Genomic DNA, 57,671 nt, shown 5'->3' on the forward strand with positions numbered 1-57,671 from the left:
AGACCAAATGTCACACCATTATTCACTTCTATCGCTTCTTCAAAGCTCTTAACCGGAATTAACGAAACGACAGGACCAAAGATTTCTTCTTGTGCAATGCGCATGGAAGCAGTCGCATCGGTAAATAAGGTTGGTGCAAAGTAATTACCAGATGCATGATCTCCTTCTGTTAGTTCATAACCACCTGCTAGAAGCTTAGCCCCTTCTTCTTTACCAATCTCGATATACTTCTTAATCTTTTCAATTCCACCCTTATTAATAATTGGACCAACTTTGATGGATTCATCTAATCCATTACCAATCGTTAATGTTTCCATCGCAACTAATAAACGCTCTTCTAAAGCCTCTTTCACATCCTCATGAACAATGACACGGCTACATGCGGTACAACGTTGGCCGCTTGTTCCAAAGGCACTCCATAGAATCCCTTCAACGGCTAAATCAAGATCTGCATCATCCATAACGATTACAGCGTTCTTGCCACCCATTTCTAAGGAAACCTTTTTCAATTGACGTCCACATTCTGCCGCAATATTTCTTCCCACATCATTAGAGCCTGTAAAGGAAATAACTCGGATATCTTTATGATGCACCATTGCATTTCCAACCTCTGAACCACTTCCAAATACGACATTAATCACACCTTTAGGTAGACCTGCCTCTTCAAAAATCTTCGCTAGTTCATATGCCATGATTGGGGTTTCCGTTGCAGGCTTCCATACAACAGCATTACCAGCTACTATCGCAGGAAAGGACTTCCATGTCGCTATCGCAATTGGAAAATTCCAAGGAGTAATAATGCCGACAACTCCAATGGGAGCGCGCACACTCATAGCAAACTTATCCTTCAGCTCTGCAGGAGTGGTTTGGCCAAATAGACGTCTCCCTTCACCTGCCATATAAAATGCCATATCAATACCTTCCTGTACTTCCCCTCGTGCTTCCTCAATTACCTTTCCATTTTCCATTGTTAGTAGCTGAGAGATTTCTTCTTTTCTTTCTTTTAGAAGATAACCTACTCGATATAATACCTCCGCACGTTGTGGTGCTGGAATCATTGCCCACTCTTTTTGTGCCTTTTTAGCAGCTTGAACGGCTGCATCAACACTTGCTTGGTCTGATAATGGCACATCAAGTATTGCTTCCCCTGTTGCCGGGTTAATTACTGGCGTTGTCTTCTCTACCTCAACCCATTCTCCATTAATATAGTTTGCTAGTTTCTTCGTTTTTACTTCTACCATTTTCATAACCTCCTCTAATATTTTCATTGATTTATGACTTAAGGGATTTTTCCCTTATGGACGAAATGGTGGATGTGACTGAAATTTGCTCTACGTCGGTTATTATTTCGATAACCGACGGCATATTACTATTCAATGCTTGCATCAACGCATTCTTAAATTCTTCGATGGTCGATACAGTATAGCCTTGTGCACCCACAGCTTTGGCTAGCGCGGAGAACGAGACTTTTCCTAAATCAGTTCCAATAACGCGTGTCGGATAGTGCATCTCTTGATGCATTCGGATAGTTCCATAACTATTGTTATTAAACACAAGTGCAATTACTGGTATATTTTCTCGGACCGCTGTCTCCAGTTCTTGACACGTCATCATGAACCCGCCATCACCAGAAAGTGATACAACTGTCTTACTCGGTGATGCAAGCTTTGCCCCTATTGCAGCAGGTAAACCATATCCCATAGCCCCAGAAGTCGGCCCTATATACGTATCCTTTTCCGAAAAAGGATAAAAGCCGTGTAACCATCCTGCAAAGTTGCCTGCATCATTTGTTATGATGGTATCTGATTCCAGCATTTCTACCATTGCATGAATAATATGCTTATTAATAACATCTGACTCTGAAACTACTAAACTGCTAACCTCTCGAAAACGTTGATTACTTTCCTTAGCCCAATCTGACCAGCTGCGGTTAAGATTTACCATACGTAATGATTCGATTGCCTTTTTCATGTCAGCTATTATGGCTAAGTCAGGTGGATATACCTTTCCAATTACCTCATGCTCGATGTCAATATGGATGAGCTTCTGATTGGCGGATAACAAGGTATAGTCTTGAGTTGTTACCTCGGAAAGTCTGGTTCCACATGCTAAAATCACATCTGCTTCCTGAATCGTTTGTATTACCTTCTTCGGGGTTCCTAGTCCAAGATGCCCCGCATATAAAGGATGCGTATTTGGAAACACATCATGTCGTCTAAACGAGGCTACAACTGGAATATGCCACGCCTCCGCCAAATCTACTAACTCTGTCTCTGCTTGTGATAGCTTTACCCCTCCCCCAGCAATAATGAGCGGTTTTTCCGCTTTATTAAGAATCTTTTCGATTGAAACCATTTCTTCTTTGGAAGGGGAGGGCTTTGGTATTGTTATTTTCGGTCCAAAAGACATCTCGACTTCTTGAGGAAGTACGTCCTCTGGTAAGGAAACAACTACGGGACCAGGTCGACCTGACTGTGCAATTCGAAATGCTCGATCGACAAGTTCTGGTATTCTTTCGGGATCGCTAATCTCAACAGCCCATTTACTAATTGGTTTAAAGAAGTGGTCGAGGTCTACCTCCTGGAATCCTTCTCGACCTCGAAACTTACGATGCACCTGGCCAAGAAAAACTACCATCGGGGTAGAATCCTGATATGCTGTATGAACACCAATGGATAGATTAGCAGCACCTACTCCTCTTGTAGCCAAGACAATTCCCGGCTTATGGGCAGCCTTTGCATACCCTTCCGCCATAAAGGATGCTCCACCCTCATGTCTTGCCGAAATAAGCTCTATTGAGGACTCACTATAAAGTGCATCAAGTAGTGGCAGGTAGCTTTCACCAGGGACACAAAATACTTTCGATATACCTTCTCTTTTCACACACTCTACGATTGCTTGTGCTGCAGTCATCTTTGTTTTTAATTCCATGCTCATGACGGTTTCACGCCCTTACTCATAAATTCCTTTATTCTCCTAATCACTTCATCAATGCGTTCCAATTCTACCGATAGAGAAATCCGAATATACCCTTCACCAGAAGGTCCAAAAGCAGTTCCTGGTGTAACGATAATTCCAGCCTCCTCCAATAGCTTGTGAGCAAACGCTTCTGATGAATTGCCTGGTGGAATCTTTGGCCAAACAAATATAGACCCCCTAGGCTTATCTAGCTGAAAACCTGCATCAGTTAATCCTTTGTACATTCGTTCCATTCTTTCTTTAAAGATTTCATTATGCTTTCTCACATCCGCTAAGTCACTCTTTAATGCATGTGCTGCCGCCTTTTGGATGGATAGGAATTGACTAGTATCGATATTGCTCTTATACGTGTGAAGCGCTTTGATCAATTCCTTATTCCCTACAACATAACCAATTCGCCAGCCAGTCATATTAAAGCTCTTCGACAAAGAACCGAATTCAATTGCTACCTCTTTCGCCTTAGGGACTTGAAGAATGCTTGGTGACTTATATCCATCAAAGGTTACTAAATCGTAGGCAGCATCATGAATGACCGCTATTTGATTCTTCTCACCAAATGCAACCGCTTCCATAAAAGTATCTAATTCGACTGTTGCCGCTGTTGGATTACCTGGGTAGTTTAAAAACATCAGCTTTGCTTCTCGTATATCCTCCGCTAACAATCGGTCAAACATTGGTACATAGCCATTGTCTACATCTAACGGCAGATATGTACTACGCCCACCAGCTAAATGGACTGCTGTCTGATAAACGGGATACCCTGGGTCTGGAATAAGCACCCTATCGCCAGGATTAATGGTAGCCTGCATAAGATTGGCAATGCCTTCTTTGGAGCCAATTAATGCTAATACTTCGGTGTCTGGGTCCAACTCTACCCCATAGTGGTTCTGATAAAAGTAAGCAACAGCCTCACGAAATTCTTTACTTCCATCATAGGGGGAGTATCGGTGATTAGACGGATTTTGCACTTCCTCACAGAGTTTATCAATAATAAACTTCGGTGTTGGTAAGTCTGGTGCACCAATTCCTAAGTCAATAACATCCACGCCCTGTGCCTTCAACGCTTCTTTCCTTTTTTGAAATCTGGAAAATAGATATGGTGGCAAATCCTTTACCTTCTTGGACACATACATGGTTCTACCCATCCTTCCGTTTCAACATGCGAAATGCCATTTCATATATCTGGTATCAGTATAATCGTATTAATTAAAATTTTCAATTATTATCAAAAAACGAAATATTTTTGTTACAATAAAAGTAAGCGCTTAAAAACAGAGGTGATTATTTTGGATACTAGTAGACAATATGCTATTACTTTAGATCATCAAGATCCACTGCAAAAGTTTCGAAAAGAATTCTATGTTACGAAAGATAAAATTTATTTAGACGGAAATTCCTTAGGTCATCTCTCCAAACGCTCGGAACAGGCAGTTCTTTCCATTCTTGATGCTTGGAAAAATGATGCTATTGATGGCTGGACAATCGGTGAGCATCCTTGGTTCTATTTATCGGAGAAAGTAGGAGAAGCATTTGCTCCGCTGGTTGGTGCTAAACCGGATGAGTTAATTGCAACCGGGTCAACTACTACCAATCTGCATCAGCTCCTAGCTAGTTTTTATAAGCCTGAGGGAAAGAAAACGAAAATCCTTGCAGATGAATTAAATTTCCCCTCTGATATCTATGCCATCAAAAGCCAGCTTAAACTAAAAGGATTTTCTCCTGATGAGCATTTAGTACAAGTAAAAAGTAGAGATGGTCATACTCTGACTACAGAGGATATCATCGCTTCGATGACCGATGATATTGCACTGATTATCCTACCGGGAGTTCTATAGCGTAGTGGACAAATTTTAGATATGCGGACCTTAACAGAAGCTGCGTGTGAGCGAGGTATTCCAATCGGTTTTGACCTTTGCCACTCCATTGGCTCCATCCCGCACTATTTATCAGAATGGAACGTTGATTTTGCTTTTTGGTGTACGTATAAACATTTAAACGGTGGACCTGGAAGTGTAGCTGGTATCTATGTAAACGAGAAGCATTTAGGAAATGAACCTGGATTATCTGGCTGGTTCAGCTCGAAAAAGGATAAACAATTTGATTTAGAGCATCAGTTGACACCTGCCCCGACTGCCGGTGCCTACCAGATTGGTACTCCACATGTGTTAAGCTTGGCACCATTAATTGGATCACTTGAAATTTTCCAGGAGGCTGGTATCCAAGCTATTCGTCAAAAGTCCCTAGCATTAACAGATTATCTCATGGCATTAATGGAGATGGAGTTAAGCGAATTTGGGTTTAAAATCGCTTCTCCTAAGGAGCATCTATCTCGTGGGGGACATGTATATGTAACCCATCCGAATGCTACTAGTATCTGTAAAGCACTAAAGGATGCTGGAATTATTCCCGATTTCCGAAGCCCTAATGGCATCCGTCTCGCGCCAGTCGCCTTATATAATACATTTGAGAAAGTTTGGCAGACGGTTGAAGTGCTCAAACAAATTATGCGAGACCAAAAATATAAAAAATACGAGAATACTAGAGGAGTTATCGCGTGATGACAAAATGGATTGATATCACACAAACACTTACAAACGATATGGCTCACTGGCCAGGGGATCGCCCTTTTACATATGAGGTTGCCGCAACGAAGGAACAAACCGGATCTGCTAATGTCGGAAAAATTACGACAAGTGTTCACATGGGGACTCATGTTGATTCTCCATTTCATTTCGACAATGATGGAATCACTATTGAACAAATTCCGATTGAGACGTATATAGGAAAAGCAAAAGTAATCGATGTAAGTTCCTTTCATACCATTACCCCAGAAGTATTACGGGACTATAATTTAGAAGGAGTAGAACGTTTATTACTACACACTTCTTTACCGAATAATCCAAAGCACTTCCCTGAAGAAATCCCGTTATTAGATCCAAGTATCGCAGCCTACTTAGCAAGTAAGGGTGTCCTATTACTCGGAATTGATATGCCTTCTGTGGATCCAATAACTAGTAAGAGCTTAGATACACACCATGCTCTCCATAAACATGGCATCCATATACTAGAAAATCTTATGCTTGATGATGTGTCCCCAGGCTTATATGAATTGATTGCCCTACCACTACGTATCGCTGGGGCCGATGGTAGTCCAGTAAGAGCGGTAATACGTCCTATCAAGGGGGAAATGACGAATGCGTGAAGACTACATTTGGGACCTTTATTCAGATGACTCTGGAGCATATACAGATTTTAAAGAAAAAATGACTTATGGTGACTACTTACAGCTCGAAACATTACTAGACAGTCAGAAACGACTTTCTAATCATCATGATGAGATGCTATTTATCGTCATTCACCAAGTAAGTGAGCTCTGGCTAAAGTTGATGATCCATGAAATAGAGGCAGCAACAAATGCTATACGAAACGGAGAATATCAAGCTGCTTTTAAGATGCTTGCCCGCGTATCAAAAATCCAAACTCAAATTATCCATGCCTGGGATGTCCTCTCAACCTTAACACCAGCTGAGTATATGGAGTTTCGTGGATTTCTAGGCAATGCATCGGGTTTTCAGTCCTATCAGTACCGTCTAGTTGAATTTGTTTTAGGCTATAAAACACCTCATATTGTAAAAATCTATGAGAAGAATCCTGTTTTACATAATCGACTAAAATCAGCCTTTGAGGCTCCTGGCCTATATGACGTATCCATACAAGCATTGGCTAAAGAAGGCTTCCACATTAACCAAAGCATATTAGAACGTGATTTTTCCAGCAAATATCAACAGGATCAAACTGTTGCTGATGCATGGCTAGAGGTATATCGTAACAAAGATACGTATTGGAACCTGTATCAATTAGCAGAAAAACTCGTCGACATTGAAGACTGGTTCCAACAATGGCGATTCCGACATATGAAAACAGTCGAAAGAATTATTGGGCATAAAACAGGAACCGGCGGAACATCCGGTGTTGGTTATTTAAAAAAGGTGTTAGATCATTATTTCTTTCCGGAATTATGGGAAGTGCGAACAAAGCTATAAAGCGATGCATGGGCTTCACTTTTATCATTAAGTCGTATGTCTAATGTACTCCATCGAGCACCTATAGAGAGGATTTACGCGAATGGAATTCACCATTAATAACACTTATTTTAGCAAGGCAATTACAGAAGTTAGTCATGTGGTTTCTTCAAAGGCTACAATTCCAATTTTAACTGGTATAAAAATGGAAGCGAAAGCAGATTGTATCATCCTTACTGGTAGCAATTCTGATATTATTATTCAACGAACGATTCCACAAATCGTTGATGGAGTAAAGGTGCTAGAGATTCACTCCATTGGTAGTATAGTAATTCCAGCAAAATATTTGCGTGAATTAATCAAAAAATTACCAAGCGATATAAGCGTGACCTTATTCGATAATCATTTCATCACTATCCAGTCTGAAGATATTATGACTAGATTAAATGGAATACGTGCGGAAGAGTATCCTCTTTTACCAACGATTAATCAAACGAACCGGATCAGTATTTATAGTGATAAATTAATAGCTGCAATTAAGAAAACTGTTTTTGCTGTTTCTAGGAGCGAAACAAAACCAGTCTTAACTGGCGTAAATCTATCTTTTAAACAGAATGAACTAACCTGTATGGCAACTAATTCTCACCGATTTGCACTATGTAAGCTCGGAATAGAGTCGAATGTAACTGGATCCTTCACCGTACCAAGTGCCGCTTTACAAGAGGTAACCAAGTTATATCATTCCAATACTATATTAGATATCATTGCATCTGAAGATTATATCTTGTTTAAATCAGATAACTTAACTTTATATTCCAGACTAATACAGGGTCATTATCCTGATATGACAGATTTACTTACACAGTCACCAAAAACAAGTATAACTGTGGACACCAAGCAATTACTACAAGGAATTGATAGAGCCTGCTTGTTTGCCAGTGAAAGGAAAAACAATACGGTCCATCTAACTATAAATCATAGCTTATTAAAAATCTCTTCTAAATCTACAGAAGTAGGAAAAATAGAAGAAACACAAAAGATTAGGCTATTAAGTGGCGAGCAACAAGTAAATGTTACACTCGATGGCAGTTATGTAATCGATGCTTTAAAAGAAATGAAAGAGGATGAGGTAAGTATTCGTTTTAATGGCTCTATGCGCCCTGTCATATTGGAACCAGTAGGAAATACCTCTCAGCTTCATCTCATATCTCCTGTTAGGACACATTAAAGATATACTGGGGAGGTCCTGTTTTCTATAGAAGTTATTCAGCTTAAGCAAATGCAATACTTGTTATGAGGGTTGGCAATCTCTTCTTAAATTTGTCACCCTCTAATGCTTCAGCTATTATTTCATTGCCTTATAGCATCCGCTCAGGAGGACAACATTGTGTCGTAAAATTGCATACTTCAATGATCTATTTTTCTTATGCTGTTGAAAAAGTTATGGATACTTCCCTAGCTAAAAGCAAATGAACACTATAAGGGGCTCGAAGCAAATGCCCTGAGCTTGACATGACTATTACGGTATGCACTCTAAATTAAATAACTTCTTAATTAAAAAAGAAGATCCTTAAAGCAAAAGAACTTTAAAGATCCTCCTCAATTCGAAATAGTACTTTGTATTTTTGTTCATCAAATAAATCGGTAACATGAACTCGTTTTCCATGACCAAAAATAACCTCTGTATCGGTCATCGCGACTACCATTGCTTTCGTATTTTGCTCAACATCTAAAAAGACATCCCCAACAACTGGTTTTACGACATCCTCATCACTATCGGTTAGGTAGGTTATCGATTCATCTTGAATTTGCTGCTCCTCTGGTACTAAGCTTTTATCATAGTAGGCAATTTCTTGACTAGCATCCGCTTTACCAGGAACCATTACAACATATTCATTATGTTTTACACCATTATCCCTAGTTGTCACAACATTACCGTCTTCCACACTAGCCACTTTTTCAATAGAATTTAACGAATAATGGTCTAGTAAATCTGGTGCAGGCTTTGTAATTAATATGTAATCACCAGGATTAGGTCGTCTACTCTCGTCAATCGTGTATCGTTTTCCATAAAAAATAAATGTATCATTATGCTTTGGCTTATATAAAGTAATCTCATTAGCGCTTGTTAGGACTTGTTTCATATCCTTTAGCCGATATAAATGGACCGACTTCTTAAACATCGGTTTTACCGTATAAACTTTGTGCAATTCATTTTGATAAAAAACAAATTGACCTTTCCGAACCTGAAAAAGCTTCATCAGATTTTCCTCCTAAAATTATGAATACAATTTAAAATAACTATTCTTATCTTTTGTCACATTATAATATTTAAACATACTATCATCAAATTCAACGTACATTCTTATCCATATGCACGAATGGCAAGTCAGTATCCACTTTCCCTAATATCCGTTTTAAATTTATTTGCTCTCCATTTAACCATTTTCCAAAATCAAAGATGATAGGTTCACGGTCGCCACCTAATGCAAACCAGGCTTTTAATTCTTTTGGAAAATAAGCAGAAGTATGTATGGTTCCAGACCAGTTTTTATATTGGTTTGAAAATACTCCTTTATCGGAATCATTCATCATTCGAAAAGCTTGATAGGCATTTGTTACATGGTGTTTCTGTGTTTCGATGGCATCCATTCGCTTATAGGAATCTACTAAATGATGACGATTTTCATGTGTCATGATTTCGAAATGGTTCGTACAAACATTCGACCTTCGAACCTCGGTTCCCCGTGGTGTCGCCTCCACAATAAATGTTTCTCCCGATTTATCTAATACAATATAACTGAAACTATGACGATGTGGGACTTCCTCCAACATATCTACTGCCTCTTCGACTGTTGCGCAATTTTCCAGAACCATCCTGCCAATCATATTACAAATAAAACCGTCGCCTGGTTTCTTACGATGCATGAAATTATAACCAAGGCTTAGACCTTTTTCATTCATTCCGTCCATTCTTCCTGTAATCCTTTGCGAAGGACCAATGACAGCATAGCCTTGATCGGTCGGTGAAAAAATCGTATACCTTCCTTCATATGTTTTAGGATGGTAATCATAATTGCGTATCATATAATCTGAATCAGTAAAAATAGAGCATCCACTTCGCTGATAATGTAGTCGGTATCCACCAAACTCACGTAGTACCTCTTGCATATCCCATTGTAATGCATCACGTAAACCGAGTAGCTCTTCCCAAATACCTGGTGCAAATGGAAGGATGGCTTCCTTTACTTCCTGTTCTTAAATTATAAAATGAGCTCTCCGTATTTTCCAAATTCGTCTACGATTTTCAATGATTAAAGAATCTTTTAGCATCTCACCCTGTTTATAACCAAAATCATAATGCGTGCCACGGAATTGAATTAAGTCGCTGTAAATTTCCTTCAATTTGATCATCCCTTTTTGGAAATAGGATAGAATATACACTCTATCTTGTTAGGCTTTTTTACTTATTTTCAAATTCTTCTACTAAAATGGATAGCTCTTCCCAGCGTTCCATCTTCGTGTTCAGTTCTTCTTCCACTCTTTGCTGTTCGGCAAATAGTTTCTGGACCTTCTCCGAATCACTTCCAGCTTCTACAATGCCTGCTTCTAGCTCGGTAATCTTTTCTTCGAGTGCTGCGATTTGATCCTCGATTTCGTTCCATTCTTTTTGTTCCATATACGAAAGCTTCTTTTTTTGCTTTGGCTTCTGTTCTGCTTTTGTTTCTTTTACTTCCCTTTTTACGGTTACCTGATGCTTCTCCAAGTAATCACTGTAGTTACCATAGAACGGGCTTATTTTACCTTTCCCTTCAAAGATTAGCAATTTTTCAACGACGCGATCGAGAAAATACCGATCATGGGATACTGTTATAACAACGCCAGGAAAATGGTCTAAATATTCTTCCAAAACACCTAATGTTTGAATGTCTAAGTCGTTTGTCGGTTCATCTAGAAAAAGAACATTTGGCTCTGTCATAAGTACCTTCAATAGATATAGGCGCCTCTTCTCCCCACCGGATAGCTTGCGAATATAATTATATTGCTCAGACCGTGGGAATAGAAAGCGTTCTAGCATCTGTTCTGCCGTTATGACATCGCCTTCTATTGTATGGATGACTTCAGCTGTTTCCTTTATAAAATCAACTACACGCATCTCCCCGTCTAGTTCTTCCTCGCCTTGGGTATAATAGCCAATTTTCACCGTATCACCAATGATTACTTCTCCATGATCTGGTAACAAGCGCTTGGCCATCATATTTAAAAGAGTTGTCTTCCCTGAACCATTTGGCCCAATAATACCGATACGGTCACCCGGAATAATAAGCTGGCTAAAATGCTGTATTAGCTGTTTTCCTTCGATTGATTTAGCTATATCCATTAACTCGATTACCTTTTTACCTAATCGAGTAGAACCTACCTGGAACTCAATACTGTTTTGATCCGTATGAAAGGTCTTTTCCTTCATTTCATGAACACGATCGATTCTAGCTTTTTGCTTTGTTGTACGTGCTTTAACCCCGGCTTTTAACCAAGCTAATTCACGCTTTAGAATATTAGCATGCTTTTGTTGATTACTTCGCTCTAATTCTTCTCTCTCTGCCTTTTTCTCTAAGAAAATCTCATAATTTCCTTCATACGAATACAGATTTCCCTTATCCAACTCTATTATTTTATTGGTTACACGATTTAAGAAGTATCGATCATGGGTAACGAGTAAAAGCGCTCCCTTAAAGCTCTGCAAGTATTTCTCTAACCATTCTACTGTTTCATTATCGAGATGGTTGGTTGGCTCGTCCAGAATCAATAAGTCAGCTGGTTGAATTAACGCTTTGGCTATCGCAATCCGTTTACGTTGGCCACCGGATAATTCGGTAACCTTTTTATTAAAATCAGTAATACCAAGCTTCGTTAAAATCGTTTTCGCTGTTGTATTAGCCTCCCAAGCCTCTAATTCATCCATCCTTTGCTGGACTCGCATTAGTGCTTCCTGAACTTTCGTATTCTCTGGATCTAGTTCTAACTTCTGTAGCGCCTTCTCGTACTCACGCATCACCTTCATAATGGCAGCTTCACCATAGTAAATTTGTTCGATAACGGATAAATTCGGGTCTAATTCCGCTTCTTGTGGTAAGTACTCAATCCGGTAATCCTTAGGATATTGAATTGATCCAGCATCTGGTGAATCCAGACCTGCAATTACTTTTAGAAAACTAGATTTTCCTGTACCGTTTACACCAATTAATCCTATACGATCATGATCTGTAATCGTATAAGATATATTTTCAAATAAAACCTTATCACCATAAGATTTATATATATTTTCAATCGTTAGCATAGCAGGAGTCCTTTCTTGCCTTTCAAAGATTAATTTGATTTTTTTCTATTACGAATCAGTTCCTTTACTAACAGTACAACTAATAATAGTAGCCAGGATGTTACTAAATAGAAAATCATTTTACTCATTTGGTCCATATCCTGAACGAAAAACACCATTCCAACCCAAATGATGGCGATAATCAAGATTTGGTAAATTAATGGTTTCATATTCATTTCCCCCTGTTAAAAACCTATTTATAAGTTTACATTACCACAGGTTATTTTACCATTTGTTCGGTGTAGTTCGAGCTCCAGAACACTATCTTATTTTCTCAATCAAACAAGCTCTGAAGAATCCACGTGATTATCCAGGTTATTTCGTACATAATATAAGTAACACGTTTATAATGGGGGAATTTCAATGGTACTACAAAAGGGGAAAAAGAACTGTATAACAGATGTTGAGGGTGTACAAGTAGGACATAAAACATTATACGAAAAAGTGAATCAAGAACAAACCATCTGTACCGGTGTCACCGCTATCCTACCACATTCAGGCAATCTCTTCTATGAAAAGGTACGGGCTGGCTGCCATGTCGTTAATGGCTACGGAAAAACAAGTGGGCTTGTCCAAGTGGAAGAGCTAGGCTTTATTGAATCACCTATTATGCTTACCAATACGTTAAGTGTTGGTCCTGTCATGGAGGGTACTGTTACATATATGCTTCAACAGAATAAAGAAATAGGTACCTCTGCCGGAACATTAAATGTGGTCGTTGGGGAATGTAATGACGGCTTCTTAAATTCAATGCGACTTCAAGCTGTCCGACCGAATCATGCTATCGAAGCAATTGAAAATGCAAGCAGTAGTGCTGTTCAACAAGGTGCTGTCGGCGCAGGAAAAGGCATGATTTGTTTTGGGTATAAAGGTGGTATTGGTACAGCTTCTCGAGTCGTTACAGCGTCCAATGAAAAATACACGGTTGGTTGTCTCGTTCTTAGTAACTTCGGTGATAGTCAAGATGCATTATTTGCAAACTTCCCTAAGAAGAAAAACCCTAACTCAACAGATGGATCTATTATGATGATTATTGCGACAGATGCGCCTTTATACGACAGGCAATTAAAGCGAATCGCAAAGCGTACTGCTGCAGGACTTGGTCGTGTTGGCAGCCATATGGATAATGGGAGCGGAGATATCGCAATAGCCTTTACAACAGCAAATCCCTCTGCTCATAATGTCAATGGTCACCTGGAGTCTATCACATACTTACGTGACGATGACCAAGCAATGAATCAATTATTCCAAGCTGTAGCTGAAGCAATCGAAGAAGCTATTATTAATTCGTTAAAGTATGCAGAAACAACGGAAGGACAAAATGGAAGAGTAATTGAAAAGGCACCACTAACATAATGTGGTGCCTTTGGCCTTTTTAGGATTACCTCGATTTTGTCAAAAACGACTTCGGCATATCTGATCTAAATAGCATGAGCTGTCCTGTCACTGGATGATGAAAGGACAGTATTTTGGCATGAAGACCTAATCGACCTATTTCATTCGTTTTTGCTCCATATTTCTTATCTCCAACGATGGGATGTCCAATGTCGCTTAAATGAACACGTATTTGATTTTTTCTACCTGTTTCTAGGTTTACCTCGACTAAGCTAAATTGGTCATTCGATTGGATTTTTCGAAAATGTGTAATGGCAAATTGTCCATCCTTATCTTGAACAGAGTACATTTTATGAGTTTTACTTTCTTTCAACCAGGATTTCACAGTTCCTTCTGGCTGCTTTAATTCCCCTTCTACTAGCGCCACATAAGTACGCTCTTGAACGAGTTCCTTCCAATTATCCTGGAGCTTTCGTTTTACTTTCTCACTTTTGGCAAACATCATAACACCAGAAGTTTCCTTATCGAGACGATGAACAACAAATACACGATTTCTTGGATCACTACGTTTTACATAATCCATTAGCTGATGTAACGCCGTGTTCTTCTTTTCTGTTTCTGTAGCGATAGACAATAATCCTGCATCCTTCTCAATGACAATAATCGAATTATCCTCAAATAGTATTTTCATCCCGATTAATGTACTTTCCTTCACCGCTACTTTATTTTTTAGTACACTAACAACTTGCCCGGGTTGAAGGGGGTAGTTATGCTTTGTTTCGATATGGTCATCTACCTTTACTTGTCCCCGTGTTAGAATAGATTTTACAGAGTTTCTACTCCTACTATCCATCTTCTGCAATAAAAAGGCCAATAATTCACTTGGTTCATTTACTTTAAAATTAAGTGTACCACTTCTCGTAGGCTTCGCATTTTTTCTATTTTGTGACATTCAACCATTCTCCTAGTCTTCATCTTTTACATCCACATCTTCCGGGATAGGGGTATTCAAGTATTCTTGAATCATCAGTCTATATTTTTCCACTTGTTCTAAATGAGTAGTGAACTGCGTTTTGTTTACTAGGAACTGTTCTCCATCATGTATGGCACGAATTTTTCCTTGTAGAACTAAAGACTTCACCTTCGCTTCATTCATGGATAAATATTCTGCTAGCTCTGGTATGGTAACATACAACGTAAACACCATCCTATCTTGTATTTATCACTAAAAGCGACTAACCAATCTTAACTTTACTAAGTTATTCAATAGTAAAATTTTCCTATGTATAATATAATTACCACATATCTTATTATTATTTATAGGGGAATCACATATATATGCAATTGGAAATAGATCATATTCAGATTCATTATCAATTATATAACACACGTAGTGAGCAATCCGAATATATCCTGTTGTTGCATGGGTTGGGACTAGATTTAACGATGTGGGAACCAATTATACCATATCTCCAAGATCATTTTAACATTATCACATTTGATATGAGAGGGCACGGTAAAACAAAGGCAGATACATCCGTGATTACTTGGGATGCACTCGTAAAAGATTTACATGCACTCATTACTACATTCAATATTCCTAAGTTTCACGCAGTAGGATTGGGAATCGGTGGGAATCTCGCAATAAAATATTTAGAACAATACCCTGAGAAGGTAGATAAGCTTATTCTGACATCTGTTTATATGTATTTTCCAAAAGAAGTGACAGCAAAGCAGCTTCAAAAAAGAAAGCAATTGGTTACAGATGGAAAACTATCTGAACTAGCTAAAAACTTAATCCATAAAATCTGTCACAATCTCACACCAGAGAAAGAATATTTATTAATGAAAGCCTATAGTAAAGTTGATCAACGAACCTATTTTAATTTCTTTGAAATGCTAACCAAAACGGTTTCGTTAGAGGAATTAAAGAATATTGATCGAGAGGTTTTATTAATTCAAGGAGAGAAGGATCCACTATTTCCTATTCAGCAAACCAACTTATATCAAACATGCCTGAATAAATCAGCAAGCTATGTTGTTCCAAATGCATCTAACCTTGTACCACTGGATAATCCATATACATTCACTACACTTGTATCGAATTTTATTAAAAACGGTTTATCCAATTCGTTTACTAATATAATCGAGCAAGAATTTATCAAAAATATCGACTACTTAATTTCCAAAAATTTCAATACTTTGGATATAAACATAATCAATGGGTTTTCAGTGAAATATCAAGGAAAAGAAATTACCGATAAGTGGAATCAGCGAAAAGCTAAAAACTTGCTAGCTTATTTGGCCTATCATAATTCTGCTTCTAGGGAAGCATTACTTAATGAGTTTTGGGGAGAAATTGATCTAGTTAGTGCGAAAAATAATCTACGTGTAGCATTAAATCATCTTAAAAGTATCTTACAAAATCACGGACTTGATTGTCATCTCAGTATTGGTCGTGAAAACATTAGCTTAGTAGGCGATATATCTTTCGACTTACTAAATTATATGCAATTACTTTACGGATGTGTTCTAGAGAAGGACCTTGAAAGGAAAAAGTCAATTTTCATCGAACTGATGAGCCAATATAAAGAAAGAATGTTCATTGACTTTTATGATGAGTGGCTATTTGCTATTCAAGATGAAATTGATCAGCAACTCGATAAAATAGTAAGATCACTTAATTAGGAATCAAGGAGAACATAAAAGTCTTATCCGCATGTAGCCAAACCGTAATAGGCTATCCTCACGCCCGAGATTTTTTACTTACGGTTACTCCCAAGACATGGTCGACATGGGATTGGAGTATATTATTTGTATTTTTCAAGCTGGGGAGGTAGGTTACTATTTGGCCAAGTTGTTTCCAACCTTGCCCCGAGGAAGTACGCTGTTACATGCATTAAATTAGAGGGGATCACGTTTTTTCCATCGTGCCCCTCCTTCCGCTACCGTCTACGTGAGCGAATACAGTGTTTTATCCCGCCTTTACTATCATCTTAATGATAGCAGGAACCTTGCTAGTTTATTCCTTGACGCTCTCTATATTCATGAAAGCTTACTTCTGATACATCTAATGCATTACATAGGACTTCGATAGGATACTGCTTTTCTAAGACTTGGATTGCTTTATATTTTTCTTCCTCACAGTGAAGTAAAGTCTCTATGTATGTTTTTAAAGCTTCTACTTCCAATTTCAAATGCTGTAACTGCTCTTCAACCTTATTATTTTCCAATGGCTTTGTTGTTTTTCTGATAGGTCTATCGAATGCTTCAGGACCATTCTTTTTATATTTTTTGATCCATTCATAAACATTATCCCGATGTCTTATTCCTAAATCAGCAATTACCTCTTGGACAGGTTGATCTTCTTCTAGAACTCGTCTAATAGCTTCTAGTTTTATCTCTTTTGTATATCTGCTATATAGTTGTCTTTTCTTTGTCAAAACCCATCCCCCTTACGACAAACACTACTCCCCCTAGCGTTTTTACTTATTGATCATGACGTAATTTATTTTACAATATGCATCATTACACAATCATTACAAAATCCTCATGTAGCAGTATCTATTCTAGCTCCAGTAACTCCTAGCCACTCCTCTAGCAATGTTTCATTATCTATAATTTATATCTCCTCCCCTTCATTGCGTCACCTATTAATACGTTTATCCTATAAGAATTGTTTCAAGATAATGGAAATTTAGTAGTTAATTTTTTCCCAATCAAATAAATTACCTGGATCAACCTTTCTTCCGGGAGCATAATCCTCATGACCAATCACATGGTACCGACTACGGGGAATCGTTGGATAACGCTTGTGGATATCATTTAGTAATAAGGACAGGGCTCTATACTGTGCTTCTGTATAACCTATAAAATCATCATGGAGGGAATCATAGATTTCCTCTGATACAATAGGAAGCATTTCTTCCCGAGTGCCTATCCCCATTAATTCAATCCCCATACTATATTCATTCAAATTATGGGGGAAAAATGGAAGGTACGGAAAGCTACTTCTACCAGCGTGAAAAGCTACGCGATCCTCTGCAACTAGTTGATAAACTGCACCATCTCGATCAATCAAGTAGTGTGTAGACACGCCATATTCCATTAATAACAGATAAAGATCAACTACTTGGTAAGGATTTTCCGGATTAGCTACAACATTGCTTAAGGAATGGATAACGATATGTGTAACCTCCTGCTCTCTAGGTACAGACAAGGTAGGTGGTAAATAGAGTTCCCTTATTTCTGGCAGCAGAGCCGCTTGTTCTAACTCTAATGCAGATAATTTATAGGGAGAGGACCATACTAGTATCAGGAATACGATAATCATTCTAAGATGTCTCATTTCACATCTCCTCTACTTTAAATCTTGCTATCAAACATTCCTTTTGTGATTCAGGTTAAAAAAGCTTACAATGTTCAAGGAAAGGAGATACCAACATGACAATAAACTACTCATTACCCAACGAAATAACAGCATTAATAAACGAAAAAAGAAGCCATTCTGATAAATTTCAAGATTTAATTAGACAAGGTGGGTATATGCCACCTAATAATGACCTGTTAATTGATGCCATTACTGCCCTTAGCATGGGCAAAAACGTATTATTAAAAGGTCCTACAGGAGCAGGAAAGACTAAATTTGCAGAAACCCTCTCTAATCTTTTTAATCAACCTATGTTTAGTGTGAACTGCTCAGTTGATTTAGATGCAGAAAGCTTACTCGGATTTAAAACATTATCCTATCAAGGAGAAAAACAAGTAATCGAATTTGTTCCTGGTCCAGTTATTAATGCCATGACAAATGGAACATTTCTATATATTGATGAGGTAAATATGGCTAAACCAGAGACATTACCTCTTATTAATGGTGTGCTAGATTACCGAAGAACGATAACAAATCCGTTTACCAATGATGTGATTACAGCAAAAGAAGGATTTGGTGTAATTGCTGCCATTAACGAAGGGTACATTGGTACTGTCCCCCTAAATGAAGCATTAAAAAACCGCTTCATTGTGCTAGAAATTCCATATATTGAAGGGGATCAATTAGAGCAACTAATTAAGACAAATACTCAGTTAACCGATGCAAAACTGATTGAACGCTTTGTGAAATTATCCTCCGATTTGATTCAAGCAGTTGTGCAAGGAAAGCTGTCTGAGGATGCCGCATCCATTCGCGCATTATTAGACGCGTGTGATTTAAGTGTCTTGATTCCACCAAAAAGAGCCGTCCTCCGCTCCATCGTGGATAAGTTAGATGAGGAAAGAGAAAAAGAGTTTGTGAAGAATTTAGCAGAAACTTATTTTTAGATAGGAGAATGCAAGATGCATGTCTTTAATGATGCAAGAGTTGATACCAGTCTATTCTTACAGCTTCAAGATCTTGCTAACGTCTTATCTGGTGATGCTACGATTAAGTTCGAATATAACTTCGGTTCTATCGTAGATCTTATCGATTACAAGCTCACTGCAAGTCGCTTTTGGGATAATACTAGTTATGAAATCAAAGAAGCTGGCTTAAAAACGGATGTCTATTTACGAGCTATAGGAACATTAAGGCACTCGACCATTCCTGAAATGAAAGCCTTTCTCGATCAAATAACAGAATCACCGTTACCTAAATTCGCCTATCAGCTGTTTGCTTTACTAGAGGACTTACGACTGGAGGAGATTATTAAACATGATCGACCTGGGACAACAAAAGCCTTTGCCATTCGTAGAGATGCATATCAGCATTACTTTTCTAGTCAGTTGGTTGTGAATGCGACGAGAAGCTTTCCCTTGGATGAGCTTTTTTGCTTAATCTATTTACAACTGGTATCAGATCGTCCAAATCCTTCCTTCCCTAAAGCAACGGCTGGACAGTTGCAGAAGTTGGAAGAATTAAAACCATTTCTATTCGAATTATTTGAAGCTAGAAGTACAGCGGATATAACAAGAATAACCGAACAAATTGTATTTCGTTTATCTGAGTACAAAGATACACTGAATGAATACTTTGTTTTTCCAGTTAGTCATGTGGAACGGTATGAGAAAAACACTCTTTTTGATGAACTGACAAGAACTGATTCATTAAATAATGATGATTTTGAAGAGGTGGATCAAGAGGAAAGTGAGTACTTTGACCAAGAGTTTTCCACCTGGCATCGGGAAAATAAAAATGAAAACCGTAAGCAAAATTTCTTACAGTTCGAATTAGAACAAGGGACAAATACAAGTATTTTAGGTGGTGGAGCTCGAGAAACGGAAGAGGGAGACCAAGCGGTAGCCTCTATTCAGGGAGCATCTAGCCAAAGCAAAGAGAACGATTACTCTGAAATGGAGGCACTAGAAAAGGATGAATCCTCTAAGCAAAGCGGAAAGACGGATGAATTTGGTGAGGAAAACAGGGATGCTATAAAAATAGATAAAGAAGCTAGTCCCCCAACACAAGAAGAAATAGAAGACTATCAACAATTTGTAAAGGATATTGAACCATACAAACGCAAATTAGCCAAAACAATTGAGAAAACGATTGAGCATAAAAAGAATGAACCACGGCGTGATCTCGTTTTCGGTAGATTATCGAAGAAGCTTTTACCGATTATTACGGACGATAACCCAAGAGTATTTTATAAGAAGAATGAAGATACGAATGAGTTTGATGCTGTATTTACCCTTCTCGTTGATTGTTCTGCATCCATGCATAATAAAATGGAAGAAACGAAGCGCGGAATAGTCCTCTTCCATGAGGTATTAAAGCATTTGAAAATTCCTCATTCTATCATCGGGTTTTGGGAAGATGCGAATGAAGTTAAAGAAGGCTATCAACCTAATTATTTTCACCGTATTCATACCTTTACGGATTCTTTTTATGAACAGAACGGGCCGAAAATCATGCAGTTAGAACCTGAAGAAGATAATCGTGACGGATTTAGTATACGAGTAATTTCGAAAGAGCTTGAAGCTAGAAGAGAAAAGAATAAATTCTTACTCGTTTTTTCTGATGGGGAGCCTGCCGCAGCCAACTATGACCAGAACGGTATAGTGGACACGAATCTAGCTGTTTCAGAAGCTCGTAAAAAAGGTATTGAAGTAATTGGTATGTTTTTAGCGAATGGTGAAATTGAAGAACGCGAAGACCATACTATGCAAAATATTTATGGAAGAGAACGAGTGATGATTCCTAGTGTAGCTGATCTACCTGAACATTTTGCACCGTTATTAAAAAAATTACTACTGAAGACCATTTAAGCTAATAAGTTCCTGTAGGCTACGTGAGACCCCTTCTTGAGGAGTCTCGCAGCCCACTGGTACTAAGGTAGACCTAGACGAGAAGTAGCTGAAAAATATAAATCTCACCCTGACTGATGATGCTATTGGGAAGACGATTCTAGCTCTCTACCCCAGCAGGTTAGTAAACTTGTAATAGCTGTTTCTAGCTCTGCTTCAGGTATCCCAGCGAAACCTAATAGAATTCTCGGAAATGAGCTAGATTGCTTTTCGATGGTATAGTTTGATAATGGGTATATCTTAAGCTGCGCATCTTTTGCACGCTGGACTAGTTTATCCTCCTTCCAGCCATTCCTCACCTCTAATACAACATGAAAGCCAGATAAATCACTTATTACCTCGACCACATCAGAATATGGCCTTAACAGGTGCAATGTTTTTTCCATCTTTCTCCGATAGACCTTACGCATGCGATTCAGATGTCTTTCAAAATCCCCTTCTTTCATAAAATGAGCGAGGATATGTTGATCAATTCTTGATACGGTACATTGAAAAAAGGACAGTTCCTTCTGATATCGACTTAGGAGCGACTTCGGTAATACCATGTAACTTATTCGTATAGATGGAATTAATGATTTGGAAAATGTGCCTAAATAAATAACCTTCTCTCTCTTATCCATGCTTTGTAAGGATGGAATAGATTTTCCACTGTAACGAAATTCACTATCATAATCATCTTCAATAATATAACGTTCATCACCACCCATGGCCCAATTTAATAATTTTATCCTTCTGTTTGCCGACAGAACTGATCCATATGGGAAATGATGAGATGGTGTTACATACATAATATCGATTGGGGAAGCTTCTAAGGAGTCTACTATTACTCCTTGGTCATCAACTTCTAATGGTATAACTTCATTTGGATAGTTTTTCAGAATACGAGAAATGACATGGTAGCCTGGGTCTTCCACACCGTATACAACGGATTGCCCCAATAATAAAATCAGCTGCTGTAGGAGCGTCTCAATACCCGCTCCAAGAATAATCTGTTCTGGAGAACAGTGCACCCCCCTTGCCTGATAAAGATAATGAACAATTTCTTCTCGTAGGACATACTCCCCTTGCCTGTCTCCCATTAATAATAAAGATTGATTTTCTATATCAATACTATTTTTGGCATGCTTTCTCCACTTAGCATATGGAAAATGTTCTGTATCAATCCAGCTCGGATGAAAATCATACCGAATTGGCTTTTTGCTCTCGGCGGATTGGTGATGCATGGGATTGATTTCTTGTACATATTCTAAGTCCTCCGAGGCTAAAACAAAATATCCTTTCCGAGGGACCCCTTCGACATAGCCTTCTGCAACCAATTGTTCATATGCAGTTTCGACTGTATTTTGACTAACCTTTAGAAATTCGGACAGCTTTCGTTTAGATGGTAGTTTTGTATTATGGGGAATTTGACCATTCATTATTTCGGTTTTGATATAGGTATATAGCTGTTCGTACAATGGAACTGCACTTTCTCGGTTCATTTCACATGATAACATCTTCATCCTACCCCTCCATTCTGGCATCATCAAATTATGTAAAACTGACACTTTCAACAATGCCAACTACTTTTTATAATAAATTAACATTCAAATAAATCAACTCATTAAATAGGGAGTGTTACGATTGGAAAAATTACTAGGCACAGAAACAGTAAAGCGTGGAATGGCACAAATGCAAAAAGGCGGCGTTATTATGGACGTTGTTAATGCAGAGCAGGCTAGAATTGCAGAGGCATCTGGCGCAGTTGCAGTCATGGCATTAGAGCGTGTACCGTCTGATATTCGTGCAGCTGGTGGTGTAGCTAGAATGGCAGACCCTCGTATTGTTGAGGAAGTAATGAGTGCTGTAAGTATACCAGTAATGGCAAAAGCCCGTATTGGACATATTGTTGAAGCTAGAGTGCTTGAGGCTATGGGTGTGGATTATATTGATGAAAGTGAAGTACTTACACCTGCTGATGAGGAGTTTCATCTACTAAAGCGTGATTTTACTGTTCCATTTGTATGTGGATGTCGTGATCTTGGTGAGGCTGCAAGAAGAATTGCAGAAGGAGCCTCAATGCTTCGTACTAAGGGGGAGCCCGGGACAGGGAATATTGTAGAAGCTGTCCGTCATATGCGTAAAGTTCAAGCGCAAGTTCGTAAAGTGATCCATATGAGCGATGACGAGCTGATGACAGAAGCGAAAAATCTAGGGGCACCTTATGACATATTAAAGGAAATTAAGGAAGCTGGGAAACTACCTGTCGTTAATTTTGCTGCAGGTGGTGTTGCAACACCTGCTGATGCTGCTCTTATGATGGAATTAGGCGCAGATGGTGTCTTCGTTGGTTCTGGTATCTTTAAATCAGAGAATCCACAAAAATTCGCCAGTGCAATCGTCCAAGCTACTACCTATTATAAAGATTATGACCTAATCGGTCGATTATCAAAAGAACTTGGCACTGCAATGAAAGGAATTGATATTTCAACACTTAGCCAAGAAGAACGTATGCAAGAGCGTGGCTGGTAAAAAAGCTATGTTTGCTAGGAAGGATGTGTCATAATGAGTGGGCTTGTAATTGGTGTACTTGGCTTGCAGGGAGCTGTAAGCGAGCATATTAACCAAATTGAAGCTTCAGGTTGTAAAGGGGTTATCGTAAAAAAGCCTGAACAACTTAAAGAGATTGATGGCTTAATTCTCCCAGGTGGAGAAAGTACTACAATGCGTAAACTAATTGATCGATATGGTTTTTTTGAGCCATTAAAACAATTTAGTAAACAGCGTAAGCCTCTGTTCGGTACTTGTGCAGGCATGGTCCTTGTCGCAAAAGAGCTTTCAGCATCATCTGAAGCTCACTTACAGCTAATGGATGTGTGTGTAAAACGAAATGCTTTTGGTAGGCAAAAGGAAAGCTTTGAAGCAGTACTACCGATAAACGGGCTTGACCTACCTTTTTCTGCTGTATTCATTCGAGCTCCATACATTGAGAAAGCAGCACAGCATGTTGAAATTCTCGCAACCTATGAAAACCATATTGTTGCAGCTAAACAAGATCATATTCTAGTTACTGCGTTTCATCCAGAGCTGACAAACGATACACGCATGATTGATTTTTTTATTGATATGGTAAAGAAATCAAAAAATACTGTCGCATTATAGCTAAAATACTAGTCTGAGTATTCAGACTAGTATTTTTATGTTATGATTCGTTTGGGAACTTCTTTACCGTTTATTCCGTATTAATACAAAGGGGGAATGATTATGGTACCATTCGAATCGGATTTTCATTCTGGGGTAGATTTTTTTGATTTTTTTCCTGTAATCTTTGGCATTGTATTTATGATAATAATTGGAACGATTATCTTTAATGCTGCAAAAGGGGTTGGACAATGGAGTAAAAATGAGCAATCACCTGAGTTATCTGTTCCTGCTATAATAAAAGCAAAAAGAACAGAAGTAGATAATTTCCACCACCACAATCACGATATTCATCATCACCACATACATTCTAGTACAAGCTATTATGCAACCTTTGAGTTTACTAGTGGTGATCGAGTTGAATTTTCCCTATCAGCTAAAGAATATGGATTGCTAGCCGAAGACGACCTCGGTATTCTAACCTTTAAGGGAACACGATTTATTCGGTTTGAGAGAAATAAAGAGATACAGAATCACGTAACCTAACCGCTAGCTAGGAAAACAGCTAGTATTTTTTCTAACTATACTATATGATTACATCTATATGAGAATAAATTTAAACTCGAAAAAGGAGAACCTTATGTCGCATACAATTGATTATATTATTTCTAGTAATGCCGTTTTTACAGGTACTACGTCATCCCCTATACAGGCTGCTGTTCTCATTTCCAATAATAGAATTGTAGATGTCATTGATCAACAGCATATCGAGGAATATATTTCGAATCAAACTAAGGTTATTGATTTTGATGATAAACTGATTATGCCTGGCTTTCATGATTTTCATATCCATCTGCTGTTAGGCAGTATGTTAGAAGATAGTGTGTCATTATCTGAAGCTCGTTCTGCAACAGCTGTTGCAGATCTAGTAAAAGAATATGCAGATAAGCATCCGGATGCACCACTCATTATTGGTAGTGGCTGGGATGATAATACTTGGAATACGGCGGAGCAAGTCGATAAAAAGTACTTAGATGTGGCCATTCCAGATAGACCTGTAATACTATATCAAGCAGAGTTTCATAGTGTTTGGGTTAATAGTGCTATGTTAGAGCTTGCCGGTATAACAAAGGATACAATGAATCCAGACTTTGGTGAAGTCATAAAAGATGAAAACGGAGATCCAACTGGATTATTACTAGAACATGCCGTTGGGCTCGTTACAAACGCAATGCCAATGAACTTAAAAGATAAAGAGCAGCTCCTTGAGAAATTCTTACGTGAATCGTCCCGATATGGTATTACTTCGGTACATGACTTGCTGAGATTACCAGAGATGAGTACAGAGGAAGCAGCTATTTATGCAGATTTTGAACAAAAGGGCAAGCTGACAACACGTGTACACTTTGTAGCACCGTTAAATGGCGATTTAGAAGAAGCAAAACGACTTCGTAATACGTATCATTCTAATATGGTACAGTTTACTGGATTTAAACAATTTATAGATGGGGTTATTACTAGCTATACTGCCTATTTACAAGATCCCTATACGAATAAGCCAGATTCAATAGGTAGTACCGTTTATCCTGAGGAAAGCATTAAGGAATGGACGATAGCTGCTGATAAGGAAAACTTCCGTGTCCGCTTCCACTGTATTGGCGATAAGGCTGTAAAGCTTGCATTAGATACGTTTGAAGAAGCACAGAAACGAAATGGAAATAGAGATGCACGGCATGCCATAGAGCATATTGAAATGATTAGAGAAGAAGATATCTCACGTTTCCAAGAATTAGGTGTGCTTGCTTCCATTCAACCAGAACATATCAATGGTTCTTCCTATGATGTATTTGAAGAATTGATTGGGAAGGAACGTATGCAGCGTTATATGCTACAAAAAACACTGATGGATCATGGAGCTACATTAGTTTACGGAAGTGATTATCCTGTTGTTGGTTTAAACCCTTTAACCGCTATTTATCGCGCTATAACACGACTAGATGACGAGAAAGTGGTTTGGAGTGAAGACGAGAAAATTACGCTTGCTGAAGCACTAAAGGCATATACCTATGCACCTGCCTATGGCTCATTTCGGGAAAAAGAACTCGGCACTTTAGAGGCTGGAAAATTAGCTGATTTAATTGTTTTGGATAAAGATTTATTTACAGTAACTCCTGAAGAAATAAAGACCGCCAATGTCATATTTACTATGGTGGATGGGAAGATTGTATTCGAAGGTATGTAAAGCCAGTTCAAAACGAGCTGGCTTTTTTCTTTATATCATATTCTCCACAAACACTTGAACGATTAGAGCTAGAGTCACGATACGTAAAATTGGCTTCATATATGCTGGTTTAATTTTTTCAGCTACTCGAACGCCAATTTGCGCTCCGATGAATGACCCACAAAGCAGCGCAAGTGTTAAACCCCACATAATCTTCCCTGATGCAATATACATCAGAGCTGCACCAATACAGCTTGAGAACGTCGCAAAACGCACATAGCCTACCGCCTTAATATAATCAATCTTTAAGTAGGCAAAGAGATAAAGCATTAATGTCCCTTGACCAGGGCCGAATAAACCGTCATAAATCCCGATACCATACAAGCCAGGAATACTTATTTTAGTTGGTTTTAGAACATTACCACCTTGAAAATTCCGCTTTCCAATCATAGAAGTTATAAGTGCCAATAATAATAGGATAATGGCAATGATATAGAGATGTTCAGGATGGAGTAACGTTGCAATTAATCCTCCACTCAGTCCGCCTGTAATACTAATCGGAACAATCCAGTAGCATTCTTTCAGTGAAACCTTCTTATGCTTGAGCAAATGAAAAAAACTCGAAAAAGAACTAACCGTATTAGATACTTTATTTGCGCCAATTGCGGAGTGAATTGGTATTCCTAATAACAACATCATCGGAAGACTAATTAATCCTCCCCCACCCGCTACTGTCCCTAGAGTTGTAGCGATAATTCCTGTCAAAAAGATAAAAATAAGATCCATACTGAATCCCCCCTGTATTCAGTATAGATCTTATTGGTAATTTGAAAAAATACTATATTTCTATCTACATTGATAACTATTTGTTATATCACTTGTTAATTAATTGCTTTAATTCCTTACTTAATTCACTTATTTCGACTACTGCTGTATTAATCGATGTAATTAGATCATGCTCACTTTCCAATGTAGAAACAATTTCTTGTGTGGATGATGCATTTTCCTCCGAAATATTTGCTACGTTTTCGAGCTGTTCTTGGATAGCTTTAAAATCAACTGTTACGGATTGAATCTCTTTCATGCCAATGGATAGACTAGTGCTCGTATCTTTAAAGGATTTCTTCAGCTCATCGAAGAAGGAAGATACCTCATTCAATAATTCCATTCCTTCACGAGCGGCAAGCTCTCCTTCAGTAGATTTTTCTTTAGCACTCTCTGACTTTTGAAACAGGTTATCCGTTACCTCCGTAATATCAACCGTAATACTAGCACTTTGTTCTGCTAGTTTACGAACTTCATCTGCTACAACGGCAAAGCCTTTTCCATACTCTCCTGCACGTGCGGATTCAATAGCAGCATTTAAGGCTAGTAGGTTCGTTTGTTCTGCTATATCCCTAATACCTTGCAGCAATGAATTTACCCTACCTAAGCTGTCCTGTAAATCTGTTACTGTTAACGTAGTTGTGCCAATTGCATCATTTACCGTACGGATATGATTGGTTGCCTGTTGAACTTTTTCCCAACCTGCCTGCACTTCCCCATTCATATGCTCTGACTTTTCTACGATATTTTGCGAAATGGCTATCGTTTGATTTGTTTTCTCTAATGATGAGCCCATCGATTCATTAACCGTACTAACACTTTCTGCTTCATCTTGAATAGCAGTAGCCATTTGCTGAACCGAATCTAATACTAGCTCACTGGATTCAACTATTGTTGAAATATCCTTATTAAATTGACCTATTGTTGAATCTAATTTATTCGCGCCATCTTCAATTGTATGGAAAGTATCCTGCAGTTTATCTAGTAATTCCTTCGCTTCTAATTCTTTTTTCGATGACTCTTCTACTAAATCTCTTCCCCATTTCGTTAATAGATATAGCGCAATTAAAATTCCATCTACCAAAGCGATTACTGTAATAAATCCCTTTAAATTATCATCAATCGAAAGCAGATTTGTAGGCTCTAGGAAGTACAAAGCAAATAAAAGTATGTTTAATACGATACCGAATATTAATATTAATTCTTTTTTAAAATACAACGCAATCATAGCTATTGTTAAAAATATAAGGTAGTGCTTATTTAATGCAAATCCATCTATAACGAATAGCAGCATCACAACTAGGTTTGGGATTAGTGCAAAAATAAACCCTTTCACATAGGCTGGTATTGGCAAGAAATAGTTACCAGTAGAGATGATAATGACGACTAAACCAGCTATAATAATGCCAATACTATCTCCCACACCTCTAGCCAATACGATTGGTATTACTAACAGAAACGTGATGGCAAATAATAATATAAAATTTACTTTATGAACCCTTTTTGTATTATATGTATCTAAATGATTCATGGTCTTCCCCCTCATATACAAACTTACTCATACTACTATATCGTCATCTAATGCTTTATTGTGAAGTTTATTTATTTTTTTCAATATATGTCGTTTTGTTTGCCAGAGTTCTACTTGTTCCTATAAGCTAAATGTATTAGGTTTACTAGAGAATGTATTATCGACTTAGGAGGTTGTTTAACTTGAGAATTGGAATTATGGGGGCAGGTTCTTTAGGGACCATTATTGGTGCACTTATCTCGAAAGGGAATGACGAGGTAGAATTAATCGATGTTTACGAAGACCATGTAAAGGCATTAAATGAACGCGGTGCAACCATTACTGGTACGATGAATGAAACGATTCCGGTTAAAGCTATTACACCAGCTGAAATGTCTGGAAACTATGATTTAATTTTATTACTTACTAAGCAAGTATTTAATCATGATGTTGTATCAAACTTGAAAAACTATTTACATCAGGACAGTGTTATTTTATCACTACAAAATGGTGTACCAGAAGAAAGCCTTGTCTCTATTTTAGGAGAAAAACGTGTTATTGGAGGTTCTGTTGAGTTTGGTGCTACTTTTAAGGAACCTGGTGTTTCTGAATTAACTACCGCAACAGAAGCTTTCCAAAGCAATGCTTTCCAAATAGGGGAATTAGATGGGTCTATTACAGATAGAGTGCAAAAAATAAAAGAGATTTTAGATCTTGTTGGTGGCACCCATGTTACAGATAATTTAGTTGGTACGAAATGGTCTAAGTTACTAGTTAATGTTGCTTTAAGTGGTATGTCAGCTGCACTTGGCTGTAACTTTGGTGAGGTTATTAAAGACGAAGCGAGTGTTTATAGTGCTGTATCATTAGCAGACGAAACGATTCGTGTTGGAGAAGCAGCTGGTGTAACGTTTGCTCCACTTGCTGGATTTGACTTAGGTGTCTTTAAACTAGCAGAAGATGAAAGTAATTTACCAACTGCTATTGGATTTGCTCGAAAAGCTTTCGAACCCCAAGCCTTACTAAGAGCAAGTATGCTCCAAGATCTAGAAAAACAAAGAAAAACGGAAATTGACTATATTAATGGATTCGTAGCTGCAAAAGGAAAAGAACTAGGTATTGCTACACCATATAACAATCTTGTTGTACAACTAGTTAAAAAGGCAGAAGAAGAAAAATCAGTACCTACCTTCGAAGGAAATATTGATTACTTTAAAGCACTTAAGAAGTAATTATTTTACTTATACGTTCTAAATCCTTTAAAGGGAACTAGATACCATTCTCAAGGCATCTAGTTCCCTTTTATTTATCGATTCCAATGTCGATGCCGTGCAACTGCTTGAACAAAGTGTCTTGCAAACTCATTCACATTTTCATCCGTTACTACTCCAGGTTTATTTACCATCTGGTTAGCCTCTAACCATTTCTTCCCTTCGCCTATTGCACCAATCGTTTTTTTATGACGATATGCTTCATCAATGAAATAAGCTGCTTTTTCATTAAACATTTTATCTGTGCTACTGCCGCGCACCATGAAGACAGCATCATATAATACGGATTGAGCAGTATAGACATTTTGCACAGCCTCTAATACAACACCATTGGTTCCTTTTACTGGTCCTAAATCTTCACTGATAAACTCTACTACGAGTCCTTCTTTCTTCCAATAATCAAGTATTGATTTTATTACATTACCGTGAAAGCCATCTGAAATAATGACAGCAACCTTACGTGTCTTAGCAGTCATCGTAGTATTTAATTGACTTAGCGCTGGGGATGCTTTTGTAACAGGAGAACCTCCCTCGGTTGGCGGTTTGACCCCAATATTTCTAGCAATGATTTGTGCTAACTGTAGATCAACATTAGCAAATAAATCTACATTTTGCTGGCGAACCGACTTGCTCTTTACCTTTCCTAACTCAAAGCTAAACGCATCGATAATATGCTTTTTCTCCGGCTCACTCATACTATTCCAGAACAGCTTTGCTTGAGAAAAGAAATCTGTAAAGCTCTTACTCCTCGCGCGAATTTTCTTACCGTCTACCTTCTCCTCATAATGCTTATATCCACCTTGCTCAGGTGACGCAGGTGCTGGAGTATTTCCTTGAAGAGAATTACGGTGGTAATTTACTCTGGCAACATTGATAGCCTGCCTATGAAATCCATCACGTTGATTATTATGGAATGGACAGATCGGCCTATTAATAGGAAGCTCATGAAAGTTAGGACCACCGAGCCGAATCAATTGGGTATCGATATATGAAAATAGGCGAGCTTGTAATAACGGGTCATTAGTAAAGTCAATGCCAGGTACAACATTCCCTGGATGAAATGCTACTTGCTCAGTCTCGGCAAAGAAGTTATCGACATTTTTGGTTAATGTCATTTTCCCAATGATTTTAACAGGTACTTCTTCCTCTGGAATCAGCTTGGTTGCATCTAATAAATCAAAATCAAATTTAAACTCATCTTCCTGTGGTACGATTTGTACTCCAAGCTCATATTCTGGATAATCTCCTCTTTCAATGGCATCCCATAAGTCGTTGCGGTGGAAATCAGGATCAATTCCCATCAGCTTTTGCGCTTCATCCCAAACTAGTGAATGTACCCCGAGCTTTGGCTTCCAGTGGAACTTAATAAAAAATGCCTCACCAGTTGCATTAACAAATCGAAACGTGTTAACCCCAAACCCTTCCATCATTCGAAAGCTTCTCGGTATAGCTCGGTCTGACATGATCCACATGACCATGTGTGCATTTTCAGGATTATTAGCAACAAAGTCCCAAAAGTTATCATGTGCAGTCGATGCCTGTGGAATATCATTATGAGGCTCAGGCTTGAATGAGTGCACTACATCTGGGAATTTAATTCCATCTTGTATAAAGAAGACTGGAATATTATTCGCTACGAGGTCATAGTTTCCTTCTTCTGTATAAAATTTCGTTGCAAACCCACGAGCATCCCTTGCCGTATCACCGGATCCTTTTGAACCGTTTACGGTGGAAAACCGGACAAATACTGGTACTTTTTTTGAAGTATCGGTAAAGATTTTCGCTTTCGTATACTGTTCCATACTTTCATAAAGCTGAAATTCACCATGAGCAGCAAATCCTCGAGCATGAACAACCCTTTCTGGAATCCTTTCATGATCAAAGTGGGTCATCTTCTCCCTAAAGTGAAAATCTTCCATTAGGGTTGGCCCCCGTACGCCAGCTGTTAAGGAAAGCTCATCCTCTGACACTCTAAGTCCTTGGTTAGTAGTCATATACTTCCCTTTGTCATCTACACGAAAAGACTCCAGTTGCGCATCCTTTTCGTTCTCATTTCGCTTATCCGTCATTCAGCATACCTCCCCATTAATGGATATGCTGTGATTAGTTCATTTATCCATATGAATTGAATAGGGCAAGTTAGCAAATTACTAATACAACACTATATTTTGAGGGGTGGACTAAATGGGTGCGATTGAGCGCAGTGGTTATCGTTTCGAGCCAGAGTTTAGTGTTATTGAGCAAAACGGGGCAATCCACGTATATCAAGATGGGCAATTTGTCGAAGAAATTACATTTCGATTTTCCGGTAACTATCCTGAAGTGGACATGATAGAAGAATTAGTAAACGCTTATTGTGAGGAAAGAGGATTGTAACGGTGGTTTAATCAGTTGACGTTATGTTAGACCATAAAGTGGCCAAATTTAAAAGAGGCTGGGACTTAACTAAAACAAAGGTAATAAAATGCGAACAATCACCACATTAGCCCCTGAAATATACGGAGACTCCTGTGGGAGGAAAGGGCACTGCCTGAGACCCCGGAAGAGCTTTAGCTCTGAGGAGGCTCACCAGCCGCCCACGAACCGCAAGTATATTTCCGGGGCGGATTTGATGCGCTAACTTTAATGTTCGGTTTATCCTATGTTAGAAATAGTTTTGTCTAAAGCCTCTTCCATTCATCAAACTAATGCATAATTCTTGTGGTTAATTACGGTCTTGATTGGTTCATCACGTACCTTGTTATGTCCAATTTCCACAATGACAGAGTTTTCTCGTACGATAAGAACAGTTCCTTTTTTCCCTTTATAATCTCCAGTTAAAATTTCAATTGTATCGCCTTCATTTGCTTTTGCCATTATTTAAAACTCCTTCTATTTCTTCTTTACATATAAATAGTATTCCACATGGCATGATAACAGATTCACTATAAATAAATAAGTAAAACGCCTTACAAAAATAAATCCAGAATAGTTTCAATCGTGTCATTTTCCAATAGGATATGAAGACCAATCCCGATAAATACTAGAGGAATAATGATTCTTTTGTATTTATTTACAAACGTATAAACTTTTGAACTAGAAGCTAATAGATGACATAATCCACTCCATATCAGTACCATAACAAAGAACGTTATCGAAGCAAGAATAATTTGATAAGAAGTCAATGTAGTAAAATATGGCACCATAATCGCAACTTCCTCTGCACCGCCAGCTAATGCAATAACAAAGACTCTAAGCGTAAGATTACTGAATATCGAGGTTTTATGAAGAATTCTCTCGCGCTCTTCCTCTTCATCATCCCCTTCAAATAAAGCCATTATTCCTATGGCTATTGGAAGTAAACCAAATAAGCCTGTCCATTTTCCAGTAATAAAAGATATTCCATATAGAGCTATTAAGGAGATAATTAAGATTCCAGTCATTCCTAATTGCTGTCCAATATATATTTGCCTTTCCTGTCGTTTACTTTTAGCATGAGCAAACAAAAAAATGAGTACGATCATTTCATCGATACCTGCAGCAATAAACATGATAGCCATTGTTAGAATTGTAGCCAAGAAAAATTCCCCCTATAAGACGAGCTTAATACTATTATAAGCTTGGGAATTTTGGAATAGACCAAGATCATAACAACTTTCTATCGCTAGGTTCATGAAGAATACATACTTTCACCAATTGAACACAAAATAGCTGTATAGATTACGTTAATTCCAGGAGGTATTATGGTATTATGAAGGCTGTTACGTATCAAGGTAAATATCAAGTTGCGGTGAAAGATGTTCAAGCGCCAACTATTCAAGACAAAGAAGATGTGATTATTAAAGTTACTTCTACTGCGATTTGTGGTTCTGACCTACATCTCTATCAGGGGAATTTTCCTCTTCCAATTGGCTATGTCATTGGACACGAACCGATGGGAATAGTAGAAGAAGTGGGATCGGATGTCACCAAAGTAAAAAAGGGTGATCGTGTCGTTATACCGTTTACAGTAGCTTGCGGGAAATGTCATTATTGCCATCATGAATTAGAGAGCCAATGTGATAACGCCAATCCACATTATGATTCTGGTGGATATCTTGGGTACTCGGAGAAATTTGGTAACTATCCCGGTGGTCAAGCGGAGTATTTGCGAGTACCATTTGGTAATTACACTCCTTTTATCATACCGCAGGATTGTGAATTAGAAGACGAATCTTTACTGTTCTTATCGGATGTATTACCAACTTCTTACTGGAGTGTTGTAAATAGCGGGGTTAAAGCAGGCGACACGGTGATTGTATTAGGTTCTGGACCAATCGGATTAATGACACAACAATTTGCATGGAAACAAGGGGCAGAACGTGTCATTGCAGTGGATTACATCCAGAACAGACTAGAACTCTCTAGAACAATAAATCAAACAGAAGTATTTGATTTTACGAAAGATGAAGATATGGGGGAAACCTTAAAGGAAATTACCAAAGGTGGCGCCGATGTTGTTATCGATTGTGTTGGAATGGATGGGAAAAAGTCTCCACTTGAATGGGTAGAACAAAAATTAAAGCTACAGGGTGGGACATTAGGACCCATTCAAATTGCTACGAAAGCTGTTCGTAAAGGCGGAACATTACAAATTACTGGCGTATACGGTGGACTTTATAATATGTTCCCATTAGGCCCTTTCTTTAGCCGCAATATAACAATTAAAATGGGACAAGCACCTGCGCGTCATTTCATGCCACATCTATACAACATGATTATCAATGAGGAGATAGATCCTACGAAAATTATTACCCATCGCTTAGGATTAGAGGATGCTCCACATGCGTATACGATCTTCAATAATAAAGAGGATAACTGTGTTAAAGTAGTTTTAAAACCTTAAAAGTAAAGTGTTGAGTTTAAATGTGATTATTAAAAGAGCCGAACAATGAATGCGTATATTGTCCGGCTCTTTCTTATGTTCCAATCACTTTTGATAACTTTATTTTACAATTTCATTTGTCAATTCAATAAATTCCGCTGCATCTTTTGCCATTAATTGAATGCCAGCAGCCCAGAAATCTTCCTTCGTAATATCGACGCCAAGATGCTTCTGAGCAAGATCCTCTACTTTCATAGAACCTGTATCACGAAGTAACGCAATATACTTATCCTCAAAACCATCCTTATCCTTCAAGTATTCAGCATAGATACCTAAGCTGAATAGGAATCCAAATGTGTACGGGAAGTTATAAAATGGTATTCCATCAATAAAGAAGTGAAGCTTACTACACCAGAAGTGTGGATGGTAGCTAGCTAAGCTATCCCCATAGGCTTCTTTTTGTGCTTCAACCATAAGTTCATTTAATCTCTTTTCTGAGACTATCCCTTTAGCACGTTCTTTATAGAATGCATCCTCAAATAGGAAACGAGCATGGATGTTCATAAACATCGCCGTAGCATTTTCTAATTTTGCATTTAGAAGACTTGTTTTTTCTTCTTTCGTCTTGGCATTTGCTACAGTTGCATTTCCGATAATCGTTTCGGCAAACGTACTAGCTGTTTCTGCCACGTTCATGGCGTAACGACGATTTAATGTTGGCAGATCCTTCATCACATGACTATGGAAAGCATGTCCTAGTTCATGAGCAAGTGTGCTTGTATCGGATGATGAACCAGTAAATGTCATGAAAATACGGGATTCCCCAAACTCTGGAAGTGAGGTGCAATAGCCACCTGGTCGTTTATTTGGTCTGTCTTCCGCTTCTACCCAACGATTTTCTAGCGCATGCTTCGCAAAGTCAGCTAATTTAGGCCCGAAGGATGAGAAGTTTTCAATAACAAAATCACATGCTTCATCATAAGTAAACTGAGTAGGTTTCACTTCGCCTAATGCTACAGGAGCATCCACATCCTGCCAGCCTAGTTTTTCCATACCTAATAATTTTGCTTTTTGATCAAGAAAATCTAGGAATGGTTTCTTATTATTGGAAACAGCGGACCACATGGCATTTAGTGTGTCCTCTGTCATTCGGTTATACTCTAAAGGTTCTTCTAAATGATCCTTATACTGATGTTTCTTTTGTAACGTAATACGGTATCCATCTAAATGGTTTAACGTATCTGCAAAGATTGGACCGTACTTTGTCCATGCCGCTTCCCAGTTTTCAAACAGTTGACTTCTTACTTCAGGATCTGGATCTGCGTACATTCTATTCATTGCTTGACCAACCGATAATTCGGTAGTATTGCCCTCTTTATCCGTAAATGGAATCGTCATAATAGATACTACTGTATCGTAAAGATTACTCCATGCAGCAAGACCATCCTTGTTAAGCTCGGCAATTAGCTTCTCTTCCTCTTCTGATAATAGGCGCTTACCTTCTGAACGAATCTCATTTAATGCAAAAGAAAGCTCTTTTAAATCACTATCTTCTAGCATAGTAGTCCATTCAGTATCTGGTATTTCAACTAGCTTTTTCGTAAATGTATTGGATAACTTTTGAACTTCACTATAAAGCTCCATAATCTGGCCCTTTACTACATTGGCATGCTCATCATTCATATATGCATCATGCCACATGTTTACGAATGTTCCAGCTTGACCTAACCCTTTTCCAATTACTTCTTGCTTGTTAAGAATCGTTTTAAACGTGTCAACGGACTGAGACGAATAATCCCAATCATTCAGTAACGCTTGATACGCTGTAATTTGATTTTGGACATCCTTTAATTTAGCCTGTAATTCCTCGGATTTCGTACCTCCAGGGAAAATTGTTTCTAAATCCCAAGTATCTATATATTTCATTTATTTTCACGCTCCCTTTCTATCATTGTAAACCTTCACGTAATATTTGAAAACTATAATAACTTTTAATAATAGAAACACTTTCCACTAATGATTGCGTATATGAGGCTATATGTACCATCATTCAACTGTTTGCTTTTTAGCTTATTTCAGTAGTAAAATGACGGAAACATTAAAATTCCTATAAAGAAAGTCGGTATATAATGAAAGTCGTACAAAACATCTCTCAGCTTATTGGGGAGACCCCTATTGTTAAATTAAATAAAGTTGTTCCTGAAGATTCCGCGGATATTTATGTCAAACTAGAAATGTTCAATCCTAGTAAAAGCGTTAAAGATCGTGCGGCATTTAATATGATTCGCGTTGCCGAAGAAAAAGGTCTACTAAAACCAGGTGGAACGATTATTGAGCCTACTAGTGGGAACACGGGAATCGGATTAGCCATGAATGCAGCTGCAAGAGGATATAAAGCCATCTTAGTTATGCCCGATAATAGCACATTAGAAAGAAGAAGAATCCTACAAGCATATGGTGCAGAAATTGTATTAACACCTAGTGAAGAAAAAATGCCAGGCTGTATTCGTAAAGCATTAGAATTACAAAAAGAAATTCCTGGTAGCTTCATACCACAGCAATTTGAAAACGAGGCAAATCCTAGTATTCATCGAACCACTACTGCATTAGAACTATTAGAGCAAATGGATCATTGCTTAGATGGATTTGTGTGTACTGCTGGTACGGGTGGAACGGTAACTGGAACTGGTGAAGTGTTAAAAGAGAACCTTCCCCACATACATATTGCCGTAGTAGAGCCTAAAGGATCCCCAGTGCTATCCGGTGGTCTGCCTGGAAAGCATAAGCTTGTTGGAACAAGTCCTGGATTTATTCCAACTATATTGAATACAGCCATCTATGATGAAATTATTCAAATTGAGGATAAAGAAGCAATTCGTATGCTTCGTCAATTAGCTCAATTAGAAGGAATCTTTATCGGTCCTTCAGGCGCTGCAGCTGTTTACGCGGCAATTCAAGTTGGGAAAAAGTTAGGAAAAGGAAAACGTGTAGTATGTATAGCACCAGATACAGGTGAACGTTATTTAAGCATGGGATTGTTTGAATAAGGAAAAAGGTTTGCATAAAAAGATAACCGAATGATCATACAAATTCCTCTCTGGAATTGTGTAATCATTCGGTTTAACACTACCTTCTCTTTGTTTTGCCTTTCACTCTTGATGCTTCCTCTATTTTATTACTTTGCTAATTCATAAATTGCTTGGGCATAAATCGCCGTTGCCAGTAATAAATCATCGACAATAGCATATTCATCTTTTTGATGCATGACATCTTCTCGTCCAGGGAATAAGGCTCCAAAAGCAACCCCATGGTCTAATGCGCGCGCATAGGTTCCTCCACCAATTGCTAATAAGTCGGCCTTCTCACCTGTCTGTTCTTCATACACCTTTTGCAATGTTTTAATTAAAGGGTCATCCTTTTTCACATAAGTTGGCTTCGAATCCGAGAAGTTTTCTAATTGTAAGCCTTTTGAATGTAAGGTTGCTTCAATTTTCTTTCTTCCTTCTTCAATATCAAATGTGACAGGATAACGCATATTTAACCCAATGCGGCCCCCAGCTTCCCTACTATAGCTCATCACACCTACATTAATTGTTAAATCACCAGAGTCTTCGTCTTCATACTCAATTCCGAAAACTTCTCCACGTGATTTATTGTGGAACGCTGATACAGTTGACATGTACTTTTGTCCCTCTTCATCTAATTCAAGCTTTTGTAAGTATTGTGCTAATAATATTCCGGCATTTTTGCCATGACGTGGTTCAGCACCATGTGCACTTTTGCCAATTAAACGAAAGAACAACTCACCATTTTCGGTAGTAGCTTCTCCTTCGAGCTTTATCTCTTTCAAATACTCAAGATAATCTTCTATTAGTTTAGTAGGTGCCTCCTGTACTTTAATCGTTGCTTGCGCAAAATCTGGTACCATATTGTATCTGCGACCGGATTGGAAGGATACTAGTTGATAGCTTGCAGATGGTTCTTGCTTAGGAATGGGTTGGACAATATCATAATCCGCGATTCCTTTTTCTGCAAAAATAATAGGGAAATCCGCATCTGGTACAAATCCTGTTGTAGGCATTTCCTCTTGTGTAAAATAATGATCGACACAACGCCAGTTACTTTCCTCATCTGTCCCGATAATTAGGCGAACTCGCTTACGTAAAGGTAGCCCTAGTTCTTTTATTATTTTCATTCCATAATATGCTGCCATAGTCGGACCCTTATCATCACTAGATCCGCGAGCATAGATTTTACCATCCTTTACAATGCCACTATAAGGATCAACACTCCAGCCATCCCCTTCTGGAACGACATCGACATGCCCTAATACCCCAATTAATTCTTTCCCTTGCCCCATTTCAACATGACCTGCAAGGTTATCAACATTTTTACTCGAAAATCCGTTTTCCTCACCTAAATCTAACACATATTGTAGGGCATCTTTAATGCCTTGTCCTAATGGAGCATCCTCAGAAGTATTTTCTTCATCTAGGACACTTTTAATTTGAAGTAGTCCTTGTAGATCTTTAATAAATTCGTCTTTTCTCTTTAAAACTTCCTCCATCCAATTGATGGTAGCCATATGTATTTCACTCCTTCCACTTATTTCAAACAAACGTTTGATTCACTCAGTATTCTAACAACATCTTTATTTTACTCCTTTACCAGAATTTAGCATAATAGTTCACATTACTTATCATTCCATTCCCATGTACTAACATTCGTTAAAACAATTGGCATAATCAACAAACTATATTAAATTTATAATATGGTCTGTTGCCATACAACTACATATAGGTATACCAGTAGAATTGGTGTCTTAATAGACTTAATAGGGAATCTGGTGAAAATCCAGAACTGTCCCCGCAACTGTAAATGCTGACGAAATAAGAATACCACTGTCTAAGACGGGAAGGCTTAAAGTAGGGTGAAGCATAAGTCAGGAGACCTGCCAGTTCTATGATGTATGATCTTCTTCGGGAATTGAGAAGGTTGGATATGAGGGTATAATGAACAGCTATAGACCAGTCGTGTGGTCTATCCTTTACACCTGCATCAAATTCCATCTTCTTTAATAAGGATGGATTTTTTTAATTCCATCACTTTTTGAAGAGACCTATAATACAAAAAAAGAAGAAAGAGGGAGTGTAATGGAAAAGCTATCTACAAATGTTTCACGTACTATTCTAACCAAATTGGTGTTACCACCTGACACTAATCACTTAGGTACCATTTTTGGCGGAAAGGTTTTATCTTATATTGATGAAATTGCTGCGATTGCTGCTATGAAACACAGTGGGAAGGTAGTCGTTACAGCATCCATTGATAGGGTGAATTTTCTATCATCAGCAAGAGTTGGCGATATTTTAACTTTAGAGGGGTTTGTCATTTCTACGGGGAGAACTTCCATGGAGGTTTATGTGAAGGTTGAATGTGAACAGTTTAAAACAAGGGAAAAAAGTCTAACCACTACCTCCTTTATTACGATGGTAGCGATTGATGAACATGGTAAGCCAGTACCTGTTCCAGGGGTGATTCCAGAAACAGAGCATGAGCTTGAGTTATTTCAAGAGGCACAGAAGAAAAGGGCAAAGTTAGCCAAACAATAAGGGGAGATATATTCTCCCCCATATGCTAAAATGAAGCCCCATTACTAGATTCGTTTCATTAACAAATAAATAAAATAGGGTGCGCCGATTATTGCTGTCATGACTCCAGCTGGGATCGCTTCATCTGGTAACAAATTTTGTCCAATCACATCTGCCAGCAATAATAGAAATCCACCTAAAAGTGTTGCAATTGGGATGAACAATTGATTTCTTGGTCCTACTAATGCTTTAGCCATATGTGGGGCCATCAGCCCGATGAAAGCAATTCCTCCCGTTACCGCTACGGCTGCTGCAGCCAAAGCCGTTGCTGTTATCAATAAAGAAAATCGTTCTTTCTCAATCGATATGCCAAGCCCTGTAGCAACAGGCATATCCATGGAAAGAATGTTTAACCGATTTGCCTTATAGATAGCATAAGGAATAAGTAGGATTAACCAAGGAAGTAATGCTATAATAAAAGGCCAATCTGTCCCCCATATATTGCCTGCAATCCACTTTGAAATAAAATCTACCTTTTCCCGCTCTTCGGAAGAAATAACCACAATCATAACACCTGAAAGTGCCATCGCGAATCCAACCCCAATTAATACTAATCGGATTGGATGGAATCCACTATTTCTCTTATAAGATAAAAGGTAAATGATTACCGCTGTAACAAATGCACCAATAAAAGCAAGAACTGGTAATAAATATACAAAGTTTCCTGCATCTATTGGAAAATATAAAAAGAAAATAGCAATTACTACACCTGCACCTGCATTTATTCCAATTATGCCTGGGTCTGCTAGGTCATTTCTAGTAATACCTTGTAAAATAGAGCCTGACACCGCTAATGCCGCACCTGCCAGAATAGTAATTAAAATCCTTGGCAACCTTACCTCGAATAGAACAAAGTGTTCCTTAAAACTTCCTTCACCAAATAATGTTGGAAGAATTCTATCAAAGGAGACAGAGGAATATCCTATTCCCATGGATATTATCGCAGTAATGATAATCAGAACAAGCAATGAGAAGAATATGATTCGCTGTTTTACTACTAGTTCTGGACGGATCATGAGAATACCTTGCCCCCTCTATGTATCACGATTAGGAAAAATGGTAACCCCAATATAGCGACAATCGCAGCAACCGGTGTTTCATAAGGGGCATTTATCGTTCTCCCAGCTAAATCAGCTAGCATCATAAAAGTAGCCCCTACTATAGCAGAAAAAGGAATAATAACACGATAATCTGTCCCTACTATTGCACGCACCATATGGGGAATCATTAATCCAATAAAGACCATATTACCAACAAGTGCTACCGCTGCACCTGTTAAAAGGATGATTACAACGAATAAGACAGCCTTAATTTGCCTCGTTTTCTGACCCAGCCCTACCGCAACATTTTCATGTAAACTTAGGATAGTTAGCTGACGTGAGAATAGGATAGCAACAATAATTCCTATAACAATAACAGGTATAATAACCAATAGTTGCTTCCAAGTTGTCCCTATCAACCCACCAGAAGTCCACATCGATACATCTTTAGCTATTTTAAAATAAATACCAATAGCATCCGAAATCGCAGTTAATAACGCTGTCACCGCAGCACCTGCTAGTACAATTCGAAACGGTGAGAATCCACCTTTTTTCATGAGTCCAATGCCAAAGACGAGTAGAGCACCAATAGCAGCTCCTATGAAACAAGCAAGCATAATCGAGAAATAATTAGCAGAAGGAATAGACGCTATGGTGATGGCTAATGCCAAATTCGCTCCAGCTGTTAGTCCCAGCAATCCAGGATCTGCTAAAGGATTCCTTGTTAATCCCTGCATAATCGCACCAGCTACCGATAAAGAAGCGCCAACAAACATCGCCGCTACTACCCTTGGGATTCTAAGCTCTCGAATAATGGTTATCTGATCTGTTTGATCGCTTGAAGTTAAGGCTAGCCACACACTTTGAAAATCAATGTCTGCGGCACCAAATAATAAAGATGCCGCAAACCCAATGACAGCTATTGTGATCGTGATGAAAAATTTATATATCATGAATTGTTTACTCATCTTAACCCCGAACTTTCTTCCTTAAGACTTATTAGAAAAACGCGCATGTGCTCGTCCTTTAACGAATGTGTTCGTTTTTCTTATGCTGACGGGAATAACGGTTATACTTTCCGATTTCCGAAAAAGAGACTCCATAGCGAATCCCTTCTCTATTCTTGTTTAATTTTCCTGAAATGCCTTGATAAATGTTTCTAATTGAAGCTCTAATGTAAGTGGATCATTAAAGTAAAATTCGTTCGCATTTACTTCAATTACATTTCCATTTTTCACTGCTGGAATAGATTGATAGGTTTCTGTCTCTAAATACGCATTCTCTTGGTCAGAGAAACTACTAACTACCACATAGTCACCGATAAACTCTGGTAGCACTTCTGGAGAAATTGCATGGTAACCCGCTTTTAATGCAGTTTCTCTTACCTTATCTGGCATTTTTAACTTCATCTCTTGATAAAGAATTTCCGTTCCACGTCCCCAATTATCGCCATATACATATATTTGTTTATCATATCCTTCAATTACCGAAACGGTTAATTCCTCACCCAAACGAGAACGTATATCCTCTCCAGCTGCTACCGCACGATTTTGGAAGTCTTGAACCCATTCTGTCGCTTCTTTTTCCTTGTTTAATAATTTACCAATTTCAATATGTTGTGTAAGATAATCTACCTTACCATACGTGAAGAGTACAGTAGGGGCAATCTCACTTAATTTATCCACATTTTTCGTATTGGAAAGACCGATAATTAAGTCTGGCTCTAATTCAATTATTTTTTCTAAATCTTCATCTGATACTTGTTCTACATCCTTTAACCCCTCTTCAAAACGAGGATTTAGCTTACTCCAAGCATCGACACCTACTAAATTAACATCCAAAGCCATCACATTTCCTGCAAAGGACGAAAGAACAATGACACGCTGTGGGTCTTTAGGCACCTCAATCGGACCATTTTCAGATTCATAGATGATTGTATCTTCCTGCTTCGAGTCACTCTTATCTGACTGCTGACTTTCATTAGCCGTTTCCTTGTCACATGCACTAAGAACTAGTAGTACGATAAGGACAATGAATAGGATTATCTTTTTCATAACATTACGCTCCCTTAATTAAATTATAGGTAATACAAATCGGTTTATTGGTTCTCGGGTCTTTTTCAACCACCGCATCTATCTGAAAAACTTCCTTCAGTACTTCATGATTAATCACTTCTTCACTAGAACCAGAACGAACAATTTTGCCGTCTTTTAACGCAATAATATAATCAGCAAATCGTGCAGCTTGATTTAAATCATGCAGCACCATTACAATTGTCCTTCCCTCCTCCTTATTCAATTGTTGTAAAAGTTCCAACACCTCTAATTGATGTGCCATGTCTAGATAGGTAGTCGGTTCGTCTAAGAAGATAATCTCTGTTTCCTGCGCGAGCGCCATAGCAATCCAAACCCGTTGCCGTTGTCCTCCTGATAACGAATCCACGGATTCATACTTAAATTCGGCTGTCCCTGTTTTCTCCAAGGCCCGGTCAATAGCATCCAAATCGGATTGATTTAATCTACCAAATCCCTTTTGATAAGGAAACCGTCCATAAGATACTAGCTCTCCAACCGTTAAACCTACCGGAATTTCATTAGTTTGTGGAAGAATGGCCATTTTTCTTGCTAGTAATCTCGTATTCTCTATTAAAATGCTTTTGCCATCTAACATAATTGCTCCGGATTGATGAGAAATGATACGTGTTAGCGCTTTTAATAATGTCGACTTCCCACAACCATTTGATCCGATAATAGTTGTTATCTTCTTATCGGGAATTGCAAGTGATAGGTCATCTATAATGATTCGTTCCCCATACCCTAGACGCACACGGTCCGTATGTAATCTATGCATAATTACCTCCCATAATAGAAAAACTTCCACTTTAACCAATAGTAGCTTTTCTTTGCAGGCTGGAAAGATTATTGTATTCCTTCTGCAGAAAAATCGAAAAAAGTGTTGATAATGATTCTCATTTTCGTTTACAATCAATAATATAATGAAAATGATTCTCATTGTCAATTGAAGATTTAAAAAAGTTTGTTATGGTGATAAACCAATGATGATAATCGAGGAGCGGTAGATCATGTCTAATGACATATTTGATGTAACAATAGTTGGCGGGGGCCCTGCAGGACTCTTTGCTGCATTTTATAGTGGAATACGAAATATGAAAACAAAGATTATCGATTTCCAACCACATTTAGGTGGAAAAGTACATATTTATCCAGAAAAAATGATATGGGATGTCGGGGGGCTAACACCTGTTACAGGTGCGAAATTGATCGATCAAATCGTGGAGCAGGGTTTAACCTTCAATCCAACAGTCGTATTAAATGCGAAAGTAGAATCTATTCAAAAACTTGACGACGGACAGTTCCTACTAACGGAGTCATCTGGGAAAGAGCATTTGTCTCAAACCGTTATCATTGCAACTGGAAGTGGTATTTTACGCCCACAAAAGATTAATATAAAAGGTGCCGAGCGCTTTGAGATTTCAAACCTTCACTATACGATAAAATCGTTAAGGAAGTTTAAGGACAAGACGGTTCTCATATCAGGTGGTGGTAATACAGCTATTGATTGGGCAAATGAATTAGAGCCAATCGCCAGAAAAGTATATCTTACCTATCGAAAAGATGAAGAGCATTTAAAGGGACATGAAGCACAAATTATACAATTATTAAATAGTTCCGCAGAATGTCTTTTCCATACATCGATAACTAATTTCTTAGCAAACAAGAACCAGGATAAAATTGAATATGTAGAACTACATAACGATAAAACGAGTGAAGCTATTCAACTGGAGGTAGACCATGTCTTGATTAACCATGGATTTGATCAAGATATATCCCTTATAAAAAATAGTCCACTGGATATTAATTTAATTGATGACTTTTACATCGAGGGCACTTCGATGAGCGAAACATCGATCCCTGGCCTTTTTGCGGCTGGGGATATTTTAAAGCACGATGGCAAATTACATTTAATAGCTGGGGCATTCCAAGATGCTGCCAACGCCGTTAACAGGGCAAAGCTGTTTATTGAACCGAAAGCTAATGAAATGGCTATGGTCTCCTCACATAATGAGGTTTTTGAAGAAAGAAATAAAGATATAATAAAGAAGTTAGTCAAATAACTGCTATGCTTACTAAAATTTGTACCTATTCCTAGGTTGATACCCAAGCAATCTCCATTCCCTTACATACATTACCATATGGGCCAATTAATCACTTAAAAGATCTTTTTAAGGAGGAACATATAGATGTATGAAGGATTATATTCCATGCAAACACAAAACGACGAAAGAGCATTTAGACCTCGGCCTTTCGGAAGGCCATTTGGATTCGGTAGACCGTTCGGTTTTGGTCGACCATTCGGGTATGGATATGGATATGGGTTTGGAGCACCATTTATTGGAGGCGTATTAGGTGGGCTATTAGGAAGCGCCCTAATCCCTCCGTATGGATATGGTTATCCGTTTTATGGATATGGGGCACCATATTATCCTTACTATTAAACAGTTAAAAAGATTAGTAGCCAATACACTTAGTAAAACAGCAACTCACCAGCAGTTTGAAAACTACCACATTCGCTCGTCTTTATGCAATGTGGTAGTTTTCTTCTGCACGGTTAATTAAGAAATCGGGCATCCGACTTCTCGGTTACCTTTTTTGGCTTTCCTTCCTCATTTCGGTAATTGAGGGGCGCTCCCTGTTACCTTTTTCGCTATCCTTCCTCTTTTTGGTAACTGAAGGACTCTCTCTCTGTTACTTTCTTCAGCTTTCCTTCCTCTTTTTGGTAACTGAAGGGCTCCCTCTGTTACCTTTTTCGGTTTGACTTTCCTCTTTTTGGTAACTGATACGCGCTCTCTGTTACCTTTTTCGGCTATCCTTCCTCTTTTTGGTAACTGATACGCGCTCTCTGTTACCTTTTTTCGCTCTCCTTCCTCATTTTGGTAACTGAGACTCTCTCTGTTACCTCTACCACTCATTCCTACTCATTTTGAGCATAGAGGAGCACTTTCTCCCATCTTTTTCATCGTGTTCGTTTATAACAACTTTACTTTCTCAGCAGCCAAAAAAGCCCCCTATTGGCAAAACAGAATTTTCACCTAAATGATCCGAAAACTCGCTTAAATATCCCCATTCATTCGGTCATTCATTTCGTCTAGCATCTCTTCCTTCATCGCTTTGATAGATTGTTTTCTATGTTCATTTTTCTGTTTGATGCGCTCTTGTTCTTCTGGACTTACATGCTCCATACTCATTTCTGCCTCGTGTAATTTTGCTTCTGTTCTTTCCATCATATCGTGTAATCTTTCCACATTATTCTTTCGATTATCAGGTTTAGGGGTTTTTTGATCACTCATTACGGACCTCCATATTTAACTGCTTTTAATGGTAGTTTGGTTCTGCTTCTTTTTTATATACGAAAAAGAAACTTCCTTCTTCCCTAAACCACTTTTTCATCATCTAACTTCTCCTGATAGCTATCCTTATTAAGACTATAGAACGTACGGAAGTAATCTCAAAAGCGTCCACTGTTTGAGCTACATAATGTTGCACATCCTCTTCTTTCAACACATCGGCTTTTACAAAATCACTTCAGCTCCTAGCTCTTTTACACTTTCTGCTGTTTCTTCCATCCTTCTCGTTATAATCTACCAAGCTTAAACGATAATCTTCAGTAGCTAACTGTAATGCTGTAGCTCACCAAGTCCAGTGACTGCACTGCTAAATAAAACAACGTTACTATCCTCTTCCCTCCTAATCTTACGCTACTTATAGTTCACCTTATTTATCGCTAGCAGTAAAAACGCTTACACTGTTATGTTAGATTTAAATAATAAATTAGGAGGAATTTTATACCCAATATTAAAAGACATTTAATGAATAAATTTGTTTAAAATATTATATAGTAGAATTTTAAATTGATACTTTAAAGGGGCTACTATAAAAAATTTATTAAGGAGGGAGATTTATTGATAAAGCTTCCAATTGAAGAACCGGTTATTATATTTGCTATCGCAATGGTTATCTTTTTAATTACTCCAATATTGATGAAAAAACTGAGAATCCCTGGCATTATTGGCCCAATTCTTGCCGGAGTCATTATTGGCCCGAATGGTTTTCATCTTCTTGAACGAGATCAGACCATTGTATTATTAGGTACAATCGGATTACTATTTATCATTTTTATTGCAGGTTTAGAGCTAGATATTGATGGCTTTAAAAAGTATCGGGGAAGAAGTATTTTATTTGGATCCATCTCCTTTACTATTCCACTTGTCTTAGGAACTTGTGTCGGTCTTATATTTGATTATAGCTTAACAGCTTCCATCCTTCTTGGTTCCATTCTCGGCTCGCACACACTTCTTGCTTATCCTATTGCCAGTAGACTTGGAATTGCGAAAAACAAGGCAGTGACCACTGCTGTTGGAGGTACACTTCTAACAGATACCTTCGCTTTATTAATATTAGCAGTAGTTACCGGTGCTGCTGCCGGCCAATTATCACTTCATTTTTGGATAAAAATGACAATCTCATTAATCGTATTTGTACTCATTATTCTTTGGGGAACTCCAATATTATCTAGATGGTTTTTCCGAAACTCTGAAAACGAAGGTGTAATGAATTTTACATATGTTATGGTTATTCTCTTTGTTTCCGGATTTTTAGCGGTTATTGCTGGCATGCAACCAATCATTGGGGCATTCTTAGCAGGTTTAGCATTAAATCGTTTTGTACTTGAACATGGAACATTAATGAATCGAATACGCTTTTTAGGTAATGCACTATTTATCCCATTCTTCTTATTATCTGTTGGGATGTTGATGGATTTAAGTGTATTATTCAACAACCCAAGAGCATGGATTATCACAGGAGCAATTGTTCTTTCTGTCATTATAGGAAAAGCACTAGCACCGCTCATTATTAGCAAGATTTATAACTACTCTAAAAAAGAACGTAATGTCATGATTGGGTTAACTATTCCACAGGCGGCAGCTACACTTGCTTCCACATTAGTTGGTTTTGAGGTTGGACTATTGGACCAAGCAACAGTGAATGCTGTTATTATCATGATTTTAATAACTTGTATTGTAGGACCATATTTCGTGGAAAAATACGGTAGAAAATTAGCCTTAAAAGAAGAACAAAAGCCGAGTGAAAGAAAACAAAGTCCTGAACGTGTTCTTATCCCTTTGGCCAATCCAGAGACAATGGAATCGTTACTTGATCTTGCAAATATGATTAAGCATTCACATACAGATGAACAGCCTTTGTATCCTCTAACTGTCGTTCAAAAGGATATTACTACCGCACATGATGAGGTTGCTCAAGCTGAAAAAATGTTAGGGCACGCCGTTATGTATGCTGCTGGTGCCGAGATACCAGTTCGACCGATAACTAGGGTAGATCAGAACGTGTCAAACGGCATCATTAGAGCCATTGCAGAAGAAAGAATTAATACGGTTGTAATTGGATGGGATGCCGAGAGAAACTCAAATAAATTATTTGGAAGTGTTATTGATCGCTTTGTTGACCAAACAACACAAACGGTATTAGTTACCAAGTTAGGCCACCCATTACAAACAACGAGACGAATTATTTTAATTATTCCGTATGGGGCAGATCATAAACCAGGATTTATGGATGCATTGGAACGAATTAAACGATTAACTGCGAGCCTAAGTGCTTCCTTATTAGTTTTAGTTATAAACGATTCAACTGACACATATGAAGCATATCTGAAGCAAATTAAACCAGAGCCTCCTACCGAGATACGAACAATAGATAGCTGGAAAGCGTTGCAGGAAGGTCTGGAAACAAGGTTAGTAGAGGACGATATTATTGTTATTTTAAGTGCAAGAAGAGGCACAGTTGCTTGGCATCCAGAGCTTGAAGAGTTACCGAAGAAATTAGCAATTGTCAAACCAGAAAGCTTCATCATTTATTATCCGCGAGAAGAAGAGGAAGTAGATATAAGAGGCTCAAAAGGTATTGAAGTACCAAAAGAAGTGCTAAGGAAAAAAGACTATGAAGAGTATGACTGATTAACAGATTATGTTAAAAAATTGTACACCTCTAAACTAGACAGCTAATTATTAATCCTTTTACCAACAAGCTAATAGACCATTGGAGCTCCAATGGTCTATCTTTTTATTTTCATACTAATCTTCCTAACCTGAACAAAGCAGGAATTAACAGTTCCTTCCAATCAAATTATGATATAATCCAATTGAGTTACAGTCTAATCCATTAACATTGAAGGTGAGAACATGACAGCAGAAGTACTTGTTGTAGAGGATGAATACGAAATTGCAAATTTAATCGAAGTCTATCTTACGAATGAAGGCTTTAACGTTCATAAATATGCTAATGGGAAAGATGCATTAGCAAGTATTGAATCTACTACTTTTGATTTAGCACTATTAGATATTATGTTGCCTGAAGTAGACGGTTTCACGCTATGCCAGCGGATTAGAGACCATTATCATTATCCGATTATTATGCTAACCGCTAAAATAGAAGATATCGATAAAATCACTGGACTTACACTTGGTGCAGATGATTATATAACGAAACCATTTAATCCACTTGAAATGGTAGCACGAGTTAAAGCACAATTAAGAAGATACAAACGATATAATCATACCGAATCAACTGAAAACATGACGGTTTCTAGTGAGAAGGTATATGATTTTTCTGGATTGTACATTAACAAAGATAAGCATAAATGTTTCCTCTATGGAAAACAGCTAGCCCTCACCCCTTTAGAGTTCTCCATCTTATGGTACCTTTGTGAAAATAAAGGCAAAGTGGTTTCATCTGAAGAGCTATTCGAAGCAGTTTGGGGAGAAAAATACATCGATAACAATAACACCGTAATGGCCCATATTGGTCGTCTACGGGAAAAGATGAATGAAAAGGCTAGAAATCCTAAGTTTGTTAAAACCGTTTGGGGAGTTGGTTATACGATTGAATAAGCGAGATTATTTAGCAAAAGACTTAACAAGAGCTATATTTCTTAGATTCGTATATATGGTCGTTATTTTTACAGCACTGTTAATATTTACATATTTCATAGCGGGATTCTTATTTTCAAGATTCATCTGGTATCCGGGTGAATACATATATGAATTAATACTTAGTCCAATTAATAATAATCCAATCTTATTCCTTACGGCTTGCTGGATTATAGGATTTATCGTCATTCTTTTTATTAATTGGAAAAGAATTCTATTTTATTTTCTGGACGTACTAATACAGGGGGAGCTGGTTTAGGTTTAGCCATTGCAAAAGAAATTGTTGAATTACACCAAGGAACTATATCTGTTTCAAGTTCCAATGAAAGAATTGAATTCAACATCTATATTCCAAACCTTTCGTAGGAATTTTGTAAGAAATTAAAGAGAAATTTAGTAGTTTTTCTTGATGAAATACGAAAGAATAACACTTTTTAGCTTGGTACGATATACGTATCAAGTTAGAAAGTGTTTTTTTTGTAACGAAAACATAGAAAAGGAGCATATCAAATGGGAAAAATAAATGTTGCTGTTATATTTGGTGGATATTCCAGTGAATATGAGGTTTCACTACAATCCGCCCATGCCATTATTACTAATCTAAATAAGGAAAAATATGAACCGATATTAATCGGGATTACGAAGACTGGAAAATGGCTTCGTTATCAAGGAGATGTTGACCACATTCGCAACAATACTTGGTATGAAGACGATTCAAATTGTTATTCGGTAGTGATTTCCCCCGACAGATACGAGAATAAATTAATTGAATTCAAAAAGGATGGAACCGTTCAAACAACCGTAATCGATGTAATCTTTCCTATTCTTCATGGGAGATATGGCGAGGATGGAACACTTCAGGGAATGGCAGAACTATCTGGCATCCCGATTGTTGGATGCGATACCTTATCTTCTGCATTATGTATGGACAAGGACAAAGCCCATCAATTAGTTGCCATGACTGGAATTAAAGCACCTTCATCTGTTGTATTTACTAGGAACTGTTCACTAACGGAAATCTTCGAGAGAACAAATCAATTAAGCTATCCTTTATATGTAAAACCGGTCAAAGCAGGTTCTTCACATGGTATCACTAAAGTTTATCAGAAAAAGGAGCTATCAAACGCTATAAAAGAAGCCTTTCTATATGATGAGGAAGTAATCATTGAAGAAAATATTGAGGGCTTTGAAGTTGGCTGTGCTATTTTAGGTAATCGAGACTTAACCATTGGCCTAGTAGATGAAGTAGAAGTGCCAGGGGGATTTTTTGACTATAAGGAAAAATACTCCCTTGAACTATCCCAGATTCATGTCCCGGCTCGCATTGATCAAGAGGTTAAGAAAAAAGTAAAAGAAGCAGCAATCACTATTTACCGAACTTTGGGCTGTAGCGGACTAGCACGGGTAGATATGTTCCTAACGCCAGATAATGAGATTGTCTTCAATGAAGTTAATACGTTTCCTGGCTTTACGACACATAGTAGATACCCGAACATGATGAAAGGAATTGGATTAGAGTTTGCCGATCTTCTAGACAAGCTCATTCAAGTAGGTTTAGAAAAATGACTGAAATGACATTACAACAAGCAGACATACATAAAGGCTATCAAATACTTGTTAACAGAGAACATCCTATCCAAAATAATGCATATTTTACCAGGAAATTTCTACCTATTGGAATAGAGTCTAGTCGAATCCAGTTAGAGAAGAACACTGCAAATCTACTAAACCAGTTACTCGATTCCATTTCTGCCAAAGAAAAAATCGTCTTAGTTAGTGGCTATCGTAACCAAAAAGAACAAGAGGAAATCTTTCAATCTTCTATATTAGAAAACGGTATACGATTTACCGAAAAATATGTAGCCTTACCAAATTGTAGTGAACACCAAACAGGATTAGCTATTGATTTGGGCGAACGTGCTGAGAATATTGATTTCATCAGACCCCACTTCTCCTATTCTGGAATTGCTGGGAAGTTCCGTAAAAAAGCAGCAGAATTTGGCTTTATTGAACGATATGGGTTGGACAAAGAAGCGGTTACTGGAATCTCTCATGAGCCATGGCATTTTCGTTATGTTGGATATCCGCATGCACAAATCATGCAGGAACAGCAACTTTGTTTAGAAGAATATATCGCATTTATCAAAGATTATACCTTTGGAGTGAAACACTATCATTATCTCAAAGGTAATCAAAAAATAGAAATTAGCTTTCTTAAGGCAGAGTCACATCCAATAACAATTGACATACCAGACCACTGCTATTATCAAGTATCAGGAAATAATGTAGATGGCTTTATCATAACGACCTGGGGGTGACTTTATGCAATTCAATAAAACAGGATCCCTAGACATATTCCGTGTCATCGCAGCATTTCTAGTAATTGCTATTCACACCTCCCCATTGTATAGCATAAATGAAACGGCTGATTTCATTCTCACTCGTATTGTGGGGCGTGTAGCAGTTCCATTTTTTATGATGGTAACGGGTTATTTTCTATACCAAGCAATCCAGAATAAAGACCGTTCCTATATTAGAAGCTCTGTCATTAAGATAAGTACTATCTATGGGCTTTCAATCCTGCTTTTCTTACCTGTAAATTACTATTCTGGTTATTTTCAGGATACGTTCTCCTGGAATAAGCTTGTTAAAGATATTTTATTTGATGGCACGTTTTATCACCTCTGGTACTTACCTGCGATGATTGTCGGCATTCTAATTGTAACATTTGGTATACAACGATTTGGACTTAGGGCTTCTTGGATTGGGGTAATTTTATTATATGGAATTGGACTTCTTGGTGACAGCTATTATGGCCTTGTTGAAACCACCAATTCCCTAGCTTCCTTCTATGAGTCCATCTTTACTATAGTTGATTACACGAGAAATGGGTTATTTTTCGCTCCTATCTTCCTTATTTTAGGAATAACAATCGCAAAAGATAATCCAAGTTATTCCACGCGGCATATCCTGATCGGACTATTTTCATCGGGTAGTTTATTTATAATGGAGGGACTTTTACTACATAGTCATTCCTGGCAAAGGCATGATAGTATGTACATCTTACTCGTACCTTGCATGTATTATTTATTTCTTTTATTGAAAAAGCTACCAGGAAAAAGTAGTAAAACACTACGTAACCTATCGCTCTTCCTCTACTTGATTCACCCTTGGATTATTATTCTAGTACGTGGATTTGCTAAAGTTATGAATCAGGAACAACTATTAATCTACCACAGTCTTATTCATTATTTGGTAGTTTGCGGGGTCTCACTTTTAGTATCGATAATTCTAGTTCTGTTATTTTCAAATACCAAAAAAGAGAATCATGTATCCCCCGACAGTAGAGCATGGATTGAAATTGACCTTGGAACACTTAGACACAATGTGAAGGAGCTTAACCAGACCCTTCCAAGCCAATGTGATTTAATGGCTGTGGTTAAAGCAAATGCGTATGGACATGGGGACGTCATCATTGCACGTGAATTAATGAGGACTGGAATAAAGGCGTTTGCAGTTGCTACTATATCAGAGGGGATACGACTACGACAGAATGGGATAAAAGGAGACATTCTAATTCTTGGATATACCAATCCAAAAGATTTCTCGTATTTAGTAAAATACAAGCTAATACAAACCGTAGTAGATTACCCCTATGCAAAACTGTTAAATGACTATCCGAAACTGATTACTGTTCATATAAAAATTGATACCGGTATGCACAGGCTTGGTATTCCCGTCGAAAACCGTATCGAAATCGAAAAAGTATTCCATTGTGCCAATTTAAAAGTGGCAGGAGTTTTTACCCATTTATCTGCTTCTGATCGTTTACTAGACGAAGACATTCAGTAAAGCAAACAGCAGATACAGCGATTCTACCAGTTAATCGATTCTCTAAAGGAGAACGGATATCACCCTGGAAAGCTACATATCCAATCAAGTTATGGAATATTTAATTACCCCGATTTAACTTGTGACTATGCACGTGCTGGAATCGCCTTATACGGGGTATTAAGCACCCCAGGGAAAACCGTTACTACAATTCATTTAAAACCAGTATTATCTTTAAAGACCCGAATAGCAGTTATTAGAGAAATTGATTCAGGGTAGGCGATTGGATATGGGAGACAATATCAAACAAAGTCGAAAATGAAGATAGCCACTGTCACCATAGGCTATGCAGACGGAATTCCAAGACAGCTGTCTGATAATGATGCATACGTATTACTCCATTCGAAAAAGGCACCAATCATCGGGAGAATATGTATGGATCAATTAATCATTGACGTTTCCCATATAAACGAAGTCAAACAGAATGATATTGTTACGATTATCGGTACGGATGGAGATAAACAAATTCGTTGTGAAGAAATAGCTGATAAGTGCGGTACGATTACGAATGAAATACTAAGTAGATTAGGAGAACGGCTAGAATATCAATATAAAGATAAATTATAACCAGGAAGAAAAGAATCGTTTCATAGCGATTCTTTTCTTCTTATCCTATACGAAAGGACAAAAAGATCCAAAATTTTTCCAAATAAAGCAAATTATCAACATTATTTGCCTTTTATTCAAAATATTTAAAATCCAACATTTTTTTGCGGTATACTTTAATCGTAGAATAAAAAAATTAGTTTGGAGGGATTTTCTTGGATCTATTCGATAAAGTGAAGACATATTCGAGGGCCAAAGATATTTTACGTAATTCCGTATTTCCCTTCCATCCAACAATTGAAGAGAACAATGGACCGCTTGTGAAAATGGATGGTAAAACTGTCGTAATGGCAGGCTCTAGTGACTATCATGGTTTTTCGCAAAATAATAGAGTAAAAGAAGCAGCAATTCAAGCTCTAAGTAAATATGGCATAGGTAATAATGGCAGCCGGTTACATAACGGAACTTTGGATTTACATCTAGAGCTTGAGGAAAAATTGGCGAAGTTCCTTGGCAAAGAAGCTGTCATCACCTTTAACACCGGTTATCAAACTAACCAAGGCGCTATTGTTCCTTTAATAGGAAAAAATGATGTCATTTTTAGTGATCGAGACAACCATAACAGTATAGTACAAGCAGCATTAATTTCACGTGGGACATTTCTGAATAAAGACCAGATTATTCGTTATAGACATAATGATATGAGTCACCTAGATCAATGCCTAAAAAAAGCACCCGATGATCACGGAAAACTAATCGTTTCAGATGGCGTATTTTCCATGTCAGGTACGGTAGTTGATCTTCCAAATATGGTGGAATCCGCTAGAAAAACAAATGCAAAAATAATGCTTGATGATGCACATGGAATTGGTGTAATCGGAAATAACGGAGCTGGAACAGCTAGTTATTATGGTTTAGATAATGAAGTAGATATTATTGTTGGTACACTTTCAAAAGGATTTGGTTCCTTTGGAGGATTTATTGCTGGAAGTAAAGAGCTTATACATTATTTAACGTATACAAGTTCTGCCTATATTTTCTCAGCCAGCTTACCTTCTGCAAATGTTGCGGCGGCTATGACAGCGCTTGATATATTACTTGAAGAGCCAGAACGTATCGATAAAATACAAGCGCTAACGCAAACGCTTCGAGACGGATTGCGCTCACTTGGATATAATGTGCCAGACGGAATCGTGCCGATTATCCCAATAATATTAGGCGATGACATGCAAGTATTTAAAACATGGGGAGATCTGATGGAGCACGGGGTATATACCAACGTCGCAGTAAGCCCAGCCGTTCCTGAAGGACAGCAAATGATTCGAATTAGATTGATGTCTACCCATGAAGAAGAACACATCGACCAAATTCTAAACGCTTTCTCCAACATAAAGAATCAAGTTTTAGTCTATTAGATTTACTCGATTCACGTTCGGAATCTCTATAATCAAATGGGAGTAATCTAGCATGAATATTGACTACTCCCATTTATCATCTAGTTAGAATTCTGGTTCAAATCCTCTCTTAATACACGCTTCACGGGGTTGGTGGACTTTTATTGCCCGCTCAGAAACTACCCGATAGTCTACCTTTTGTTTAAATATCTCAAAAGAAATCATTCCTGTTGTACAATTCAAGCCGATGTTCATGACATAGCCCCTGCCAATCATACCTTCATTGGATTGGTCTAGTTCATCAAAATTTATTGGTTCACCTGTATAATCTTCATATGGGGGTTCATATCCCCCTTTTGTACGATCAAAATTACGTAGATCGGAGATGAAGCCTCCAACAAGTAACACGAACACTATCATACCAAAGTACAAAAATGCCTTGCCTAGATAACTCGTCACCTTACGCATGAATTTAGAAGTACTCAAGTCTAGCAACCCCTTTACTAGATTAATTGAAAACCATTACGATAAATCCGATTATAAGATGACATCACGTACTGCTCTCCTCGGACTTGGATGTGTTTCCTTTAATGGGTAACCACATCGAAATGTGAATATCCCTTTCCAAGATGCGTCTCCAACAATATTCTTTAACTCCGTTCCGAAATGTTCCGATGTACCAAGTACTAGCTCACGATCAGCCATCTCATGTACTTGATTTAGAGGTTGCATCCCGAGCCCAAGCTTTGTTCCATATAGGTGAATTCTTTGCCATGCTCTTCCCGCTCTTGCAAGTTGTTCTTTGTCACTAGAATCTCGTATTGAAACGATTCCATAAGTTGTGGCAGTAGCTGTATGAACGCTCTCTGTTGAGGATAGCCAAAATTGATCATTCCGCTCATGTGACATAGGAGGTAATATTTTACCAAGCATCCGTATCAGAAAGGAACTCCCCTGTGCATCTAAGGTAATCCCATCTCGTTCTTCTTGAATGTCTTTCCAATTTTCTTTAAACCATTTATTAGTCTCTGCACTCATTTCCTCATCAGCTATGATGGCTTCTGTTGCTTCTACTATTGAATCTCCTACTTTTTTCTTTTCCTCAGTTGATGTAATCCAGGAAATTTTTACTTTTTTCTCATCTGCAATTAGATTCTTTATATCTGCAAGGATTGATTTCGAAATCTGTCGGTCCGTATCATATTTCCCTCTATGTGTATGTCGATGTGGAATTTCTTGGTATAATGGAGAATCTTTTTTTGCACCCGGTGTAAGGTCTATACGAGCAATACAGTCTGGTTCAGTAATACTAGGCTTATAGATTAATTTAGGATTATAACCAT

General features: G+C 38.0%; 49 protein-coding genes, 4 pseudogenes and 1 riboswitch (2 of these 54 cut by a window edge). Of the genes and pseudogenes, 27 read left to right on the top strand and 26 right to left on the bottom strand.

Annotation, left to right across the window (positions count from 1 at the left end):
* The 3 genes in view from AAIB49_RS04240 to AAIB49_RS04250 are tightly spaced (at most 31 nt apart) and all read right to left on the bottom strand, a layout consistent with a single transcriptional unit that may run on beyond the window.
* A protein-coding gene (locus tag AAIB49_RS04240) for an aldehyde dehydrogenase family protein (RefSeq protein ID WP_445254522.1) crosses the window boundary here: on the bottom strand, nt 1–1,241 show its 5' portion. 250 nt of this gene lie to the left of the window's left edge; 1,241 of the gene's 1,491 nt are visible here — the first part of the coding sequence; the start codon lies at nt 1,239–1,241; its stop codon lies beyond the left edge, outside the window.
* A 31-nt stretch (nt 1,242–1,272) separates the two neighbouring features.
* Nucleotides 1,273–2,937: a thiamine pyrophosphate-binding protein gene (locus AAIB49_RS04245; RefSeq protein ID WP_343457303.1), complete on the bottom strand. Its 1,665-nt coding sequence runs from the start codon at nt 2,935–2,937 to the stop codon at nt 1,273–1,275.
* Nucleotides 2,934–4,112 (bottom strand): LL-diaminopimelate aminotransferase, encoded by a 1,179-nt coding sequence (locus AAIB49_RS04250; protein ID WP_343457304.1) that lies wholly within the window; start codon nt 4,110–4,112, stop codon nt 2,934–2,936. Before AAIB49_RS04250 ends, AAIB49_RS04245 begins: the two co-directional genes overlap by 4 nt.
* A 153-nt stretch (nt 4,113–4,265) precedes the next feature.
* Here AAIB49_RS04250 and kynU point away from each other — a divergent pair.
* The 4 genes and pseudogenes from kynU to dnaN all read left to right on the top strand — a co-directional run bounded on the left by kynU (nt 4,266) and on the right by dnaN (nt 8,229).
* Nucleotides 4,266–5,537 (top strand): annotated as a pseudogene (kynU, locus tag AAIB49_RS04255) (kynureninase).
* Nucleotides 5,537–6,181: an arylformamidase gene (gene kynB, locus AAIB49_RS04260; protein ID WP_339216857.1), complete on the top strand. Its 645-nt coding sequence runs from the start codon at nt 5,537–5,539 to the stop codon at nt 6,179–6,181. The pseudogene kynU and the gene kynB overlap by 1 nt, the downstream one beginning before the upstream one ends.
* Nucleotides 6,174–7,022: a tryptophan 2,3-dioxygenase gene (gene kynA, locus AAIB49_RS04265; protein ID WP_339216858.1), complete on the top strand. Its 849-nt coding sequence runs from the start codon at nt 6,174–6,176 to the stop codon at nt 7,020–7,022. Before kynB ends, kynA begins: the two co-directional genes overlap by 8 nt.
* 82 nt (nt 7,023–7,104) lie before the next feature.
* Nucleotides 7,105–8,229: a DNA polymerase III subunit beta gene (gene dnaN, locus AAIB49_RS04270; RefSeq protein ID WP_339216860.1), complete on the top strand. Its 1,125-nt coding sequence runs from the start codon at nt 7,105–7,107 to the stop codon at nt 8,227–8,229.
* Nucleotides 8,230–8,587: 358 nt separating this feature from the next.
* On the opposite strand, the gene AAIB49_RS04275 is transcribed toward dnaN, so the two are convergent.
* The 4 genes and pseudogenes from AAIB49_RS04275 to AAIB49_RS04290 form a co-directional block, all read right to left on the bottom strand.
* Nucleotides 8,588–9,262, bottom strand: a complete 675-nt coding sequence (locus AAIB49_RS04275; protein ID WP_339216862.1) for a hypothetical protein — start codon at nt 9,260–9,262, stop codon at nt 8,588–8,590.
* Between the two features lie 91 nt (nt 9,263–9,353).
* A pseudogene (locus AAIB49_RS04280) lies at nt 9,354–10,406 on the bottom strand (C45 family autoproteolytic acyltransferase/hydolase).
* Between the two features lie 58 nt (nt 10,407–10,464).
* Nucleotides 10,465–12,339 carry an ABC-F family ATP-binding cassette domain-containing protein gene (locus AAIB49_RS04285; RefSeq protein WP_343457305.1) on the bottom strand — a complete coding sequence of 625 codons (1,875 nt, stop codon included), beginning with the start codon at nt 12,337–12,339 and terminating at the stop codon, nt 10,465–10,467.
* Between the two features lie 29 nt (nt 12,340–12,368).
* Nucleotides 12,369–12,548 (bottom strand): hypothetical protein, encoded by a 180-nt coding sequence (locus AAIB49_RS04290; RefSeq protein WP_339216865.1) that lies wholly within the window; start codon nt 12,546–12,548, stop codon nt 12,369–12,371.
* Nucleotides 12,549–12,741: 193 nt separating this feature from the next.
* Between AAIB49_RS04290 and AAIB49_RS04295 the strand changes: the two genes are divergently transcribed.
* The gene (locus AAIB49_RS04295) at nt 12,742–13,734 is read left to right on the top strand and encodes a DmpA family aminopeptidase (protein ID WP_339216867.1); all 993 of its coding nucleotides are present in this window, start codon (nt 12,742–12,744) and stop codon (nt 13,732–13,734) included.
* A gap of 25 nt (nt 13,735–13,759) precedes the next feature.
* On the opposite strand, the gene AAIB49_RS04300 is transcribed toward AAIB49_RS04295, so the two are convergent.
* Both AAIB49_RS04300 and AAIB49_RS04305 read right to left on the bottom strand, forming a co-directional pair.
* Complete coding sequence (locus AAIB49_RS04300) at nt 13,760–14,665, bottom strand: RluA family pseudouridine synthase (protein WP_343457306.1); 906 nt, start codon at nt 14,663–14,665, stop codon at nt 13,760–13,762.
* A gap of 12 nt (nt 14,666–14,677) precedes the next feature.
* Nucleotides 14,678–14,908, bottom strand: a complete 231-nt coding sequence (locus AAIB49_RS04305) for an excisionase family DNA-binding protein (protein ID WP_343457307.1) — start codon at nt 14,906–14,908, stop codon at nt 14,678–14,680.
* Between the two features lie 143 nt (nt 14,909–15,051).
* On the opposite strand from AAIB49_RS04305, the gene AAIB49_RS04310 reads away from it, so the two are divergent.
* Nucleotides 15,052–16,401, top strand: coding sequence for an alpha/beta hydrolase (locus AAIB49_RS04310; protein ID WP_339216872.1), 1,350 nt, complete (start codon nt 15,052–15,054; stop codon nt 16,399–16,401).
* A gap of 329 nt (nt 16,402–16,730) precedes the next feature.
* On the opposite strand, the gene AAIB49_RS04315 is transcribed toward AAIB49_RS04310, so the two are convergent.
* Complete coding sequence (locus AAIB49_RS04315) at nt 16,731–17,156, bottom strand: transposase (RefSeq protein WP_339216874.1); 426 nt, start codon at nt 17,154–17,156, stop codon at nt 16,731–16,733.
* A gap of 254 nt (nt 17,157–17,410) precedes the next feature.
* A complete protein-coding gene (locus tag AAIB49_RS04320) occupies nt 17,411–18,061 on the bottom strand; it encodes an N-acetylmuramoyl-L-alanine amidase (protein ID WP_339216875.1) in 651 nt (216 codons plus the stop codon).
* Between the two features lie 95 nt (nt 18,062–18,156).
* On the opposite strand from AAIB49_RS04320, the gene AAIB49_RS04325 reads away from it, so the two are divergent.
* Nucleotides 18,157–19,029 carry an AAA family ATPase gene (locus AAIB49_RS04325; protein WP_339216877.1) on the top strand — a complete coding sequence of 291 codons (873 nt, stop codon included), beginning with the start codon at nt 18,157–18,159 and terminating at the stop codon, nt 19,027–19,029.
* A gap of 15 nt (nt 19,030–19,044) precedes the next feature.
* Nucleotides 19,045–20,952 carry a vWA domain-containing protein gene (locus tag AAIB49_RS04330; protein ID WP_339216879.1) on the top strand — a complete coding sequence of 636 codons (1,908 nt, stop codon included), beginning with the start codon at nt 19,045–19,047 and terminating at the stop codon, nt 20,950–20,952.
* A gap of 122 nt (nt 20,953–21,074) precedes the next feature.
* On the opposite strand, the gene pdxR is transcribed toward AAIB49_RS04330, so the two are convergent.
* Nucleotides 21,075–22,493 carry a MocR-like pyridoxine biosynthesis transcription factor PdxR gene (pdxR, locus tag AAIB49_RS04335; RefSeq protein ID WP_339216881.1) on the bottom strand — a complete coding sequence of 473 codons (1,419 nt, stop codon included), beginning with the start codon at nt 22,491–22,493 and terminating at the stop codon, nt 21,075–21,077.
* Between the two features lie 121 nt (nt 22,494–22,614).
* Here pdxR and pdxS point away from each other — a divergent pair, with 121 nt between their 5' ends.
* The 4 genes from pdxS to AAIB49_RS04355 all read left to right on the top strand — a co-directional run bounded on the left by pdxS (nt 22,615) and on the right by AAIB49_RS04355 (nt 26,353).
* A complete protein-coding gene (gene pdxS / locus AAIB49_RS04340; protein ID WP_339216883.1) occupies nt 22,615–23,502 on the top strand; it encodes a pyridoxal 5'-phosphate synthase lyase subunit PdxS in 888 nt (295 codons plus the stop codon).
* A gap of 33 nt (nt 23,503–23,535) precedes the next feature.
* Nucleotides 23,536–24,132 (top strand): pyridoxal 5'-phosphate synthase glutaminase subunit PdxT, encoded by a 597-nt coding sequence (gene pdxT / locus AAIB49_RS04345; protein ID WP_339216885.1) that lies wholly within the window; start codon nt 23,536–23,538, stop codon nt 24,130–24,132.
* A gap of 102 nt (nt 24,133–24,234) precedes the next feature.
* Nucleotides 24,235–24,657 carry a DUF2500 domain-containing protein gene (locus tag AAIB49_RS04350; RefSeq protein ID WP_343457308.1) on the top strand — a complete coding sequence of 141 codons (423 nt, stop codon included), beginning with the start codon at nt 24,235–24,237 and terminating at the stop codon, nt 24,655–24,657.
* A gap of 94 nt (nt 24,658–24,751) precedes the next feature.
* Nucleotides 24,752–26,353: an amidohydrolase gene (locus tag AAIB49_RS04355; RefSeq protein WP_343457309.1), complete on the top strand. Its 1,602-nt coding sequence runs from the start codon at nt 24,752–24,754 to the stop codon at nt 26,351–26,353.
* 30 nt (nt 26,354–26,383) lie between these two features.
* Here AAIB49_RS04355 and AAIB49_RS04360 read toward each other — a convergent pair whose 3' ends face one another.
* A complete protein-coding gene (locus tag AAIB49_RS04360) occupies nt 26,384–27,118 on the bottom strand; it encodes a sulfite exporter TauE/SafE family protein (RefSeq protein WP_339216889.1) in 735 nt (244 codons plus the stop codon).
* A gap of 88 nt (nt 27,119–27,206) precedes the next feature.
* The gene (locus AAIB49_RS04365; RefSeq protein ID WP_339216891.1) at nt 27,207–28,688 is read right to left on the bottom strand and encodes a methyl-accepting chemotaxis protein; all 1,482 of its coding nucleotides are present in this window, start codon (nt 28,686–28,688) and stop codon (nt 27,207–27,209) included.
* A 182-nt stretch (nt 28,689–28,870) separates the two neighbouring features.
* Between AAIB49_RS04365 and AAIB49_RS04370 the strand changes: the two genes are divergently transcribed.
* On the top strand, nt 28,871–29,899 hold the full coding sequence (locus AAIB49_RS04370) for a ketopantoate reductase family protein (RefSeq protein WP_343457310.1): 1,029 nt from the start codon (nt 28,871–28,873) through the stop codon (nt 29,897–29,899).
* A 74-nt stretch (nt 29,900–29,973) separates the two neighbouring features.
* Here AAIB49_RS04370 and AAIB49_RS04375 read toward each other — a convergent pair whose 3' ends face one another.
* Nucleotides 29,974–32,007 carry a catalase gene (locus AAIB49_RS04375; protein ID WP_339216895.1) on the bottom strand — a complete coding sequence of 678 codons (2,034 nt, stop codon included), beginning with the start codon at nt 32,005–32,007 and terminating at the stop codon, nt 29,974–29,976.
* Between the two features lie 115 nt (nt 32,008–32,122).
* Between AAIB49_RS04375 and AAIB49_RS04380 the strand changes: the two genes are divergently transcribed.
* Nucleotides 32,123–32,314 (top strand): YbxH family protein, encoded by a 192-nt coding sequence (locus AAIB49_RS04380; RefSeq protein WP_339216897.1) that lies wholly within the window; start codon nt 32,123–32,125, stop codon nt 32,312–32,314.
* A gap of 303 nt (nt 32,315–32,617) precedes the next feature.
* On the opposite strand, the gene AAIB49_RS04385 is transcribed toward AAIB49_RS04380, so the two are convergent.
* Both AAIB49_RS04385 and AAIB49_RS04390 read right to left on the bottom strand, forming a co-directional pair.
* Nucleotides 32,618–32,794 carry a DUF2187 family protein gene (locus tag AAIB49_RS04385; RefSeq protein WP_186868925.1) on the bottom strand — a complete coding sequence of 59 codons (177 nt, stop codon included), beginning with the start codon at nt 32,792–32,794 and terminating at the stop codon, nt 32,618–32,620.
* Between the two features lie 92 nt (nt 32,795–32,886).
* A complete protein-coding gene (locus tag AAIB49_RS04390; protein ID WP_339216899.1) occupies nt 32,887–33,495 on the bottom strand; it encodes a cadmium resistance transporter in 609 nt (202 codons plus the stop codon).
* Nucleotides 33,496–33,668: 173 nt separating this feature from the next.
* Here AAIB49_RS04390 and AAIB49_RS04395 point away from each other — a divergent pair, with 173 nt between their 5' ends.
* Nucleotides 33,669–34,802: a zinc-dependent alcohol dehydrogenase gene (locus tag AAIB49_RS04395; RefSeq protein ID WP_339216901.1), complete on the top strand. Its 1,134-nt coding sequence runs from the start codon at nt 33,669–33,671 to the stop codon at nt 34,800–34,802.
* A 99-nt stretch (nt 34,803–34,901) separates the two neighbouring features.
* Here the strand turns inward: AAIB49_RS04395 and AAIB49_RS04400 are convergent, their stop codons facing one another.
* A complete protein-coding gene (locus tag AAIB49_RS04400; protein ID WP_343457311.1) occupies nt 34,902–36,707 on the bottom strand; it encodes a M3 family oligoendopeptidase in 1,806 nt (601 codons plus the stop codon).
* Between the two features lie 203 nt (nt 36,708–36,910).
* Here AAIB49_RS04400 and cysK point away from each other — a divergent pair, with 203 nt between their 5' ends.
* Nucleotides 36,911–37,828 (top strand): cysteine synthase A, encoded by a 918-nt coding sequence (gene cysK / locus AAIB49_RS04405; RefSeq protein ID WP_339216904.1) that lies wholly within the window; start codon nt 36,911–36,913, stop codon nt 37,826–37,828.
* Nucleotides 37,829–37,956: 128 nt separating this feature from the next.
* On the opposite strand, the gene pepV is transcribed toward cysK, so the two are convergent.
* On the bottom strand, nt 37,957–39,366 hold the full coding sequence (gene pepV / locus AAIB49_RS04410) for a dipeptidase PepV (protein ID WP_343457312.1): 1,410 nt from the start codon (nt 39,364–39,366) through the stop codon (nt 37,957–37,959).
* Between the two features lie 213 nt (nt 39,367–39,579).
* Nucleotides 39,580–39,754, top strand: a riboswitch (cobalamin riboswitch).
* Nucleotides 39,755–39,934: 180 nt separating this feature from the next.
* Between pepV and AAIB49_RS04415 the strand changes: the two genes are divergently transcribed.
* Nucleotides 39,935–40,393 (top strand): acyl-CoA thioesterase, encoded by a 459-nt coding sequence (locus AAIB49_RS04415; RefSeq protein WP_339216908.1) that lies wholly within the window; start codon nt 39,935–39,937, stop codon nt 40,391–40,393.
* 44 nt (nt 40,394–40,437) lie between these two features.
* Here AAIB49_RS04415 and AAIB49_RS04420 read toward each other — a convergent pair whose 3' ends face one another.
* The 4 genes from AAIB49_RS04420 to AAIB49_RS04435 form a co-directional block, all read right to left on the bottom strand.
* Complete coding sequence (locus AAIB49_RS04420; RefSeq protein ID WP_339216910.1) at nt 40,438–41,448, bottom strand: FecCD family ABC transporter permease; 1,011 nt, start codon at nt 41,446–41,448, stop codon at nt 40,438–40,440.
* Nucleotides 41,445–42,425 carry a FecCD family ABC transporter permease gene (locus AAIB49_RS04425; RefSeq protein WP_343457313.1) on the bottom strand — a complete coding sequence of 327 codons (981 nt, stop codon included), beginning with the start codon at nt 42,423–42,425 and terminating at the stop codon, nt 41,445–41,447. Before AAIB49_RS04425 ends, AAIB49_RS04420 begins: the two co-directional genes overlap by 4 nt.
* Nucleotides 42,426–42,599: 174 nt before the next feature.
* A complete protein-coding gene (locus AAIB49_RS04430; protein ID WP_343457314.1) occupies nt 42,600–43,526 on the bottom strand; it encodes an iron-hydroxamate ABC transporter substrate-binding protein in 927 nt (308 codons plus the stop codon).
* A gap of 4 nt (nt 43,527–43,530) precedes the next feature.
* Nucleotides 43,531–44,322: an ABC transporter ATP-binding protein gene (locus AAIB49_RS04435; RefSeq protein WP_343457315.1), complete on the bottom strand. Its 792-nt coding sequence runs from the start codon at nt 44,320–44,322 to the stop codon at nt 43,531–43,533.
* Between the two features lie 229 nt (nt 44,323–44,551).
* Between AAIB49_RS04435 and AAIB49_RS04440 the strand changes: the two genes are divergently transcribed.
* Together AAIB49_RS04440 and AAIB49_RS04445 are read left to right on the top strand one after the other, a co-directional pair.
* On the top strand, nt 44,552–45,607 hold the full coding sequence (locus tag AAIB49_RS04440; RefSeq protein WP_343457327.1) for an NAD(P)/FAD-dependent oxidoreductase: 1,056 nt from the start codon (nt 44,552–44,554) through the stop codon (nt 45,605–45,607).
* Nucleotides 45,608–45,733: 126 nt separating this feature from the next.
* Entirely contained in the window at nt 45,734–45,988 is a 255-nt protein-coding gene (locus tag AAIB49_RS04445) for a hypothetical protein (RefSeq protein ID WP_445254524.1), read from the top strand.
* A 615-nt stretch (nt 45,989–46,603) separates the two neighbouring features.
* Here AAIB49_RS04445 and AAIB49_RS04450 read toward each other — a convergent pair.
* Entirely contained in the window at nt 46,604–46,840 is a 237-nt protein-coding gene (locus AAIB49_RS04450) for a small acid-soluble spore protein Tlp (RefSeq protein ID WP_339216917.1), read from the bottom strand.
* A gap of 612 nt (nt 46,841–47,452) precedes the next feature.
* On the opposite strand from AAIB49_RS04450, the gene AAIB49_RS04455 reads away from it, so the two are divergent.
* The 8 genes and pseudogenes from AAIB49_RS04455 to AAIB49_RS04490 all read left to right on the top strand — a co-directional run bounded on the left by AAIB49_RS04455 (nt 47,453) and on the right by AAIB49_RS04490 (nt 56,349).
* The gene (locus AAIB49_RS04455) at nt 47,453–49,525 is read left to right on the top strand and encodes a cation:proton antiporter (RefSeq protein ID WP_339216919.1); all 2,073 of its coding nucleotides are present in this window, start codon (nt 47,453–47,455) and stop codon (nt 49,523–49,525) included.
* A gap of 225 nt (nt 49,526–49,750) precedes the next feature.
* Nucleotides 49,751–50,458 (top strand): VanR-ABDEGLN family response regulator transcription factor, encoded by a 708-nt coding sequence (gene vanR / locus AAIB49_RS04460; protein ID WP_343457316.1) that lies wholly within the window; start codon nt 49,751–49,753, stop codon nt 50,456–50,458.
* Nucleotides 50,459–50,722: 264 nt separating this feature from the next.
* Nucleotides 50,723–50,863, top strand: a pseudogene (locus tag AAIB49_RS04465) (ATP-binding protein); the annotation flags it as partial.
* Between the two features lie 144 nt (nt 50,864–51,007).
* A complete protein-coding gene (gene vanG, locus AAIB49_RS04470; protein WP_343457317.1) occupies nt 51,008–52,063 on the top strand; it encodes a D-alanine--D-serine ligase VanG in 1,056 nt (351 codons plus the stop codon).
* Nucleotides 52,060–52,815: a D-alanyl-D-alanine carboxypeptidase family protein gene (locus AAIB49_RS04475; RefSeq protein WP_343457318.1), complete on the top strand. Its 756-nt coding sequence runs from the start codon at nt 52,060–52,062 to the stop codon at nt 52,813–52,815. Before vanG ends, AAIB49_RS04475 begins: the two co-directional genes overlap by 4 nt.
* A gap of 4 nt (nt 52,816–52,819) precedes the next feature.
* A pseudogene (alr, locus tag AAIB49_RS04480) lies at nt 52,820–54,607 on the top strand (alanine racemase).
* Between the two features lie 3 nt (nt 54,608–54,610).
* Nucleotides 54,611–54,955 (top strand): alanine racemase C-terminal domain-containing protein, encoded by a 345-nt coding sequence (locus tag AAIB49_RS04485; RefSeq protein WP_343457328.1) that lies wholly within the window; start codon nt 54,611–54,613, stop codon nt 54,953–54,955.
* A 194-nt stretch (nt 54,956–55,149) separates the two neighbouring features.
* A complete protein-coding gene (locus tag AAIB49_RS04490) occupies nt 55,150–56,349 on the top strand; it encodes an aminotransferase class I/II-fold pyridoxal phosphate-dependent enzyme (RefSeq protein WP_343457319.1) in 1,200 nt (399 codons plus the stop codon).
* Nucleotides 56,350–56,433: 84 nt separating this feature from the next.
* On the opposite strand, the gene AAIB49_RS04495 is transcribed toward AAIB49_RS04490, so the two are convergent.
* Both AAIB49_RS04495 and AAIB49_RS04500 read right to left on the bottom strand, forming a co-directional pair.
* Nucleotides 56,434–56,814 (bottom strand): hypothetical protein, encoded by a 381-nt coding sequence (locus tag AAIB49_RS04495; RefSeq protein WP_343457320.1) that lies wholly within the window; start codon nt 56,812–56,814, stop codon nt 56,434–56,436.
* 51 nt (nt 56,815–56,865) lie between these two features.
* Nucleotides 56,866–57,671 carry the 3' portion of an Acg family FMN-binding oxidoreductase gene (locus AAIB49_RS04500; protein ID WP_343457321.1) on the bottom strand. The gene runs 391 nt beyond the window's last position, so the window shows 806 of its 1,197 coding nt (coding positions 392–1,197); the start codon falls outside the window, past its right edge; it ends in the stop codon at nt 56,866–56,868.

This window comes from Ornithinibacillus proteolyticus, assembly GCF_039581225.1.
GTDB lineage: Bacteria > Bacillota > Bacilli > Bacillales > Amphibacillaceae > Ornithinibacillus > Ornithinibacillus massiliensis.

What these genes read in the sequence shown, in the direction of transcription:
- pepV (WP_343457312.1), bottom strand. Translation starts at nt 39,366, where the DNA reads ATGGCTACCATCAATTGGATGGAGGAAGTTTTAAAGAGAAAAGACGAA.
- AAIB49_RS04320 (WP_339216875.1), bottom strand. Translation starts at nt 18,061, where the DNA reads ATGAGACATCTTAGAATGATTATCGTATTCCTGATACTAGTATGGTCC.
- AAIB49_RS04400 (WP_343457311.1), bottom strand. Translation starts at nt 36,707, where the DNA reads ATGAAATATATAGATACTTGGGATTTAGAAACAATTTTCCCTGGAGGT.
- AAIB49_RS04250 (WP_343457304.1), bottom strand. Translation starts at nt 4,112, where the DNA reads ATGTATGTGTCCAAGAAGGTAAAGGATTTGCCACCATATCTATTTTCC.
- AAIB49_RS04245 (WP_343457303.1), bottom strand. Translation starts at nt 2,937, where the DNA reads ATGAGCATGGAATTAAAAACAAAGATGACTGCAGCACAAGCAATCGTA.
- pdxR (WP_339216881.1), bottom strand. Translation starts at nt 22,493, where the DNA reads ATGAAGATGTTATCATGTGAAATGAACCGAGAAAGTGCAGTTCCATTG.
- vanR (WP_343457316.1), top strand. Translation starts at nt 49,751, where the DNA reads ATGACAGCAGAAGTACTTGTTGTAGAGGATGAATACGAAATTGCAAAT.
- AAIB49_RS04415 (WP_339216908.1), top strand. Translation starts at nt 39,935, where the DNA reads ATGGAAAAGCTATCTACAAATGTTTCACGTACTATTCTAACCAAATTG.
- AAIB49_RS04475 (WP_343457318.1), top strand. Translation starts at nt 52,060, where the DNA reads ATGACTGAAATGACATTACAACAAGCAGACATACATAAAGGCTATCAA.
- AAIB49_RS04425 (WP_343457313.1), bottom strand. Translation starts at nt 42,425, where the DNA reads ATGATATATAAATTTTTCATCACGATCACAATAGCTGTCATTGGGTTT.
- AAIB49_RS04450 (WP_339216917.1), bottom strand. Translation starts at nt 46,840, where the DNA reads ATGAGTGATCAAAAAACCCCTAAACCTGATAATCGAAAGAATAATGTG.
- AAIB49_RS04360 (WP_339216889.1), bottom strand. Translation starts at nt 27,118, where the DNA reads ATGGATCTTATTTTTATCTTTTTGACAGGAATTATCGCTACAACTCTA.
- kynA (WP_339216858.1), top strand. Translation starts at nt 6,174, where the DNA reads ATGCGTGAAGACTACATTTGGGACCTTTATTCAGATGACTCTGGAGCA.
- AAIB49_RS04445 (WP_445254524.1), top strand. Translation starts at nt 45,734, where the DNA reads ATGTATGAAGGATTATATTCCATGCAAACACAAAACGACGAAAGAGCA.
- kynB (WP_339216857.1), top strand. Translation starts at nt 5,537, where the DNA reads ATGACAAAATGGATTGATATCACACAAACACTTACAAACGATATGGCT.
- AAIB49_RS04275 (WP_339216862.1), bottom strand. Translation starts at nt 9,262, where the DNA reads ATGAAGCTTTTTCAGGTTCGGAAAGGTCAATTTGTTTTTTATCAAAAT.
- AAIB49_RS04355 (WP_343457309.1), top strand. Translation starts at nt 24,752, where the DNA reads ATGTCGCATACAATTGATTATATTATTTCTAGTAATGCCGTTTTTACA.
- AAIB49_RS04380 (WP_339216897.1), top strand. Translation starts at nt 32,123, where the DNA reads ATGGGTGCGATTGAGCGCAGTGGTTATCGTTTCGAGCCAGAGTTTAGT.
- AAIB49_RS04310 (WP_339216872.1), top strand. Translation starts at nt 15,052, where the DNA reads ATGCAATTGGAAATAGATCATATTCAGATTCATTATCAATTATATAAC.
- AAIB49_RS04430 (WP_343457314.1), bottom strand. Translation starts at nt 43,526, where the DNA reads ATGAAAAAGATAATCCTATTCATTGTCCTTATCGTACTACTAGTTCTT.
- AAIB49_RS04435 (WP_343457315.1), bottom strand. Translation starts at nt 44,322, where the DNA reads ATGCATAGATTACATACGGACCGTGTGCGTCTAGGGTATGGGGAACGA.
- AAIB49_RS04420 (WP_339216910.1), bottom strand. Translation starts at nt 41,448, where the DNA reads ATGATCCGTCCAGAACTAGTAGTAAAACAGCGAATCATATTCTTCTCA.
- cysK (WP_339216904.1), top strand. Translation starts at nt 36,911, where the DNA reads ATGAAAGTCGTACAAAACATCTCTCAGCTTATTGGGGAGACCCCTATT.
- AAIB49_RS04330 (WP_339216879.1), top strand. Translation starts at nt 19,045, where the DNA reads ATGCATGTCTTTAATGATGCAAGAGTTGATACCAGTCTATTCTTACAG.
- AAIB49_RS04365 (WP_339216891.1), bottom strand. Translation starts at nt 28,688, where the DNA reads ATGAATCATTTAGATACATATAATACAAAAAGGGTTCATAAAGTAAAT.
- AAIB49_RS04375 (WP_339216895.1), bottom strand. Translation starts at nt 32,007, where the DNA reads ATGACGGATAAGCGAAATGAGAACGAAAAGGATGCGCAACTGGAGTCT.
- AAIB49_RS04325 (WP_339216877.1), top strand. Translation starts at nt 18,157, where the DNA reads ATGACAATAAACTACTCATTACCCAACGAAATAACAGCATTAATAAAC.
- AAIB49_RS04285 (WP_343457305.1), bottom strand. Translation starts at nt 12,339, where the DNA reads ATGCTAACGATTGAAAATATATATAAATCTTATGGTGATAAGGTTTTA.
- AAIB49_RS04300 (WP_343457306.1), bottom strand. Translation starts at nt 14,665, where the DNA reads ATGTCACAAAATAGAAAAAATGCGAAGCCTACGAGAAGTGGTACACTT.
- AAIB49_RS04295 (WP_339216867.1), top strand. Translation starts at nt 12,742, where the DNA reads ATGGTACTACAAAAGGGGAAAAAGAACTGTATAACAGATGTTGAGGGT.
- AAIB49_RS04385 (WP_186868925.1), bottom strand. Translation starts at nt 32,794, where the DNA reads ATGGCAAAAGCAAATGAAGGCGATACAATTGAAATTTTAACTGGAGAT.
- AAIB49_RS04395 (WP_339216901.1), top strand. Translation starts at nt 33,669, where the DNA reads ATGAAGGCTGTTACGTATCAAGGTAAATATCAAGTTGCGGTGAAAGAT.
- AAIB49_RS04350 (WP_343457308.1), top strand. Translation starts at nt 24,235, where the DNA reads ATGGTACCATTCGAATCGGATTTTCATTCTGGGGTAGATTTTTTTGAT.
- dnaN (WP_339216860.1), top strand. Translation starts at nt 7,105, where the DNA reads ATGGAATTCACCATTAATAACACTTATTTTAGCAAGGCAATTACAGAA.
- AAIB49_RS04290 (WP_339216865.1), bottom strand. Translation starts at nt 12,548, where the DNA reads ATGAAACCATTAATTTACCAAATCTTGATTATCGCCATCATTTGGGTT.
- pdxT (WP_339216885.1), top strand. Translation starts at nt 23,536, where the DNA reads ATGAGTGGGCTTGTAATTGGTGTACTTGGCTTGCAGGGAGCTGTAAGC.
- vanG (WP_343457317.1), top strand. Translation starts at nt 51,008, where the DNA reads ATGGGAAAAATAAATGTTGCTGTTATATTTGGTGGATATTCCAGTGAA.